The sequence below is a fragment of the Bradyrhizobium sp. USDA 4451 genome, from assembly GCF_054822585.1.
On sequence record NZ_JBTRCH010000001.1, the window covers coordinates 4,194,210 to 4,251,880 of the forward strand.

General features: G+C 65.1%; 46 protein-coding genes (1 of these 46 only partly in view). 30 read left to right on the top strand and 16 right to left on the bottom strand.

What is annotated here, in order from left to right; genetic code table 11:
• Together ACVMB0_RS19370 and ACVMB0_RS19375 are read left to right on the top strand one after the other, a co-directional pair.
• Positions 1-1,813 carry the 3' portion of an alkyl/aryl-sulfatase gene (locus tag ACVMB0_RS19370; RefSeq protein WP_456756079.1) on the top strand. Its footprint begins 131 nt before the window's first position, so only the last 1,813 of its 1,944 coding nucleotides appear in the window; the start codon falls outside the window, past its left edge; it ends in the stop codon at positions 1,811-1,813.
• A gap of 206 nt (positions 1,814-2,019) precedes the next feature.
• The gene (locus ACVMB0_RS19375; protein WP_456756313.1) at positions 2,020-3,351 is read left to right on the top strand and encodes an IS1182 family transposase; all 1,332 of its coding nucleotides are present in this window, start codon (positions 2,020-2,022) and stop codon (positions 3,349-3,351) included.
• 122 nt (positions 3,352-3,473) lie between these two features.
• Here the strand turns inward: ACVMB0_RS19375 and ACVMB0_RS19380 are convergent, their stop codons facing one another.
• From ACVMB0_RS19380 to ACVMB0_RS19405, 6 genes are all read right to left on the bottom strand, one after another.
• Positions 3,474-4,178 carry an ABC transporter ATP-binding protein gene (locus tag ACVMB0_RS19380; protein ID WP_456756078.1) on the bottom strand — a complete coding sequence of 235 codons (705 nt, stop codon included), beginning with the start codon at positions 4,176-4,178 and terminating at the stop codon, positions 3,474-3,476.
• Complete coding sequence (locus tag ACVMB0_RS19385; protein WP_461347315.1) at positions 4,171-4,920, bottom strand: ABC transporter ATP-binding protein; 750 nt, start codon at positions 4,918-4,920, stop codon at positions 4,171-4,173. Before ACVMB0_RS19385 ends, ACVMB0_RS19380 begins: the two co-directional genes overlap by 8 nt.
• A 10-nt stretch (positions 4,921-4,930) precedes the next feature.
• Positions 4,931-5,917 (bottom strand): branched-chain amino acid ABC transporter permease, encoded by a 987-nt coding sequence (locus tag ACVMB0_RS19390; protein ID WP_461347316.1) that lies wholly within the window; start codon positions 5,915-5,917, stop codon positions 4,931-4,933.
• Entirely contained in the window at positions 5,917-6,786 is an 870-nt protein-coding gene (locus tag ACVMB0_RS19395) for a branched-chain amino acid ABC transporter permease (RefSeq protein WP_461347317.1), read from the bottom strand. The genes ACVMB0_RS19390 and ACVMB0_RS19395 overlap by 1 nt, the downstream gene beginning before the upstream one ends.
• 15 nt (positions 6,787-6,801) lie before the next feature.
• Positions 6,802-8,055, bottom strand: a complete 1,254-nt coding sequence (locus ACVMB0_RS19400) for an ABC transporter substrate-binding protein (protein WP_461347318.1) — start codon at positions 8,053-8,055, stop codon at positions 6,802-6,804.
• Between the two features lie 302 nt (positions 8,056-8,357).
• Positions 8,358-9,425 carry a glycosyltransferase family 4 protein gene (locus ACVMB0_RS19405; RefSeq protein WP_456756073.1) on the bottom strand — a complete coding sequence of 356 codons (1,068 nt, stop codon included), beginning with the start codon at positions 9,423-9,425 and terminating at the stop codon, positions 8,358-8,360.
• A gap of 317 nt (positions 9,426-9,742) precedes the next feature.
• Here ACVMB0_RS19405 and ACVMB0_RS19410 point away from each other — a divergent pair, with 317 nt between their 5' ends.
• The 5 genes from ACVMB0_RS19410 to ACVMB0_RS19430 all read left to right on the top strand — a co-directional run bounded on the left by ACVMB0_RS19410 (position 9,743) and on the right by ACVMB0_RS19430 (position 17,542).
• Positions 9,743-11,506, top strand: a complete 1,764-nt coding sequence (locus tag ACVMB0_RS19410) for an ABC transporter ATP-binding protein (protein ID WP_456756072.1) — start codon at positions 9,743-9,745, stop codon at positions 11,504-11,506.
• Positions 11,507-11,597: 91 nt separating this feature from the next.
• On the top strand, positions 11,598-13,799 hold the full coding sequence (locus ACVMB0_RS19415) for an amylo-alpha-1,6-glucosidase (protein WP_461347319.1): 2,202 nt from the start codon (positions 11,598-11,600) through the stop codon (positions 13,797-13,799).
• A 41-nt stretch (positions 13,800-13,840) separates the two neighbouring features.
• Positions 13,841-14,359 carry a PRC-barrel domain-containing protein gene (locus ACVMB0_RS19420; RefSeq protein WP_461347320.1) on the top strand — a complete coding sequence of 173 codons (519 nt, stop codon included), beginning with the start codon at positions 13,841-13,843 and terminating at the stop codon, positions 14,357-14,359.
• Between the two features lie 88 nt (positions 14,360-14,447).
• Positions 14,448-15,686: an MFS transporter gene (locus ACVMB0_RS19425; protein WP_461347321.1), complete on the top strand. Its 1,239-nt coding sequence runs from the start codon at positions 14,448-14,450 to the stop codon at positions 15,684-15,686.
• Positions 15,687-15,997: 311 nt separating this feature from the next.
• Entirely contained in the window at positions 15,998-17,542 is a 1,545-nt protein-coding gene (locus ACVMB0_RS19430) for a L,D-transpeptidase family protein (protein ID WP_461349685.1), read from the top strand.
• Positions 17,543-17,623: 81 nt separating this feature from the next.
• Here ACVMB0_RS19430 and ACVMB0_RS19435 read toward each other — a convergent pair whose 3' ends face one another.
• Positions 17,624-18,682 (bottom strand): class I SAM-dependent methyltransferase, encoded by a 1,059-nt coding sequence (locus tag ACVMB0_RS19435; RefSeq protein ID WP_456756067.1) that lies wholly within the window; start codon positions 18,680-18,682, stop codon positions 17,624-17,626.
• A 191-nt stretch (positions 18,683-18,873) separates the two neighbouring features.
• Positions 18,874-20,301: a glycogen synthase GlgA gene (glgA, locus tag ACVMB0_RS19440; protein WP_461347322.1), complete on the bottom strand. Its 1,428-nt coding sequence runs from the start codon at positions 20,299-20,301 to the stop codon at positions 18,874-18,876.
• 153 nt (positions 20,302-20,454) lie between these two features.
• Here glgA and ACVMB0_RS19445 point away from each other — a divergent pair, with 153 nt between their 5' ends.
• The 8 genes from ACVMB0_RS19445 (at position 20,455) to ACVMB0_RS19480 (ending at position 29,523) form a co-directional block, all read left to right on the top strand.
• Positions 20,455-21,687 (top strand): CaiB/BaiF CoA transferase family protein, encoded by a 1,233-nt coding sequence (locus ACVMB0_RS19445; RefSeq protein ID WP_461347323.1) that lies wholly within the window; start codon positions 20,455-20,457, stop codon positions 21,685-21,687.
• 116 nt (positions 21,688-21,803) lie between these two features.
• Positions 21,804-23,345 carry an ABC transporter substrate-binding protein gene (locus ACVMB0_RS19450; protein ID WP_456756065.1) on the top strand — a complete coding sequence of 514 codons (1,542 nt, stop codon included), beginning with the start codon at positions 21,804-21,806 and terminating at the stop codon, positions 23,343-23,345.
• A 6-nt stretch (positions 23,346-23,351) separates the two neighbouring features.
• Positions 23,352-24,302, top strand: coding sequence for an ABC transporter permease (locus ACVMB0_RS19455; protein WP_461347324.1), 951 nt, complete (start codon positions 23,352-23,354; stop codon positions 24,300-24,302).
• Complete coding sequence (locus ACVMB0_RS19460; RefSeq protein WP_461347325.1) at positions 24,289-25,155, top strand: ABC transporter permease; 867 nt, start codon at positions 24,289-24,291, stop codon at positions 25,153-25,155. Before ACVMB0_RS19455 ends, ACVMB0_RS19460 begins: the two co-directional genes overlap by 14 nt.
• Positions 25,152-26,135: an ABC transporter ATP-binding protein gene (locus ACVMB0_RS19465; protein WP_461347326.1), complete on the top strand. Its 984-nt coding sequence runs from the start codon at positions 25,152-25,154 to the stop codon at positions 26,133-26,135. Before ACVMB0_RS19460 ends, ACVMB0_RS19465 begins: the two co-directional genes overlap by 4 nt.
• On the top strand, positions 26,132-27,100 hold the full coding sequence (locus ACVMB0_RS19470; protein ID WP_461347327.1) for an ABC transporter ATP-binding protein: 969 nt from the start codon (positions 26,132-26,134) through the stop codon (positions 27,098-27,100). Before ACVMB0_RS19465 ends, ACVMB0_RS19470 begins: the two co-directional genes overlap by 4 nt.
• A 141-nt stretch (positions 27,101-27,241) precedes the next feature.
• On the top strand, positions 27,242-28,312 hold the full coding sequence (locus ACVMB0_RS19475; protein WP_461347328.1) for an alcohol dehydrogenase: 1,071 nt from the start codon (positions 27,242-27,244) through the stop codon (positions 28,310-28,312).
• A gap of 128 nt (positions 28,313-28,440) precedes the next feature.
• On the top strand, positions 28,441-29,523 hold the full coding sequence (locus ACVMB0_RS19480) for an isocitrate/isopropylmalate dehydrogenase family protein (RefSeq protein WP_461347329.1): 1,083 nt from the start codon (positions 28,441-28,443) through the stop codon (positions 29,521-29,523).
• A 191-nt stretch (positions 29,524-29,714) separates the two neighbouring features.
• Here the strand turns inward: ACVMB0_RS19480 and ACVMB0_RS19485 are convergent, their stop codons facing one another.
• Together ACVMB0_RS19485 and ACVMB0_RS19490 are read right to left on the bottom strand one after the other, a co-directional pair.
• Positions 29,715-30,041, bottom strand: a complete 327-nt coding sequence (locus tag ACVMB0_RS19485; RefSeq protein WP_461347330.1) for a hypothetical protein — start codon at positions 30,039-30,041, stop codon at positions 29,715-29,717.
• A 432-nt stretch (positions 30,042-30,473) separates the two neighbouring features.
• Complete coding sequence (locus tag ACVMB0_RS19490) at positions 30,474-30,869, bottom strand: helix-turn-helix domain-containing protein (protein ID WP_016844123.1); 396 nt, start codon at positions 30,867-30,869, stop codon at positions 30,474-30,476.
• A 566-nt stretch (positions 30,870-31,435) separates the two neighbouring features.
• Here ACVMB0_RS19490 and ACVMB0_RS19495 point away from each other — a divergent pair.
• Positions 31,436-31,747, top strand: a complete 312-nt coding sequence (locus tag ACVMB0_RS19495) for a hypothetical protein (protein WP_456798489.1) — start codon at positions 31,436-31,438, stop codon at positions 31,745-31,747.
• Between the two features lie 51 nt (positions 31,748-31,798).
• Here ACVMB0_RS19495 and ACVMB0_RS19500 read toward each other — a convergent pair whose 3' ends face one another.
• From ACVMB0_RS19500 to ACVMB0_RS19510, 3 genes are all read right to left on the bottom strand, one after another.
• Positions 31,799-33,118, bottom strand: coding sequence for a dicarboxylate/amino acid:cation symporter (locus ACVMB0_RS19500; protein ID WP_456756056.1), 1,320 nt, complete (start codon positions 33,116-33,118; stop codon positions 31,799-31,801).
• A 102-nt stretch (positions 33,119-33,220) separates the two neighbouring features.
• The gene (locus ACVMB0_RS19505) at positions 33,221-34,729 is read right to left on the bottom strand and encodes a sensor histidine kinase (RefSeq protein ID WP_456756055.1); all 1,509 of its coding nucleotides are present in this window, start codon (positions 34,727-34,729) and stop codon (positions 33,221-33,223) included.
• Between the two features lie 159 nt (positions 34,730-34,888).
• Positions 34,889-36,163: a serine hydrolase domain-containing protein gene (locus ACVMB0_RS19510; protein WP_456756054.1), complete on the bottom strand. Its 1,275-nt coding sequence runs from the start codon at positions 36,161-36,163 to the stop codon at positions 34,889-34,891.
• 146 nt (positions 36,164-36,309) lie between these two features.
• On the opposite strand from ACVMB0_RS19510, the gene ACVMB0_RS19515 reads away from it, so the two are divergent.
• From ACVMB0_RS19515 to ACVMB0_RS19540, 6 genes are all read left to right on the top strand, one after another.
• Positions 36,310-37,224, top strand: a complete 915-nt coding sequence (locus ACVMB0_RS19515; RefSeq protein ID WP_461347331.1) for an intradiol ring-cleavage dioxygenase — start codon at positions 36,310-36,312, stop codon at positions 37,222-37,224.
• 346 nt (positions 37,225-37,570) lie between these two features.
• Positions 37,571-38,881 (top strand): CmpA/NrtA family ABC transporter substrate-binding protein, encoded by a 1,311-nt coding sequence (locus ACVMB0_RS19520; protein WP_461347332.1) that lies wholly within the window; start codon positions 37,571-37,573, stop codon positions 38,879-38,881.
• Positions 38,882-38,947: 66 nt separating this feature from the next.
• Positions 38,948-39,850 carry a nitrate ABC transporter permease gene (gene ntrB / locus ACVMB0_RS19525; RefSeq protein WP_461347333.1) on the top strand — a complete coding sequence of 301 codons (903 nt, stop codon included), beginning with the start codon at positions 38,948-38,950 and terminating at the stop codon, positions 39,848-39,850.
• A gap of 10 nt (positions 39,851-39,860) precedes the next feature.
• Positions 39,861-40,655, top strand: a complete 795-nt coding sequence (locus tag ACVMB0_RS19530) for an ABC transporter ATP-binding protein (RefSeq protein ID WP_456756050.1) — start codon at positions 39,861-39,863, stop codon at positions 40,653-40,655.
• Between the two features lie 77 nt (positions 40,656-40,732).
• Entirely contained in the window at positions 40,733-41,158 is a 426-nt protein-coding gene (locus ACVMB0_RS19535; protein WP_456756049.1) for a globin family protein, read from the top strand.
• 217 nt (positions 41,159-41,375) lie between these two features.
• On the top strand, positions 41,376-42,275 hold the full coding sequence (locus ACVMB0_RS19540; protein WP_456756048.1) for an SMP-30/gluconolactonase/LRE family protein: 900 nt from the start codon (positions 41,376-41,378) through the stop codon (positions 42,273-42,275).
• Between the two features lie 39 nt (positions 42,276-42,314).
• Here the strand turns inward: ACVMB0_RS19540 and ACVMB0_RS19545 are convergent, their stop codons facing one another.
• Positions 42,315-43,400, bottom strand: coding sequence for a substrate-binding domain-containing protein (locus ACVMB0_RS19545; RefSeq protein WP_461347334.1), 1,086 nt, complete (start codon positions 43,398-43,400; stop codon positions 42,315-42,317).
• Between the two features lie 117 nt (positions 43,401-43,517).
• Here ACVMB0_RS19545 and ACVMB0_RS19550 point away from each other — a divergent pair, with 117 nt between their 5' ends.
• The 8 genes from ACVMB0_RS19550 (at position 43,518) to ACVMB0_RS19585 (ending at position 55,352) form a co-directional block, all read left to right on the top strand.
• Positions 43,518-44,999: an aldehyde dehydrogenase family protein gene (locus ACVMB0_RS19550; protein WP_461347335.1), complete on the top strand. Its 1,482-nt coding sequence runs from the start codon at positions 43,518-43,520 to the stop codon at positions 44,997-44,999.
• Between the two features lie 127 nt (positions 45,000-45,126).
• Positions 45,127-45,966, top strand: a complete 840-nt coding sequence (locus ACVMB0_RS19555; protein WP_456798482.1) for an aldo/keto reductase — start codon at positions 45,127-45,129, stop codon at positions 45,964-45,966.
• 276 nt (positions 45,967-46,242) lie between these two features.
• Positions 46,243-47,199: a DMT family transporter gene (locus ACVMB0_RS19560; protein WP_461349686.1), complete on the top strand. Its 957-nt coding sequence runs from the start codon at positions 46,243-46,245 to the stop codon at positions 47,197-47,199.
• A 244-nt stretch (positions 47,200-47,443) separates the two neighbouring features.
• On the top strand, positions 47,444-51,226 hold the full coding sequence (locus tag ACVMB0_RS19565) for an autotransporter domain-containing protein (RefSeq protein WP_461347336.1): 3,783 nt from the start codon (positions 47,444-47,446) through the stop codon (positions 51,224-51,226).
• A gap of 116 nt (positions 51,227-51,342) precedes the next feature.
• Positions 51,343-52,425 (top strand): zinc-binding dehydrogenase, encoded by a 1,083-nt coding sequence (locus ACVMB0_RS19570; protein ID WP_461347337.1) that lies wholly within the window; start codon positions 51,343-51,345, stop codon positions 52,423-52,425.
• A 171-nt stretch (positions 52,426-52,596) separates the two neighbouring features.
• Complete coding sequence (locus ACVMB0_RS19575; RefSeq protein WP_461347338.1) at positions 52,597-53,355, top strand: SDR family NAD(P)-dependent oxidoreductase; 759 nt, start codon at positions 52,597-52,599, stop codon at positions 53,353-53,355.
• Positions 53,356-53,359: 4 nt separating this feature from the next.
• Positions 53,360-54,619, top strand: a complete 1,260-nt coding sequence (locus ACVMB0_RS19580) for an NAD(P)/FAD-dependent oxidoreductase (protein WP_461347339.1) — start codon at positions 53,360-53,362, stop codon at positions 54,617-54,619.
• A 64-nt stretch (positions 54,620-54,683) separates the two neighbouring features.
• Positions 54,684-55,352, top strand: coding sequence for an amino acid ABC transporter permease (locus ACVMB0_RS19585; RefSeq protein ID WP_456798478.1), 669 nt, complete (start codon positions 54,684-54,686; stop codon positions 55,350-55,352).
• Between the two features lie 205 nt (positions 55,353-55,557).
• Here the strand turns inward: ACVMB0_RS19585 and ACVMB0_RS19590 are convergent, their stop codons facing one another.
• Both ACVMB0_RS19590 and ppk2 read right to left on the bottom strand, forming a co-directional pair.
• Positions 55,558-56,436, bottom strand: coding sequence for a transporter substrate-binding domain-containing protein (locus tag ACVMB0_RS19590; RefSeq protein ID WP_456756040.1), 879 nt, complete (start codon positions 56,434-56,436; stop codon positions 55,558-55,560).
• Positions 56,437-56,672: 236 nt separating this feature from the next.
• A complete protein-coding gene (gene ppk2, locus ACVMB0_RS19595; protein ID WP_461349687.1) occupies positions 56,673-57,536 on the bottom strand; it encodes a polyphosphate kinase 2 in 864 nt (287 codons plus the stop codon).
• Positions 57,537-57,671: the final 135 nt, after the last annotated feature.

Below are 57,671 nucleotides of genomic sequence, written 5' to 3' on the forward strand. Positions count from 1 at the left end.
GCGCGGCTTCCTCGGCACCATCGAGAACGCACGCATCAGCTCGGCGCAGGGCAGGGTGGTCTGGAGCCTCGAGCCTTATGGCTTCCTGTCCGAGGAGAAGGCTCCTGCAACCGTCGATCCGAGCCTGTGGCGGCAGTCGCGGCTCAACATGCATCACGGCCTGTTCGATGTGGTGCCGGGCGTCTACCAGGTGCGCGGCCTCGACATCGCCAACATGACGCTGATCGAGGGCGACACCGGCGTCATCGTGGTCGACACGCTGACCTCGATCGAGGGCGCGCGCGCCGCGATGGAATTGTACTTCCAGCATCGCGGCAAGCGGCCGGTTGCCGCCGTCATCTTCACCCACACCCACACCGACCATTGGGGCGGCGCCCGCGGCGTGCTCGACGACGCCATGCTGGCGGCGGGCGTGCCGATCATCGCGCCGAACTTCTTCATGGAGCACGCGGTCTCCGAGAACATCATCGCGGGGCCGGCGATGCTGCGCCGCGCGCAATACCAGTTCGGACCGTTCCTCGCCAAGGGCGTGCACGGCCATGTCGATTGCGGCCTCGGCAAGACCATGGCGGCGGGCGGCGTGGCGCTGCTGCGACCGACCGATCTGATCATCGCGACCGGTGACACGCGCGTGATCGACGGCGTCGCGTTCGAATTCCAGATGGCGCCGAACAGCGAAGCGCCGGCGGAGATGCATTTCTACATCCCGCGCTACAGGCTTTTGAACCTCGCGGAGAACTGCACGCACAATTTCCACAATCTGCTGCCGTTCCGCGGCGCCGACGTGCGCGATGCGCTGGCGTGGTCGAAATATCTCGGCGAAGCCCTGCAGATGTGGGGCGGCAAGGCGGAGGCGATGTGCGGCCAGCACCATTGGCCGGTGTGGGGGCGCGAGCGGATCGACACCATGATCCGCGAGCAGCGCGATCTCTACAAATACGCGCATGACCAGACCATCCGGCTGATGAACCACGGCCTCAACGCGGCCGAGATCGCCGAGACGATCCGGCTACCCTCGAGCCTCGAAGGGGCCTGGCACGGCCGCGGCTATTACGGCCACATCAGGCACAATGTGAAGGCGATCTACCAGAAGTATCTCGGTTGGTACGACGCCAATCCGGTCAATCTCGATCCGCTGCCGCCGGTCGAGGCCGGCAAGAAATATGTCGAGTATATGGGTGGCGCCGATGCGATCCTGGAACGGGCCGCGGCGGACTTCGCCAGGGGCGAATTCCGCTTCGTCGCGCAGGCCGTCAGCCATCTCGTGTTCGCGGAGCCCGACAACCAGGCGGCACGCGCATTGCTCGCCGATACGTTCGAGCAACTCGGCTACGCCGCCGAGAGTTCGACCTGGCGCAACGCTTATCTGTTCGGTGCGCAAGAGCTGCGGCTGGGCATGCCGAAGACGCCGCCGCGCTCGTCGATGCCGCGCGAGACGCTGGCTGCGCTCCGCACCGAGCAGCTCTGGGACGTGCTCGGCGTCCGCCTCAACGGCCCCAAGGCCGAAGGCAAGCGCATCGTGCTGAACTGGCGTTTTACCGATACCGGCGAGAGCTTCGTGCTTAATCTCGAGAATTCGGCGCTGACTTACGTTGCGGGCGCGCAGGCCGCCGATGCGCATGCCGGCTTCACCTTGGCGCGCAGCGTGCTCGACGAGGTCATCGCCAAGCTGACCACGTTCCCGGACGCGGTTGGTGCCGGCAAGATCAAGGTGACGGGCGATCCGCTGCGACTAGCCGAACTGATGGCGCTGATGGACGAATTCCCGCGGATGTTCGAGATCGTCGAGCCGAAGCGGACGGTGGTGGTGTAGAGCAGCATACTCAAAGCAATGACCGTCACCCTGAGGAGCCGCGCAGCGGCGTCTCAAAGGGTCGACGGCCCGGCTGGTGGCCGCGCATCCTTCGAGACGCGCTACGCGCTCCTCAGAGGGTGTGATTTTTTTGGGGTTTCAGCGAGCATTATAGCCGAAAGCCGGCGCGGTGTGATTCTCTGGCGATGATGGATTCGCGGGAGGTGATGTTGGCTGCCGATGAGTTGTTTGGGGACCTGCCGGAGCAGGCGAAGCCATCAGTCGAAGCGGGCTTGCCCGGCGCTCCGCGGCTGCGTGAGCCCCAGCGCGACCAGATTGCGCTGCGAGCGGTTGATATTGAGAGCCTGATCGGGGAAGACCATCCGGTGCGGCTGATTTGGTCTTATGTCGAAGAGCTTGATCTGAGTGAGTTGGAGGACCGGATCAAGGCTCGCGGCGATCGTCCCGGTCACCCCGCGACCTCGCCCCGGCTTTTGCTGGCGCTGTGGCTCTATGCCGCCAGCGAAGGCGTTGGCAGCGCGCGGGCGTTGGAGCGGCTGTGCGAGAGCCACGATGCCTATCGCTGGCTGTGCGGCGGGGTGTCGGTGAACTATCACCTGCTGGCAGACTTCCGGGTCGGCAACGCCGATCTGCTTGACCGACTGCTCAGTGAGCATCTGGCAGCGTTGGCAAAGGCCGGTCTCGTCGATCTGGAGACCTTGGCGCAGGATGGCATGCGGGTCCGGGCCAGCGCCGGGGCCGCCTCGTTCCGGCGCGAGGCGACGTTGGATAAGCATTTGGCGCAGGCTGAGGCCGTGGTGGAAGACCTCAAGCGCGAGGTCGACACACGCTCGGACGCCAGCAATAAGCGTGCCCGGGCAGCCAAGGAGCGGGCCGCGCGGGAACGCAGCGCGCGGGTGAAGGCGGCGCAGACGGCGCTCGCCGAGATCAAGCAGCAGCGCAAGGAGCGCGAAGAAAGTCGCGGCAACGGCAAGACGCCGAAGGAGCCGCGGGCCTCCACGACGGACGCCTATGCACGGGTCATGAAGATGGCGAACGGCGGCTTCCGCCCCGCCTACAACGTGCAGGTGACGAGCGTGGCCGGGGAGCAGATCGTCGTCGACACCAGAATTTGCAACATCGGATCCGATCGCGGCCTGATGCGCCCCATGCTGGAGCGGCAGCGTGCGCGGCCCGGAGGGTTGCCCAAGGACCATCTCGTCGATGGCGGCTTTGGCAGTGCCGAGGACATCGAATGGGCCTATGCCGAGGGCATCGATATCTTTTGTCCGCCCACTCAATCCAAGCACGGTACCGATCCCTATCTACCGCGGCGCGGCGACGGTCCGGGGGTGTTGGCCTGGCGTGCGCGAATGGCGAGCGAAGAGGGCAAGGCCCGATACAGGTCCCGGTCGATCTGCGAGTGCATCCATGCCCGCTGGCGCAATTGGGACCTGCGGCAATTGACCGTGCGCGGCATCGAAAAGGTCCGTGCCGTCGTGCTCTGGTACGCCCTCGTCAACAACATCCTGCAAGGCAACCGCCTCTCCAGAGCCTAAACAACGGGTCATCGCCGAACTCGAACTCAAACCTGCCAATTGCTGCGACGAACAGCCGCCAAAAACTCCGCAGGAGCCGAATCCGTCACAAGCTCTCAGGATGACGGGTCGATCGGGCGCCCTCAAATCCCGAGATACGCCGCCTGCACCTGCCTGTTGTTGGCGAGCTCGGCGCTGGTGCCCCGCATGATCACGTTGCCGCTCTCCAGCACGTAGGCGCGCTGCACCAGCGACAACGCGCGGCTGACGTTCTGCTCGACCAGCAGGATCGCGGTGCCCATCTTGTGGATTTCGCCGATCTTCTCGAAGGTCACGTCGGTCATGACAGGGGCGAGGCCGAGCGAGGGCTCGTCCAGCATCAACAGGCGCGGCTTCAGCATCAGGCCGCGGCCGACCGCGACCATCTGCTGCTCGCCGCCGCTCATGGTGCCGGCGAGCTGCTTCCTGCGGTCGGCGAGCCTCGGGAAGATGCCGTAGACCAGCTCCATGGTGCGCGCGCGATCCGCCTTGGCCTTGGGCGTGTAGGCGCCGATCTCGAGATTTTCCTGCACCGTCATGTCCGGGAACACCTGGCGGCCTTCCGGGACATGCGCGATGCCGAACTCGGGGATCCGGTACGGCGGCAGCGTGGCGAGGTCGACACCGTCGAAGGTGACCTTGCCTGCGAACAGTTTGACGAGGCCGGAGACGGCGCGCAGCGTCGTGCTCTTGCCGGCGCCGTTGGCGCCCAGCAGGCCGACGGCCTCGCCTTCGCCGATGGAGATGCTGACATCGGTGATCGCGGGCACCGAGCCGTAGCTGGCGCTGACGCCGGAGAGCTCAAGCATGGGCGTCTCCTGGCGCAGTCGGATGCGCGTAGGAGCCGAGATAGGCGCGGATCACGTCCGGGTTCTCCACGATCTCCTTCGGTGCGCCCTCGGCGATCTTCTGGCCGTGGTCGAGCACCACGATATGTCGCGCCACCGCCATGATCGCGCGCATCACATGCTCGACGATGACGATGGTCAGCCCGCTGGCGGACAGCTTCTTCACCAGCGCCACGGCCTGGTCGATCTCGGCCGGGTTGAGCCCGGCCATCACCTCGTCGAGCAGCAGGATTCTCGGCTGCGTCGCCAGCGCGCGGGCCATCTCGAGGCGGCGCTGGTCGATCGTGGTGAGATCCTTGGCGGGGGTCTGCTCCTTGGCGCCGAGCCCGACGAATTCGATCGCCTCGCGTGCCTTCCTTTGCGCGGCGACGACGTGCCGGTCGCGCAGGAAGGCGCCGGTCATCACATTGGCAAGCACCGTCATGGCGCCGAACGGTTTTGCAACCTGGAAGGTGCGGGCCATGCCGAGCGCGCAGACGTCGTGCGGCTTCAGCCCGACGACCTCGTGACCGAAGGCGAGCACCGAACCGGAGTCCGGGCGATGGAACCCCGTGATCAAATGAAAGCTCGTGGTCTTGCCGGCGCCGTTCGGACCGATCAACGCGACCGTCTCGTTCTCCTGCACGGAGAAGCTGACGTCCTGCACGGCGCGCAGGCCGCCGAAGCGCTTGCTGAGACCCTTGATGACCAGTGCTTCCGCCATCGCAAAGACCTCAGGCGCGCGCCGGCTTGCGCCGGAGGGTGCGGTGATAGAAATCGGTCGCAAACCCGATCAGCCCGGTCGGCCGCCACAGGATCACCGCCATCAGGATCAGGCTATAGACCGTGAGCTGGATGCCGCCGACCGAGCTGCCGAGCCAGCTTTGCAGCAGCGCCGAAGTGGTCTCCAGCAGCACGGTGCCGATCACGGGTCCCCACAGCGTGCCGATGCCGCCAACGATCGACACCAGCGCCGCCTCGATCGAGACGTTGAAGCTGAACGCGGTCGCGGGATCGATGAAGTAGATGTACTGGGTATAGAAGGTGCCGGCGAGTGCGGTCAGGAACGCGCTGATCATGTAGATGTCGCGCTTGACCTTCGGCGCGTTGACGCCGATCGCCTCGGCTGCGTCCTCATCCTCGCCGATCGCGACGAGATAGTAGCCGATCCAGGATTTCTCGATTCGGTGGGTGATCCACAGCCCGACCACGAGCAGGCCGAGCACGACGTAGTAGTAGGACGATTTCTCCTCGAACTGCATCATGAGCGGCGCGCTGCCGAGGTTCGGGATCGTGGTACCCTCGGCGCCCCAGGCGAAGTCGCGAAATTTGAGGAAGATCAGCATCAGCACCTGGGCTGTCGCAATGGTGGCGATGGTGAAATAGGGCCCACGCAGGCGGAAGCAGAGCCAGCCGATCGGCAGGCTCGCGAGCATCGCGACCACGCCGCCCGCGATCATCCCGATCCAGGGCGAGATGCCGTAGTTCACCTGCATGATGGTCGAGGTGTAGGCGCCGAGGCCGAAATAGGCGGCGTGGCCCAGCGAGAGCTGCTTGGCATAGCCGCCCATCAGGTTCCAGGCGACGCCGATGAAGGAGAACAGCAAGATGCGGATGAAGATGTCGATCGCAAACGACGAGGTGACGAGCTGGGGCAAAGCCATCATGACGACCGCTCCGATCGCCAGCCACAGCCATTTCATGTTGCCGGATGCTTGCATCAGCGCCCCCTCCTGGCGCCGAGGCCGCTCGGCCTGAAGGCGAGCGTCAGCAGCAGCAGCGCAAACACCACGATCAGGCCTGAATCGGCGCCGACGAATTGGATGCCGAGCGATTCCGCCACGCCCATCATCAGGCTCGCGATCAGCGCGCCCATCACATTGCCGAGCGTGCCCATCACGACCGCGACGAACGCCATCAGCACGAACACCTGGCCGACGAACGGATAGGCCGAATAGAACGGCATCAAGAGCGAGCCGGCGGCGCCCGCCAGCGCCAGCGCGGTGCCGAACGCCACCGCGAACACCCGATTTGGATTGATCCCCATCAGCATCGCGACGTCGCGGTTCTGCGACGCCGCGCGCATGGCGCGGCCGAGATCGGTGGTGTGCAGGAACACCCAGAGCAGCCCGCTCAGCGCCATCGCGACGGCAAAGGCGATCAGCTTTGCCACCGGAATGTAGAGCCCGCCGATGTGCCACGCTTCATCCGAGTAAGAGGTGTGGACGGTGCGATAATTGGCGCTGAACAGCATCAGCGAGAGATTGAGCAGCAGCAGCGACAGCGCAAAGGTCAGAAAGATCTGCGGCATGTCGTTCGGCCCGAGCACCCTGCGGATCAGGAAGTGCTGGATCAGGACGCCGGCTGTGAACAGCACCGGCATGGAGACAACCAGCGAGACCAGCGGATCGATGCCGAACTGGGTGGCGAGGAAGAACGAGATATACATCCCGAGCATCACGAACTCGCCCTGGGCGAAATTCACGATCTTGACCACGCCGAAGATCAGCGTGACGCCGATGCTGACAAGCGCGTAGATGCCGCCGATAAGCAGGCCGTTGATCACGGCCTGGGCCAGTGTCTCCCACATCTGATCCGACCGCGCTCAGGTCTTCATCAGAGGGGCGCGGGCGTCTTCCTTGGGGAAGACGCTGACGAGATCGGCGTTCTGCCACTGCACGCCGACCGGACGGCCATAGACGTTCTTGCCGTCGGGGCCGAACTTCACCTTGCCGCCCGGTGCCATCGCAGCAAAGCCCGAGGAGACGTCGAGCGTCGACAACGCCTCGCGCACCTTCTTCGGATCGGCCGAGGCAGCGCGCTCCAGGGCATCGGCCAGCATGAAGGTCTGCGCCACCAGGCCGCCGGCATATTCGAAGGCGAACTCGCCGGTGCGCTTCTTGAATTCGACGTTGACCTTCTGCGCATCCTCGTTGACGTCGTGGTTCCAGTGCGCCACGCCTTGCAGTCCTTCGGCCGCGTTGCCGACATTCTTGTAGAAGTCCGGCATCACGAAGCCGCCCGAGCCGCCGTTGATCGCGATGTTGAGCCCGATCTGCTTCACGGTGCGCACGATCAGGATCAGGTCGTTGAGGTAGGACAGCGAGAACAGGGTGTTGGCGCCGGAGGCCTTGACCTTGTTGATCAGCGGGCTGGCATCGGTGAAGCCGGCCGAGTAGGGCTCGAACATCACGATCTCGACGCCTTCGCCCGGCGCCAGCTCCTTCAGCCCGTTCGAGGTCGAGGTGCCGAATGCGGTGTTCTCGAAGATCACCGCGACCTTGGCCTGCTCGCTGACCAGCTTCGCCATCTGCAACTGTGCCTTGGCGAATTGCGAGGCGCGGGCGAACGGCGTGAAGGTGTAGCTGCGTCCCTTGTTGAGCTGATCGGAGCTCGATCCGGTGATGATCGGAACGCGGGCGCGCTCGCAGACCTCGCTTGCGATCAAGGTCAGCGCGCTTGCGTAGCAGCCGTGGATCGCCGACAGCTTGTTGCCGGTGATGAGGCGATCGGTCTCGGTGCGCGTCACCGTGGTGTCGCTCTGCACGTCGGAGACGATCAGATTGAGCTTGGCGCCGCCGAGCGATTTGATGCCGCCGGCCTCGTTGACCATGTCGACTGCGAGCTTTGCCGCGGCAACGCAGCCGATGCCGATCTGCGCCATGCTGCCGGTGCTCGGATAGAGCGCGCCGATGTTGATCGGGTCCGCGGCCCAGCCGCGCAGCGGGACGGCGCCGAAAGCGCCGGCCGCGAGCACGCCTCCGGTTCTGACCAGGAATTTGCGGCGGTTCAGTTTCTTCGGTGAGGTGGTAGTCGGTACGGCATTATTAATGGCCGACGGCTTGCGGTCCCCTGGCATGGCGTTCCCCCTGTGCGACCGCGGCACGGTTGCTCCGTCCGCTCGCTTATTATTTTTCGTTCAAGCGGGGCGCATAAGAGCACGTAATCCGCCAATCGCAAAGGCGATATCAGCCGGGTTGATGGGGATGCGTGTCACCAGGGGTGCGTCGCAGCAATCGCGCGGCGCGGCGCATGCGGATCGCTTCGCCCCACGGGAGTTGCCGTCGGGGTGACGGCATTATTGACAATCGAATGACCCGACGGATCGGCACGGACGGTGCCGGCCGGCCCGCCGGATCATTCGATCGGCCGCTGCAACTTCTATTCGGCGCTCGCCACGAGCTTGAAGCGCGGTTTGTCCTCCATGAGGCTGCGATAGGCGGCGAGATAGTCGAGCGCCATCCGGCGCGCGGTGAAGCGGGTCTCGAACTGCTTGCGGATCGCGTCGCGGTTGAGCGTCGACAGCCGACCGACCGAGGAGATCGCGCTGATCTCGTCCTCGACGATGAAGCCGGTCAAACCATCCTCGATGATCTCCGGCACCGAGCCGCGGTTATAGGCGATCACGGGCGTGCCGCAAGCCATCGCCTCGATCATCACGAGGCCGAACGGCTCCGGCCAGTCGATCGGAACCAGGAGTCCGATCGCGCCGCTGAGAAAATCCGGCTTCTCGCGGTCGCTGATCTCGCCGATGAACTCGACCAGCGGATTGTCGGTGATCTGAGGCTTGATCAACTCATCGTAATATTCCTGGTCGGCGCGATCGACCTTGGCCGCGATCTTCAGCGGAATGCCGCAGCGGGTCGCGATCTTGATCGCACGATCGACGCCCTTCTCCGGCGCGATGCGCCCGAGCACGGCGAGATAGGATGGCTTGGCCGGTTGCGGCGTCAGCAGGTTCTCCGGCAGGCCATGATGAATGGTGCGCACCCAATTCGCCTGCGGCACCGGCCGCCGCTGCGCATTGGAGATCGAGATCACGGGGATCTTGGAGAAGATGTTGAAGACCGGCTGATGCTCCGGCAGGTCGAGCCGGCCGTGGAGCGTGGTCACGAACGGCGTCGGCTGGCGCGTGAACAGCGACCACGGATAATAGTCGAGATGGCAGTGCAGGAAATCGAACTCGTCATCGTCGGCTTTCTGCCGGACGCGCTCCAGCATCACCATGTGCAGCGCATTGGGGTCGCGGACGGAGCCGTCGAGGCGCAGCGCCTTCGGCCAGGTCGCATCGAGCTTCGCGGAGGTCTGTGAATCGCCACTGGCGAACAACGTCACGTCATGTCCAAGTGTTACAAGTTCTTCGGTCAGCCAGTGCACGACCCGTTCGGTGCCGCCGTAGAGCTTGGGGGGAACAGCCTCCGTCAGCGGGGCAACCTGCGCGATGCGCATTTCTCCGTCTCCTGTTTGTAATGTGGAATGAACCAGACCCCTCTGCCCTGTGATGGCACTGACGTGCCGAAGACGGGAACGTTCTCGCACGTGCGAGGTTCCTTATGGGTATGTGGATTCCCGCTTCTTTCTTCCATCACACTGTGGTCTTGCTGATGCCATCTCGCTCCAACACGTTTTTGCCGACGCCAGCGTTGCAAAATTGTTGCGCAGTGATGGCTGCATCAAGGAATCCAACCGCCGCCCTTCACGTCATCGTGCACGAGAGCTTCGACTAAAATTTTCTCGTTCACCTTCAACAGCTTTTGCAGGACGTCATGGACCATCTGTCAGGATATGCGCATCGCCCATTCCCCTTTGTGCTGCGCTATCTGCGCCGGCGGCTGCCGTCGCATGTGGTGATCTTGTCGGCCGTGGTCGCGGCGGTTGCCTGTTCGGTGGGCACGCAATACGGCGTCAAGAATCTGGTCGACGCGTTGTCGGCCGGGCCGTCGGCCGCGAACGGCGTATGGCTGGCATTCGCTTTGCTCATGTCGCTGATCGCAGCCGACAACTTCATGTGGCGGATCGCGAGCTGGACGGCGAGCTACACCTTCGTCAGCGTCACCGGCGACCTGCGCCGCGACATGTTCCGTCATCTCACCGGCCACGCGCCGAGCTATTTCACCGACCGGCTGCCAGGCATGCTGACCAGCCGGATCACGGCGACATCGAACGCGGTGTTCACTGTCGAGAACATGTTCGTATGGAACGTGTTGCCGCCGTGCATCGCGACCTTCGCCGCGATCACCCTGGTTGGAACCGTAAGTCTGACAATGTCAGCCGTGCTGATCCTGATTGCAGGAACCATGGTGGTGGCGATGTTCCGCATGGCCGCCGCCGGCCGGCCGCTGCATGACGATTTCGCCAACCGGGCGGCCGCCGTCGATGGCGAGATGGTCGACGTCATCAACAATTTGCCGCTGGTGCGGGCATTCTGCGGCCTCGGCTATGAGCACGACCGCTTCGACGCCACCGTGAATCGGGAACTGGTCGCGCGCGGCCGTTCGCTGCGCTATCTCGAAAAGCTTCGCCTGGTTCACGCCGCCGTGACTGTGATCCTGACGATCGCGATGCTGGCCTGGGCCCTCTCGCTCTGGCAGCAGGGTCAGGCCACCACCGGCGATGTCGTGCTGGTCTGCACGCTCGGCATCTCGATCCTCAGCGCCACCCGCGATCTTGCGGTTGCGCTGGTCGACGTCACCCAGCATGTCGCGCGTCTCACCGAGGCGCTGGCGACGCTGTTGCAGCCGCACGAGCTGAAGGACCACCCGGAGGCCGAAGCACTGGTGAAGAGCGGCGCGGCGATCGCCTTCAACAACGTCTCGTTCCGCTATCCCGGCGGCTTGCAGGTCTTCGAGCGCTTCAGTCTGCGCATCCAACCCGGCCAGCGGGTCGGCCTGGTCGGCCAGTCCGGTGGCGGCAAGTCAACACTGTTTACCCTTCTGCAGCGCTTCTACGACGTCGAGCAGGGCAACATCACGGTCGACGGCCAGGACATCTCGCGCGTCACCCAGCAGAGCCTGCGCGCGGCGATCTCGGTGGTGCCGCAGGATATCTCGCTGTTCCATCGTTCGATCCTGGAGAACATCCGCTACGGCAGGCCGGACGCCACCGACGACGAGGTGCTGCGCGCGGCGATCGCCGCACGCTGCGATTTCATCGAAACCTTGCCGGAGGGCATGAACACCATCGTCGGCGACCGCGGCGTCAAGGTATCCGGGGGCCAGCGCCAGCGCATCGCGATCGCACGCGCGTTCCTGAAGGATGCGCCGATCCTGCTGCTCGACGAGGCCACCGCGGCGCTCGATGCCGAATCCGAGGAAGCGATCCGCGAGGCGTTGTCCCGGCTGATGCGCGGGCGTACGGTGGTCGCGATCGCGCACCGCCTCGCGACCCTGCGCAGCTTCGACCGCGTGGTCGTGCTGCAAGGCGGCCGGATCGTCGAGGACGGTCCGCCCGACATCCTCGTGAAGGGCAGAGGCCCCTACCGCGACCTGGTCGCGCGCGAGATGGGCCGCCTCTCCACCAGCGCGGCCTGACCCCGCGCCATCAAGCGTGTACTTGCGTTCCGGTGCGTTCGTTCGAACCGAGAGTCGAGACTCGAGCCAAGCAAGGTCGCCAGAGGTTCAGATGGCAGCTGACGTCGTTACGCAGATCATCACCGGTCGCATCACCGAGCACGTCGCCGAATCGCCGTTCTACATTCCGATGACCGGGCCCGCGGCACGGCCGCGGCGCTCGCTCAAGCACGACGACACCTTCATCGTGCTCGACAGCCATGGCGACATCGGCGCCTCCGCCGGCGGTCCCGACGGCCTGTTCAACGCCGACACGCGCTACCTCGCGCGGCTCGAAATGGTGCTGGAGGACGTGCAGCCGCTGCTGCTCGGCTCCAACATGCGCGACGACAATTCGGCGCTGACGGTCGATCTGACCAATTCCGACGTCTATCGCGACGACCGCCTGACCTTGCCGAAGGATACGCTGCACATCGTGCGCTCGATCTTCCTGTGGCGCGGCACCTTCTATCAGCGCATCGGCCTGCAGAACCACGGCGATCATGCCGCGAGCTTCGATCTCGCGCTCTTGTTCGACAATGATTTCGCCGACCTGTTCGAGGTGCGCGGCGAGCGGCGGCCGCGGCGCGGCATCGGCTCGAGCAAGCTGCTCGGTCCGACCGATGTCGTGCTGGAATATTGCGGCCTCGACGAGCAGACCCGGATCACCGCGCTGCACTTCGACCCGCGACCGACACGGTTATCGGTCAACGCTGCCACCTACCATTTCGACCTCGAGCCTGCGCAGGTCACCTCGCTGTTCGTCGCGGTGTCCTGCAACAAGCCGATCATGCAGAAGCCGGTGCCGTTCTTCCGCGGGCTGTTGGCACATCGCCGCGAGATGCGCAATTCGTCGGCCGGCGCGGCCTCGATCGAGACCTCGAACAACATCTTCAACGAGGTGCTGTGCCAGGCGATGGCCGACCTCAACATGCTGATGACGGAAACGCCGCAGGGCCGTTATCCCTATGCCGGCATTCCCTGGTATTCGACGACATTCGGCCGCGACGGGCTGATCACCGCGCTGCAGATGCTGTGGGTCGACCCGCGCATCGCCAGGGGCGTGCTGAAGCGGCTGGCGCTGTTCCAGGCCAAGGCGGTCGATCCGCTGGCCGATGCTGCGCCGGGCAAGATCCTGCACGAGATGCGCGGCGGCGAGATGGCCGCGCTTCGCGAGGTGCCGTTCGCGCATTATTACGGCAGCGTCGATTCGACCCCGCTGTTCGTGTTGCTGGCCGGGCTCTATCTGGAGCGCACCGGCGACGTCGAGACGCTGCGCGAGCTGTGGCCTGCGGTCGAGGCCGGACTGCAATGGATCGATGGCCCCGGCGATCCCGATCGCGACGGCTTCGTGGAATATCAGCGCGCGACCGATGAAGGGCTGCGCAATCAAGGCTGGAAGGATTCCTTCGACGCCATCTTCCACGCCGACGGCACGCTGGCCGAGGGCAATATCGCGCTGGCGGAAGTGCAGGGCTATGTGTTCGCCGGCAAGCAGCTTGCCGCGCGTGCGGCGCGGACCCTTGGCTTCGCCGACAAAGCAGCGAGGCTGGATGCCGAGGCCGAGCGGCTGCGCGAGCGGTTCGAGGCGGCATTCTGGTGCGAGGAGCTCGGCACCTATGCGCTGGCGCTCGACGGCGCCAAACAGCCGTGCAGGGTGCGCACCTCGAATGCCGGACAGACATTGTTTTCCGGCATGGTGCGCGAGGACCGCGCGCGACGGGTCGCCGCCGATCTGATGAGCCAGAAATTCTTCTCGGGCTGGGGCATTCGCACCGTCGCGGCGGGCGAGGCGCGCTACAACCCGATGTCCTATCACGACGGGTCGATCTGGCCGCATGACAATGCGCTGATCGCACTCGGACTGGCCCGCTACGGCCTCAAGCATTCGGTCGCGCATCTGTTCAAGGGGCTGTTCGATGCTGCGAGCTACATGGAGTTGCGGCGGCTGCCGGAGCTGTTCTGCGGCTTCCGCCGCGAACGAAGGCGCGGCCCCGTGCTCTATCCAGTCGCCTGCGCACCGCAGGCCTGGGCGAGCGCGACGCCGTTCACGCTCTTAGAGGCGGCGCTCGGACTCGAATTCGACACCGTGCGCGGCGAGATCCGCCTGCGCGATCCGCGGCTGCCGGAATTCCTCAACGACGTGGTGCTGCGCGACCTTCGGCTCGGCGCGTCCAGTGTCGATCTGCGGCTGCGTCGCCACGGCGACGAGGTGTCGCTCGAAGTGCTGCGCACGCGCGGACAGATCCAGGTGTCGATCGTGCTGACGCATTGAGCGTTGTCGCGCGGCGGACCGGGCAATCGTGGGAGAGGTAAATGCGTCCAGGGATCATGACTATGCTGGTCGCAGCGATGCTGCTGACATGCGCAGATGTCCGTGCCGCGGACGATGCGTCGCCGGCGCCGCCTCCACCCTCGCCGCCGGCAGCGCAAGCGCCGCCAGCAGCTCCTGCGGCACCGAAGGAGCAGGCCAAGGAGTCACCGCCGCCGTCGGTGACCGTGATCGGCGCACGCGATGCGCACGGCATTCTGGGTCGCGACGTGCGCAGCTCCGCCAATGAGGACATGGGCCGCATCGTCGACGTGATCGTCGACCGCGACGGCAAGGTCCGCGCCGCAGTGATCGATTTCGGCGGCTTCCTCGGTGTCGGCAGCCGCAAGATCGTGGTCGATTGGAACGCGCTGCGCTTCGCCGGCGTTTCCAGCAAGAGCGACAGCATCACGCTGGATCTCAACAAGCAGCAGGTGAGCGCTGCGCCGGAATACAAGGAAGATACGCCGCTGATCGTGCTGGGCGCGGCTGGCAGTCTCCATCCATGGGACTACGAACATTAGGGGGCTCAAACTGGTCGCGCGTCCGAACTCTTCATTCGGGACGGTTGGCGACGATCGTGACGAGCGATCAGCCGGCAGCGCCAATATTGTGTCGATTGTCCCCGATCAGCCCAATGCGGAGCCGCCGCGCGGGCCGTCGCGCGAGAGCCAGCGCGGGCTCGACTGGTTCATCTTCTTCCTGGCCGATGTGCAGACCGGATTCGGTCCGTTCATCGCTGTCTATCTGACGACGCAGAAATGGACCCAGGTCGAGATCGGCTTCGTGCTCTCGATCGGCGGCATCATCGGCCTGCTCGGTCAGATGCCCGGCGGGGCGATCGTCGACGCGGCGCGCTCGGAACGGGTGGTCGCAGGCTGCGCGGTCGCCGCGATCGGATCGGCCGCGCTGGCCTACGCGCTGTGGCCGATCTTCCCCGTGGTGACGCTTGCCGCGACACTGCACGCGCTTGCCAGCTGCGTGCTGGGACCTGCGATCGCGGCGATCAGCCTCGGCCTGGTCGGGCCGCGTGCGATCGGCGAGCGGCTTGGCCGCAACGCACGCTTCGCCTCGCTCGGCAATGGCTCGGCTGCGGCGTTGATGGGCGCTTGCGGCTATTTCTTGTCGAGCCGTTCCGTGTTCCTCGTCACCTTCATCCTCGCGATCCCGACGCTGTTGTCGCTGGCACGGATCCGCGAGCGCGAGATCGACATCGCGCAGGCGCATGGCGAGGTGAAGCGTGAAGTTCCCGACAAGCGCGCCACCAGCGTCTTCACGCTGGTGCGGCACCGGACGCTCCTGATCTTCGCCGGCGCGATGATGCTGTTCCAGCTGGCCAACGCCGCGATGCTGCCGCTGATGGCGGGCGTGGTCACCACGCGCTCGAGCCAATGGGCGCCGGTCCTGATCGCCGCCTGCATCATTGTGCCGCAGGCGATTGTCGCGTTGTGCTCGCCGTCGGTCGGCCGCAAGGCCCAGGCTTTGGGCCGGAGGCCATTGCTCCTGCTGGCCTTCGTTTCGCTGGCGATCCGCGGCCTGTTGTTCGCGACGGTGCGCGATCCCTATCTGCTGGTCATGGTGCAGATCTTCGACGGCATCACCGCGGCGATCTTCAGCGTGCTGGTGCCGCTGATCGTGGCCGACGTTGCGTTCGGCAGCGGCCATTTCAACCTGGCGCAGGGTATTGTCGGTACCGCGGTCGGCATCGGCGCTTCGCTCAGCACGGTGCTGGCCGGTTATGTCAGCGACAAGCTCGGCAGCAGCACCGCCTTCATGGGTCTCGCCGGCATCGCAGCGCTGGGACTACTCATGATCTGGCTGGTGATGCCGGAGACGCGGCGGGCGACATGACGGCCAGGTGCCGCTCCATTGGCGGGGCGGCTCCAGGCAGTGGATTTCGGCGGCTACGAGGTGGTTTTGGCGGCGCGGCGCCCTTCCTCCTGCATCCGCCGTCATATATGAATGGATAGCTCCCCAGGATCGAATTCGCGGCACCGCATGGAGCCGCGATTAATCAATCCAAAATCGTGATCTGGTACGGATCGGCGCAGCGCGGGCAGGCATTTCGACCGAGGAATCGCATGGTAAATCGAACGACGACGGCGCAGACCACCGGAGCGATGCGGCGTTGGGGACACCCCGCCTTTGTGACATTCGCGGCGATGGTCACATTTGCGTCACTGAGCGGCGGCGCCGCGGCAAAGCAGCAGCGTCCGGCGGCAACCGTCGAGGCGACGGCGCCGCGGACCGCGGGCGAGCCGATCATGGCGATCGTGTCGATCAAGGCCCAAAAGGTCACCTTCTACGACGCCGACGGCTGGATCTACCGCGCGCCGGTCTCGAGCGGCGTCAAGGGACGCGAGACGCCGGCGGGCGTGTTTGCGCTGGTCGAGAAGGACAAGGACCATCACTCGACCATGTACGACGATGCCTGGATGCCGAACATGCAACGCATCACCTGGAACGGCATCGCGCTGCATGGCGGGCCGCTGCCGGGCTATGCGGCCTCGCATGGCTGCGTCCGGATGCCCTATGACTTTGCCGAGAAGCTGTTCGACAAGACCCGGATCGGGATGCGGGTGATCATCGCACCGAACGACCCGGAGCCGGTCGATTTCACCCACCCGGCGCTGTTCGTGCCCAACGCGGAGGCGATCGCGGCAGCTCCGGCACGTGCCGAGAAGCTGGCCCGCGAGGCCGCGGATGCCGCCAAGGCGGCCGACGAGGCGAAGAAGGCCTCCGCAGCCGCGGCCAAGGAAGCGGCACTGTCCACGCCGGCGGCACTGCGCAAGCTGGAGCAGATCAAGACCCGTGCCGACGCCGCGGTTGCCTTGGCTGACAAGACGCTGGCCAAGGCCAACACCGACCAGGCCAAGGCGCGCGCCGAGGATCTGAAGCAGAAGGCAGTCGCCAAGGCCGCGGAAGCGACCACGCAGTTCGAGGCGGCGCAGGGTGACGCGAAGCCGAAGCTCGATGCCGCCGCCGCCGCGAAGGAGGCCGCCAAGGCGGCCGAGACCAAGAAGGCCGACACCCAGAAGGCGGCGACCGAGGCCAAGCTCGCACTGGAGCCGGTCTCGGTCTACATCAGCCGCGCGACGCAGAAGCTTTACGTCCGGCGCAACACCCATAAGCCATGGGCCGACGGCGGCGAGGTGTTCGACTCGAGCATCGAGGTTCCGGTCACGATCCGCGATCCGGACAAGCCGATCGGCACGCACATCTATACGGCGATGGCGCGCAACGGCTCCGGCCTGCGCTGGACCCAGGTGACGATCGACGACGGAGACAACGCCAAGGACGCGCTCGACCGTATCACCATCCCGCAGGATGTGCTGGATCGCATTGCGCCGACCGCGGTGCCGCGGTCTTCGATCATCATCTCGGACGAGCCGCTGAGCGCCGAAACCAACTATCGCACCGAGTTCGTTGCCGTGCTGAGCAACCAGCCACAGGGCGGCTTCATCACGCGCAAGCCGACACCGCGGCCGGTGGATGAGGATTACCCGGTTGCCAGCAGGGACGACGACGGTTTCGGCTTCTTCTCCCAGCGCAGCTGGAATCCGCAGTCCGGCACTCAATACGGTTATCCCCAGTACGGCAATCCTCAAGCGCCGACCCAGTACGGCAACCCGTATTATGGCAACCCGCAAGCCGCCAATCCGCGCCGGCGCGGCGGCCAGCAATACTGGCAATCGCAGGACTGGTAAGCAGGGCGCTGACGACCAAGCTGCCGCGAACTTTGAGTATTGGACGGCGGTGTGATGCCGCCGTCCGATTGCGTTGTGCAGTTACGGTCGAGCTTCCAGGATCAGATTGAATGGTGTCTCCGCCGCGCGGCGGAAGCGCGAGAAACCGCCCTGTCGTGCGACCTCGCGCAGCCTGGTCTCTCCGGCCTGCGCGCCGAGCGCGAGCCCGACCTCCTGATCCAGCGAGGCCGGCGTGCAGATCATCGTCGAGGCCGCATAGTAGACCCGCCCGATCGGATTGAGGTTGTCCTCCAGCCGGTCGTTGGCGAATGGCTCGATCAGCAGGCAGGTGCCGTCATCGGCGAGGGTGGAGCGGGTGTGCTTGAGGGCGCCGACCGGGTCGCCCATGTCGTGCAGGCAATCGAAGAAGCACACCAGGTCATAGGCGTTCGCGGGGAATGTCTTGGCGGAATGCGTCTGGAAATGGACGCGGTCCGACAATCCGGCCTCCTTGGCAGCGATCCGCGCCGCCTGAATCGAGCCGTCGTGATAGTCGAAGCCGTAGAAGGTCGATTTCGGAAACGCCTCCGCCATCAGCCGCGTCGAGACGCCGTGGCCGCAGCCGACGTCGGCGACAACGGCGCCTTGCTTCAGCTTGTCGACCACGCCCTCGAGCGCCGGCAGCCATTCCTGCACCAGATAGTGCTTGTAGCTGGTGCGGAAGAAGCGGGCGGTGCCGCAGAACAGGCACTCGTTGCGCTTGTTCCAGCCGACGCCCTTGCCGGTCTTGAACGCGTCGGTGATTTTCGGCTCGTCGAGGAAGGTCGCGCCGACAAGGCTTCCCACCGCGCCGAGGAAGACCGGGCTGTCCTCATCGGCCAGCGCGAGCGCTTGCTCAGGCAGCATCGAGAATTTTCCGGTCGCGCTATCGTATTCGATGTAGCCGGAGGCCGCCTGTGCCGAGAGCCATTCCTGAACGTAACGCCCGGCCGTTCCCGTTGCCTTGGCCAGCGCCGCAGCGTTCATCGGTCCTTGCTGGGCGAGGGCCCTGTAGAGGCCGAGCTTGTCTCCCAGCAGCATCAGCGAGGCGTTCATCGCCGCGCCGACATCGCCGATCATCTTACCCATGAATGAATTGAGACGCTCCTCGTTGACGTCCATGATGTTCCTCCATCGCAATCGGGTTTTGTGAAAAGTTCATCATTCGCAATTTCATGCATGCGTCGTCGTCCGGGTGGGCACCCGGGAGGAGCAGCATGATCGCACAAATAGGTTCGGCGGCGGAGGCTGATTGTTACGCGGCGGCTGGGATCCCAGCGTGGCCGACTTCACAACCCTGCGAGGCGTTGCGCCTAGGCCGCTGCTCGCGGCATGATGAGCTTTTTATACAGCGCGCTGTAGCAGGCGGCCGACAGGTCCCAGCTGTAGGATTTGGCCATCGCGCTGGCGCGCATGGCGTTGAGGCGATCCTTGGCGCGGTAGGCGTCGAAGGCACGCCTGACACCGCCGAGGAAGGATTCCGGCGATGGTTGGGAGAACAGGAAGCCTGTCTCGCCGTCGGCGATGGTTTCCGCGAGCCCGCCGGTCTGGTGGCCGATCGGCAGCGAGCCGAAGCGCTGCGCGTACATCTGGCTGAGGCCGCAGGGCTCGAAGCGCGACGGCATCAAGGTGAAATCGCTGCCGGCGAAGATCCGGCGCGCCTGCGCATCGTTGAAGCCGATGATGACGCCGATCGCGTCCGGCCGGCGCCGGTGCGCGGCGACCAGCGCGTCCTCGATCGCGGGCTCGCCGCTGCCGGTGACGACGATCTGCCCGCCGGCCTCGAGGATCTCGTCCGCAGCCGACAGCACGAGGTCGACGCCCTTCTGATGCACGAGCCGCGCGACCAGGCCGAAAATCGGCCCGCGCGAGACCGCCAGCCCGAATTGCCGTCGGACATAATCGGCGTTGGCCTGCTTGCCCTTCCAGTCGCCGGCGCCGAACGGCTGCGCGAGCTGGGCGCAATGGCGCGGATCCCAGCTCTCGTCGATGCCGTTCAGGATGCCGGTCAGCTGGTCGGCGGCGGAGCGCACGCGCAGCAAGCCCTCCAGCCCGCAGCCGAGCTCCGCCGTGGTGATCTCCTTCGCATAGGTCGCGCTGACCGTGGTCAGGTGCGAGGCGTAGACGAGGCCGCCCTTGAGAAAGGACAGCTTGTCGTAGAACTCCAGCCCGTCGATGTGGAACGAGCTTTCCGGTGCGCCGATCCGCCGCAGCGAGTCCTTCGGAAACAGGCCCTGATAGGCGAGGTTGTGGATGGTCAGGATCGATGGAATCCGCGAGTCGCGCCACGCGAGGTAGGCGGGTGTGAGTGCGGCCTGCCAATCGTTGGCGTGAACGAGGTCGGCTGCCCAATTCTTGTCCAGCGCTCCGGCTGCAAGTTCGGCAGCAGCCGAAGCAAAGCGCCCGAAGCGGATGTCGTTGTCCGGCCAGTCGCGGCCGGATTCGTCGCCATAGGGATTGCCCGGCCGGTCGTAGAGCTCCGGACACAGCAGCACGTAGACCGGCAGCCCGTCCTTGGTCGATGCGCGGCCGAGCGTGCAGGCCGGCATCTCGGCAAGCGCTGCGCATTGCCCGACGATCTCAATATGCGTGAATTGCTCGACCACATCCCGGTAACCGGGAAGCATGATCCTGACGTCGCTCCATGGTCGGAGCGCCCGAGGCAGTGCGGCGGAAACGGCGCCGAGCCCGCCCACGCGGACGAAATCGTCCATCTCGGTCGTGACGAATAAGACCTTCAACAAGCGCCCTCGTTCCAGCCCGTGACAGGGCTATGCAAGATCGGGTCCAATCTGCCTTTGAGTCAAATGCAAGACCGCCCGCGGTCCCGGTCTGGACGAGACGCTTTCCTGTCAGGACGGCTCACTTTAGGGTCGCGCGATGCCGAACAACCAATGACGAACGTGGAGGAAGCCTTGCCAACGACAATAGCTGCCGACGATGAGGGGAATTTGACACGAAGTTTCGACGGCCTTCGCGTGCTCGATTTTTCGACCACGATCGCCGGACCTCATTGCACGCGGATGCTCGCCGACATGGGCGCGGAGGTGATCAAGATCGAGCCCGCCGAGGGCGAGACGATGCGGACGCGGCCGCCGCTGCGCAACCATTGCTCGACGGCGTTCGGCCAGCTCAATATCGGCAAGAACAGCCTGGTGCTCGACCTGAAGTCGCCCGCGGGCGTCGAGGCCGTGCGCCGGCTGATCGCGACCGCCGACGTGCTGGTGGAGAATTTCCGCCCCGGCGTGATGCGGCGGCTCAAGCTCGACTATGCCTCGGTGCGCGACATCAATCCGAAGCTGATCTTCTGCTCGATCTCCGGCTACGGCCAGACCGGCCCGTCGGCGGAATTGCCGGCCTATGCGCCGGTGATCCATGCCGCCTCGGGCTACGAGATGGCGCATCTCGCCTACCAGCCGGGCCGCTCGCGTCCGGACTATTGCGGCATTTATCACGCCGACGTGCTGACCGGCGTCTACGCCTTCGGCGCGATCTCGGCGGCGCTTTATCAGCGCAGCTTAAGCGGCAAGGGCCAGCACATCGACGTCTCGATGCTGGAATCGATGCTGAGCCTGACCCTGAACGAGTTGCAGTGGTCGCAATTCGAGGTCAAGCAGAGCCAGCGGCCGATGTTCGGCCCGATCGAAACCACCGACGGCTATGTGATGGTGGCGATCGCGAGCGAGAAGACGTTCCAGAATCTGATGCAGGTGATCGGCCGGCCCGAATGGGTGTCCGATCCGCGCTTCGCCAAATATTCCGATCGGCGGGACAACTGGGCCGGCCTGATGGAGGGCGTCGAGGCATGGTCGCGCGCGATCAGCACGCAGGCCTGCCTTGCTGCGCTCAATGAATATGGCGTGCCGTCGTCGGCCTATCGCACCGTGCGCGAGGCACTCGCCGATCCGCAAATCGCCCATCGCGGCGCGCTGGCCGAGGTCGAGGACGGCGGCGGCAGCTTCAAGGTGCTCAACCTGCCGTTCCGCATGTCCGGCGCTGCGGTCGGCGCGCGCAAGCGAATGGCGACGCTCGGCGAGCACACGCTGACCTATCTGAAGGAGATCGGCCTTTCCGACGACCAGATCGCAGGGTTCGCAGCGCAACCGGCGAAGACGGCGAGCGATTAAGCCTGCGCCTTTTCATCCGTTTTACGGTCTTGTCGCGCGCGGCGATTCCGGACAAGCTGCCGCCAACACACGACGATCCGGAACACCGGACGTCGCCCACCTGGGAGGGAGCATCGATGAAGCTGGTCGGGCGCGCGCACGCGGTGGCGCGCATATTTCTTGTGGCGGGAATAGGTGCGGCCGCATTCGCTGTGCCTGCCCATGCGCAAAAGCAGGGCGGCACGCTCACCGTCGGCCAGGAGCTCGACATTCCGGGCTTCGACCCGCTCAAGGTCGGCGTCTACGACACCTCGGCCAACACCGCGGCGGCCGCGATCTTCGACACGCTGATGACGCTCGACGAGAAGGGCGAGCCGAAGCCGAAGCTCGCGCTGTCCTGGGAGCATTCCGACGATTTCAAGACCTGGACCATCAAGCTGCGGCCCGGCGTCAAATTTCACGACGGCACGCCGTTCAATGCGCAGGCGGTGAAGGAGAACTTCGATCGCCAGAAGGATCCGGCCAACAAGTGCCGCTGCGCCTTCTACATTACGAGCATCAAGAGCGTGGACGTCATTGACGACCTCACCGTGCGCTACAATTTCAGCGATCCGGCGGTGAATTTCCCGGCGACGCAGTCGATCCAGAGTTCCAACAATGTGATGCAGTCGCCGACCGCCTGGAAGACCAAGGGCGACGACTACAATCGCAACCCGGTCGGCACCGGCCCTTACATCCTGAAATCCTGGACCGCCGGCGACCGCATGGTGCTGGAGAAGAACCCGGACTATTGGGACAAGGGCAAGCCCTATCTCGATCGCGTCGTCCTGAAGCCGTTGCCGGATGCGCAGTCGCGCTTTGCCTCGCTGCAATCGGGTGAGGCCGACGTCATCTGGGACGATGAGTACGACGCCGACAATATCGTCAAGGCGCAAAAGGATTCCGGCCTGACCGTGCATTCCTATGCCGGCTCCGGCGCGCAGGTCTACGCGTTCAATACCAAGGCGGCGCCGTTCGACGACGTCCGCGTGCGCCAGGCGCTGGTGATGGCGCTCGACCGCAAGAAGATCTCGCAGGCCATCACCAACGGCCTGGCGCGGCCGGCCAGCAATCCCTATGGCGACGGCTCCTGGGTCAAGTGCAAGGACGACGGCGCGCTGCCGGAAGACGTCAACAAGGCCAAGGCGCTGCTCAAGGATTACGGCAAGCCGGTCGATTTCAAGATGATCGTCTCGGCGACGCCGCGCGGCCGCACTGTCGGCCAGGTTTTGCAGCAGATCTGGAAGCGGGTCGGCGCCAATATGGAGATCGAGCAGGTCGATCAGGCCACGATCGTACCGCGCGCCTTCATGCGCCAATTCCAACTGACGCCGTGGCGCATCGTCGATCTCGCCGATCCCGATCCGCAGATGTACGCCAACTTCCACACCGGCAGCCCGGTGGCACTGGCGAATTTCTCCGATCCGGAGCTCGACCGCCTGCTGGAGCATGCCCGAACCACCGCCGATGTCGCCAAGCGGACCGAGGACTATTGTGCGGTCAGCCGCCTGATCAACAAGGAGGCGATCTGGTTCTGGACTTTCCAGAACACCTATTACGCGATCTCGAGCGCGAAGGTGAAAGGCATGCCGAAGATGTTCAACGGGGTGCTCGACGTCTCCACCGCCTGGAAGGAATAGCCTTTCATGCTGTTCTTCGTCGCGCGCCGGCTCCTCTATCTGGTGCCGGTGCTGATCGCGGTTTCGGTTCTCACCTTCGTGATCGCCTCGCTGCTGCCAGGCGATCTGGCGTACGTGATCCTCGGCGACCAGGCGACGCCGGAGAACGTCGCGGCGCTGCGTCACGACATGGGGCTCGATCAGCCGATCTGGCTACGCTATCTCGGCTGGCTCTGGCACATCCTGCAAGGTGACTTCGGACGATCGTTCCGCACTGGGCAGACCGTGTTGCAGGCGGTCAGCGAGCGCATCCCGGTCTCCTTCGAGCTGATGATCCTGGCCGAGCTGATCGGGCTTGCGATCGGCGTGCCGCTTGCGATCGCCTGCGCGGCCAAGGCAGGCTCCGCGTTCGACCGCTTCATGACCGGCTCGGCGTTCGGCATGCTGTCGGTGCCGACCTTCCTGTCGGCGATCCTCTTGATCTATCTGTTCGCGGTCGAGCTGCGGCTATTGCCGGCGACCGGCTATGTGCCATTCAGCGAGGATCCCGTCGCCAACCTGCGCTTCATGGTGCTGCCGGCGCTGACGCTCGGACTTGCGGAATGGCCGGGCATCATGCGCGTGCTGCGCTCCGACATGATCGCGGCGCTGCAGGAGGACTATATCGCGCTTGCCAAGGCCAAGGGTCTGAAGCCGTCGCGCATCCTGTTCGTGCACGCGCTGAAGCCGTCGTCGCTGACGCTCGTCACCATCACCGGCATCAATGTCGGCCGCCTGATCGGCGGCGCTGTGATCGTCGAATCGATCTTCGCGTTGCCGGGGATCGGCCGTCTGCTGGTCGGCGCGATCTATACCCGCGACCTCATCATCCTGCAGGGCGTGGTGCTGCTGGTCGCCGCCGGCTTCGTGATCATGAATTTCATCGTCGACATGCTCTACGCGCTGCTTGATCCGAGGATCCGTCATGGCCACGCTTGAGCTGAGCCTCGAGGAGGAGGGGACGACCCCGGTTCGTCGCCGTCAGCTCGGCACGCTGTTCTGGATCGCGGCCGGCTGGATGGTGCTGGTGTTCGCGGTCGCGATCTTCGCCGATTTGCTGCCGCTGCCGAGTCCGACCGACATGGACATGCTGGAACGGCGCGCGTCGATCTCGGCCGAGCACTGGCTCGGCACCGACGGCCTCGGCCGCGACGAGCTGTCGCGACTGATCTACGGCGCGCGGATCTCGCTGATCGTCGGGCTCTGCGCGCCGATGATCGGCGTCACCATCGGCGGTGCGCTCGGCATGCTCGCCGGTTATTTCCGCGGCCGTTTCGAATCCTTCGTGGTCGGCAGCATGGATGTGTTGCTGGCATTTCCGCCGCTGATCCTGGCGCTTGCGGTCACCGCCTATCTCGGCCAGTCGATCTTCAACCTGACCTGCATCCTCGGCGTGCTCGGCATTCCCGCCTTCATGCGGGTGTCGCGGGCCGCGACCCTGTCGCTGGCGCGGCGCGAATTCGTCATCGCGGCGCAGGCACTCGGCGCCACCCATGCGCGCATCCTGCTGCGCGAGCTGCTGCCCAACGTGATGCTGCCGCTGCTCGCCTTCTTCCTGCTCGGCGTTGCCGTCACCATCGTGGTCGAGGGCTCGCTGTCGTTCCTCGGCCTCGGCGTGCCGCCGCCGATCTCAAGCTGGGGCAGCATGATCGGGGAGGGGCGTGAAAGCCTCGATGTCGCGCCAATGCTCGCTTTCATTCCGGCGATCGCGATGTTCCTGACCGTGCTTGCGTTCAATCTGATCGGCGACACGATGCGGGCGCTGACCGATCCCAGGCAGGGTGCGCTATGAGCGGCGTGCTGCTGTCGGTCGAGAACGCGGTGGTCGATCTGCCGACGCCGCGCGGCAATCTGCGGGCGGTGGATCATGTCGATCTCGCCGTCGGTGCCGGCAGGACGCTCGGCATCGTCGGCGAATCCGGTTGCGGCAAGACCATGCTGTCGCGCGCGATCCTGCAACTCTTGCCCAAGAAGGCGAAACTGTCGGGCAAGGTGATGTTCGACGGGCAGGATCTGACGGGGTTGTCGGCCGAGAAGTTGCGCAAGCTGCGCGGCCGCTCGCTCGCGGTCGTGTTCCAGGACCCGATGACCTCGCTCAATCCGGTGCTGACCATCGGCACCCAGCTGATCGAGACCATCCAGGAACATCTCGCGCTCGATCTGGCCCAGGCCAGGCAGCGCAGCATCGAACTTTTGGCGGCGGTCGGTATTCCCGCGCCCGAGCAGCGGCTGGCGCAGTATCCGCACCAGCTCTCCGGCGGCATGCGCCAGCGCGTCGCGATCGCGGTGGCGCTGTCCTGCGAGCCGAAGCTTTTGATCGCCGACGAGCCGACCACCGCGCTCGATGTCACGATCCAGGCCCAGATCCTCGATCTCCTGGCGCGCGAGCAGCAGCGCCGCCACATGGCGATGATCATCATCACGCATGACCTCGGCGTGGTCGCCGGCCGCACCGACGAGGTCGCGGTGATGTATGCCGGGCGCGTCGTCGAGCGTGCGCCGACGCCGGCCTTGTTCAAGCGGATGCGGATGCCCTACACCGAGGCGCTGCTGGCCGCGCTGCCGAAGCTCGACGTCGCGCCGCACACGCCGCTGTCGGCGATATCGGGGCGGCCACCGGATCCGACCCGGCCGCTCAAGGGCTGCTCGTTCTCGCCGCGCTGCCGTTATTCGGCCGGGCGTTGCGGCACGGAGAAGCCGCGGCTCAGTCCGGCGGAGACACCGGAGCATCTCTATGCCTGCTTCCATCCGATCGCGGGGGCCGGCGCATGATGTTGCAGGCCGCATCCGATCCGCTAATGAAGGTGGAGAACCTCGTCGTCGAATATTCGGTCGGCGGCAAGACCATCCATGCCGTCTCCGATGTCAGCCTCGAGATCGCGCGCGGCGAGACGCTGGGGCTGGTCGGCGAATCCGGCTGCGGCAAGTCGACGCTCGGCCGCGCCGTGCTGCAATTGCGCCAGGCGGTCTCCGGCAAGGTGCTGTTCGATGGTCACGATCTCACCAGCTTGAAGGGCGAAGCGCTGCGCCGGATGCGGCGGCGCGTGCAGTTGATCTTCCAGGACCCGATCGCCTCGCTCAATCCGCGGCGGCGGATCGGCGATATCGTCGCCGAGCCGCTGGTGATTGCCGGCATCAAGGATCCGGAGGAACGCAAGCGGCGCGTCAGTGAAGTGCTGTCGGCCGTCGGCCTCGATCCCGTGCTGGTAAGCGGGCGGCTGCCGCATGAATTCTCCGGCGGCCAGTGTCAGCGCATCTGCATCGCGCGCTCGCTGGTGCTCAATCCGGAATTCGTGATCTGCGACGAGCCGGTGTCGGCGCTCGACGTTTCGATCCGCGCCCAGATCCTCAACCTGCTGGAAGAGATGAAGGCGCGCTACGGCCTGACCCTGCTGTTCATCGCCCACGACCTCGCCGTGGTCAAGGCGGTCTCGGATCGTGTCGCGGTGATGTATCTCGGCCGGCTCTGTGAGGTCGCTCCGTCGGAGCAGCTGTTCGCGCGGCCGGCGCATCCCTATACCGCGCTGCTCATCGAAGCGATTCCGGTGCCCGATCCGGATGTGCGCCCAACCCAGAGCGTGCCGGTCGGCGAGCCGCCATCGCCGATCGCGCCACCGTCCGGTTGCCGCTTCCGCACCCGCTGTCCGCGGGCCGATGCGCGCTGTGCCAGCGAGGTGCCGGAACTGCGTGTGGTTGCGCCCGGCCAATACGTGGCTTGCCATCATCCGCTGGTCTGAATAGGGCTTGCGCTCTGAATGGATCTTGGCCTTCGAGCGGGGCCGCATGGCGGCTTGCTCGAAAATGAGGTCATGAACGTTTGTCCCGCGCGGGCAGCCGTGGCAAGGTTCGCCGCAAGAACAAAGCTCGGGAGAACAGCGATGAAGAGTTTCCAGGTCGTCGATTTCAACGCCCCCTTGAAGGAGGTCGATCAGCCGACGCCGCAACCGTCCGGCACGCAGGTCCTGATCAAGGTCAAGGCTGCCGGCGTCTGCCACAGCGACCTGCACATCTGGGAGGGCGGCTATGATCTCGGCCACGGCCGCAAGCCACTATCGCTGAAGGACCGCGGCGTCTCGCTGCCGCGCACGATGGGCCATGAGACGGTCGGCGAGATCGTCGCGTTCGGGCCCGACGTCAAGGACGCCGATAAGGGCGGCCTCACGGTCGGCGACGTCGCGCTGGCCTATCCCTGGCTCGGCTGCGGCAAATGCCCGACCTGTCTCGGCGGCGACGAGAACATGTGCGCGATCAAGCCGAATGCGCTCGGCGTCTATTGCGACGGCGGCTACGCCGATCACATGACGGTGCCGCATCCGAAATATCTGCTCAACCTCAGGGGGCTCGATCCGGTCACCGCCGCGCCTTACGCCTGCTCGGGAGTCACGACCTACAGCGCGCTGAAGAAGGTCGAGAAGGATTTCGACACGCCGATCGTGATCTTCGGCGCCGGTGGGCTCGGACTGATGGCGCTCTCGCTGTTGAAGGCGATGGGCGGCAAGGGTGCGATCGTGGTCGATATCGACGCCAGGAAGCGCGAGGCGGCCGAGGCCGCCGGGGCGCTCGCGACCGTCGACGGCAAGGCGCCCGATGCGCTGGAGCAGCTCGTCAAGAAAGCCGGCCAGCCGATCCGCGCCGCGATCGACCTGGTCGGCAATGCCCAGACCTCGCAGCTCGGCTTCGATTGCCTGACCAAGGGCGGCAAGCTCGTGATCGTCGGCCTGTTCGGCGGTGGCGCGCCGTGGGCGTTGCCGCTGATCCCGATCAAGGCGGTCACCATCCAGGGCAGCTATGTCGGCAATCTGCGCGAGACCCAGGAGCTGCTCGACCTGGTGCGGACCAAGAAGATTCCGGCGATCCCGGTGACACCGATGCCGCTCGCCAAGGCGAACGAGGCGCTGACCAATCTGCAGAAGGGCCAGCTCGTCGGCCGCGCCGTGCTGACGCCGTAATTTCTCTACCGTCATTGCGAGGAGCGAAGCGACGGCAATCCATATCTCCACACGTGGCGGGATGGATTGCTTCGCTTCGCTCGCAATGACGACTGACTGCCACGTCGCTTCGAGCCAGAGGAATCCCCATGTCCGCCAACGACGCACTTCACATCGCAGTTCTCGGCGGCGACGGCATCGGCCCCGAGGTGATGGCGCCGGCGCTCGAAGTGCTGCGCAAGATCGAGGGATCGGCCGGCCTCAAATTCCGCTTCACCGAGGCACCGGCCGGCGCCGGCCATTACAAGGAGACCGGCAAGTCGATGCCGGACAGCACGATCAAGCTGTGCGAGGAGGCCGATGCGATCCTGCTCGGCGCCTGCGGCCTGCCGTCGGTGCGCTATCCCGACAACACCGAGATCGCACCGCAGATCGAACTGCGCATGATCTTCGATCTCTATGCCGGCGTGCGGCCGGCGCGATTGATCCCGGGCGTAAAGAGCACGATCGTCGGCGCCGATCAGAAGGGCATCGATCTCGTCGTGATCCGGGAATCGACCGAGGGCCTGTTCGCCTCGATGGGCAAGGGTGTCGTCACCGACAGTGAGGCGCGCGAGACCATGGTGATCACGCGCCACACCTCCGAGCGGCTGTTCGAGTTCTCGTTCCGGCTCGCCGAACGCCGCAAGGCGCGCGGCAAGGTTGGCGGCGGGCTGACCTGCGTCGACAAGGCGAACGTGTTCAAGGCGTTCGCATTCTTCCGCAGCATCTTCGAGGAGACCGCGAAGCGTCATCCCGACGTCAGGGCCGATCACCTCTACATCGACGCGACCGCGGCGGCGCTGGTGAAGCGTCCATGGGATTTCGACGTCATGGTGACCGAGAACATGTTCGGCGACATCCTGTCGGATCTCACCGCCGGCCTGATCGGCGGCATGGGCATGGCACCGTCGGCCGACATCGGCGACCGCTACGCGGTGTTTCAGCCCTGCCATGGCACGGCGCCCGACATCATGGGGCAGGGCAAGGCCAACCCGACCGCGATGATCCTGTCGGCCGCGATGATGCTGGACTGGCTCGCCGACAAGCACGGCCTCGAAGGCGCAGCCGAAGCCGGTGAGCGGATCGAGCGTGCGGTCGACAAGGTCTATGCCGGCGGCATCAAGCCGTTCGAGTTCGGCGGCAGCAACGGCACCGCGGATGTCGCGAAGGCCGTGCTGGTGGCGCTTTAGAGCATGATCCGGAAAAGTGCGAAGCGGTTTTCTCTCGCGACCAACGCGAATGCGTTGGTGCGGAGATCATGCTCAAACAAAGACCTAACGTGCGATGACGATTCGACTCAATCTCATCGCGCTTTGGTGCGCCGGCGCATTTGCGCGGGGTGACGGGAAAGAGGAGGGGGCCGAAGCCCCCTCGAGGGTGATCAGCGCCGGTGTCCGCCGTGGTGGCCGCCGCCATGATGGCCGCCACCGCGATGACCGCCGTGATGCCGGTGCCCGTGATGATGGTGGCGCGGGTAGAAGTGCGGACGATGATGCCAGCCGTGATGACGCGGTCCGTAGCCATAGCCCGGTTGCCAGTAGCAGCGGCCCCAGCGGTCGCAGACCTGACGTACCTTGTCGACATTGGACGTTTCGCCTGCGATGCGGCCGGCCTGCGGCAGCCCGTTCGGCATCGCCGATGCCGCGCCGGACAGCAACGCTGCGCTTCCGAGCGCGGCGAGTCCAATAACGGCAAGCTTGATATTCATTGAGATCTCCTTGGTTGAAGCCTGAAAACGTCCATGCGGCCACTTCGTTGCTGCGACAAAAAAGACGAGCCGTGCACTTGGTTCTGGCGACGTTGGTTCAACGCAGGAAATGCGGGAGTTGTGAGATGGTCGCGTGCGCGGGCGACAATTGGCCGCGCGACAGAATGGCGACGAAGGGCGCGCGTGCAGTGCATGCGATACGCAGTCAGCGCGCGCGAACTGGATCATCTGCGTTCGGAAGCCGAACTGGCGAAGCCCGGATCACAAGTTCTTGAGAGCCCTCGCCGAAGAAAAAAGCGCTGCCATCCGCCGATGGCAGCGCTTTGACAACTTCCCGGCTCCACCGGCGTGTTGCGGTCGCGGCGACCGGCCAGCGGCCGATCGCTGCGGCGTGGTGGATCGCGTTCGCGGCCTCGCGACCCGATCCGCGGCTCAGTCTTCGTTGGCGGCGATCGATTCCATCAGCGACACCAGCTGGCGCTGCACGGTCTGATCCTTGATCTTGCTGTAGGCGCGCAGCAACCGGAGGCTGAACGCGCTGTCGAGGAACAGCAGGCTCTCGACTTCGCGGGCCTTGTTGTCGCCGTCATAGAAGAAGGTGACCGGCACATCGAGCGCGGTCGCGATCTGCTGCAGGCGGGCGGCGCCGACACGGTTGACGCCCTTCTCGTACTTCTGGACCTGCTGGAAGCTGACGCCGAGCTTGTCGCCGAGTTCGGCCTGCGAGATCTTCTGCTCGACACGGCGCAGGCGAATCCGTTTGCCCAACTCAATGTCCGGCTTGCCGGCGCTGCGCTGCTTCATCTTCTTTGCTGCTGATCTGTTCATTCTTGTGACCCGTCCTTCAAATCGAGAATCCCTGGCCCGGTCGGGTCAGAGACACGTTGATGATGTACCGCGTTAAGCTCGAGTGGATCGTCAGTTCGTCCGAACGACGAATTCCAAGAAGATCGCGGGATGGTATCCAAACGCATTGGCGCGTTGGAAGCACCCTTTACCGATACGGCCGACTACCTGAAGTCGATCGCACCAAGGTGTCTCTCGACACCCCGCCCTCAACATTTGGCAAAATATTGACCAAATCACAACTAGCGCGAGTTTGATCGTCACAGATTTTGCGCGCATGCTTACTGGGCGGCACTGCACTGCGCCCGTAGTTCTACGGGCAGCAATATTGTACGGGCGTCTTTGCAAGGATGCAACCCCAGCTAGTGCACCCTGAGGTCGCGGCGATGGTCCAGGGTTGCTTGACTGAATCGCCGTCAATGCGAAAAGTTTGACCTAAGTCCAAGTCGGGCTTTCGGAATGTTGCTGGACAATTGCCCAAAAGTTCTGAATCATCCGGAACAAATCTGTGCCTACGAGAAGTCGGCGAACTCTGGCGGGAGAGGCCAATGAAGCGAAAGAGGGGTACTCCCCGACTCTACCTCGCGGCTTCGGGAGTGGAAGATATGCCGGTGGCAAATACGGAAGAACGGTTGCTGGCACTGCTTGCAACTCTGGAAGAATGTCAGGCGTTTCTGACCGACCGGGCGAATACGGAGACAGCGCGGCTGCTGTCCCTTGCCATCCTCGAACTCCGGATGGAACTCCACAAGGTGACGGATTCCGAACTGAAGGCGCTGTGTGACATGATCGCGTCGGACGAGCCGGTGCAAGAACCGGCGACCAGGCCGTTGCCGCCCTATCTGAGGCTGATCAAGTAAGCGAGCGCCCCGCGCCAGGCGCGGGACGCTGCCGATTTTGAGCCGCGCCGCTCAACCTGCGGTCACGTCGACCGCCTCGGCGCCCTCGAGCACGCGACGGGCCTTGTCACGGTCCAGGTCACCTTCCCATGCCGCGACCACGACGGTGGCGACGCAATTGCCGATCAGATTGCCGACGGCGCGCGCCATGCCGATGAACCAGTCGACCGAGAGCACCAGCACGAGGCCGATCGCCGGGATGCTCGGCACCGCATTGAGCGTCGCCGCCAGGATCACGATCGCCGAGCCCGGCACGCCATGCGCGCCTTTCGAGGTGATCAGCGACACGCCGAGCACCAGCAGCAGGTCGCCGAACGACAGCGGCGTGTTGGTCGCCTGGGCGATGAACACGACGGCGAGCGTCAGATAGATCGAGAACGCATCGAGGTTGAAGGAGTAGCCGGTCGGGATCACGAGGCCGACCACCGAGTCCTTGACGCCGAGCCGTTCGAGCTTGCGCATGATCTGCGGCAGCACCGCGTCGGAGGATGCGGTGGCGAGCACGATCATCAGCTCCTCACGCAGGTAGCCGAGGAATTTGAGGATGTTGATGCCGGCAAGCGCCATCACCCCGCCAAGCACGCCGAGCACGAAGATCGCGACCGAGATGTAGAACAGCGCGACCAGCGACAGCAGCTGCTTCAGCGAGCCGACGCCGTATTTGCCGACCGTGTAGGCGACCGCGCCGAGCACGCCGATCGGCGCGAAGCGCACGATCAGGCCCATCGCGCGGAACAGCACGGTCGAGACCGCGTCGATGAAGGAGGTGATCTTCTCGCCCTTTTCGCCGCCGACCAGCGCCAGGCTGACGCCGAAGATGATGGCGAAGAACAGCACTTGCAGCACGTCGTTGCGCGACAGCGCGTCGAACGAGGTGGTCGGGATGATGTTGAGCAGGAAGCTGCCGACGCCTTCGCCCTTCAGCTTCTGCGCATTGCTGGCGTAGTTGCCGAGCGCCTTGGGGTCCAGCGTCGAGGTGTCGATGTTCATGCCGTGGCCGGGCCCGAACAGATAGGCGAGCAGCAGGCCGACGACGAGCGCGACCGTGGTCATGGTCTCGAAATAGACCAGCGCCTTGACGCCGACCCGTCCGACCTTCTTGAGGTCGCCGGCGCCGGCGATGCCGTGCACCACGACGCAGAACACGATCGGCGCCACGATCATCGAGATCAGCTTCAGGAAGGCATCGCTGAAGATCTTCAGCCCGATCGCGAAATCGGGCGCGGCCATGCCGATGATGATGCCGAGCAGCAGCGCGACGAGCACCTGCACGAACAGCGATGTGTAGAGCGGCTTTCGTGCCACGGTGGCTTCGGCTGCAATGGTCGACATGAACTCCCCCTGTTTCTGGCCGGTGCTTCTTGCCGGCCGAACCCGTCCCATCTTAGCAACTTGCGTGCCAAGATGTCGCAGGATTGGGGGCGATTTGCGCGGTCATTCGCCGATTTCGAGGGTGCTGGTCACGGTGTAGACGACGCCATCGGGCCGGAAATCGACCGTGGCCTCGCCGCCGAGCTGGTCGCGGGCGCTGCGCTCGATCAGCCGGGAGCCGAAGCCGCGCTGCACCGGCGCCGCCACGGGCGGGCCGCCGGCCTCGGTCCAGATCATCCGGAGCTTCGGCCCGGGGCCTTCTTGCAGGATCTCCCAGTCCAGCGTCACCGTGCCGGTGTCGTTGGACAATGCGCCATATTTGGCGGCGTTGGTTGCCATCTCGTGCAGGATCATCGACAGCACCAAAGCGAGCCGCGGCGACAGCGGCACGCGCGGTCCGAACATCCTGACCCGCTCGGAGGTGTTCAGGAGATAGGGCCGCAGCACGCGGCTGACCACGTCCTGCAAGTCGGAGCCCTGCCATTTGTCGGTCGAGAGCAGATTGTGCGCCTCGGCCAGCGCGCCGAGACGTCCCTCGAATTTCTCGCGCTCGGCGCGGCTCGCGCTGCGGAAGGTCTGGGTGGCGATCGATTGCAGGATCGCCAGCGTGTTCTTGACGCGGTGGTTGAGTTCCTCGATCAGCAGGTCGTGCAGCATCTCGCCGCGCGCGATCGTGGTCGCCATCCGCAGGGCAAAGCCGAGGCCGACCATGAGCAGGACGCCGCCGATCACGCTGGTGATCGAAAGGGTGCGCCACAGCGGCGCCACCAGCGAGTTCTCGGCGATCCCGGCTGCGACGGTCCAGTCGGTGACGCGCGAACGGGTGAAGCCGGTGATCAGCGCCACGCCTTCGAGCGAGACCGTCGGCAGCGTTGCCTCGCTGCGGCGGAACATCTCGGCAAACAGCGATGGCGATGCGTGCTGACCGATGGTCGCCTGCGGATTCGGCACCCGCGCCAGGTTGACGCCGTCGCTGTCGAAGATCGAGATGGTCCAGTCCTGGTTGAGGCGCTGCTTCTCGATGATGGCCTGGAAGACATCGATCGGCGGGCTGAAGGAGATGTCATAGAGCACCTCGCCGTCGCGGATCACCGGCACTTCGACGGTGATGATCAGCCGCTGCTTCACCGCGCCGAAGAACAGGTTGGAGTATTGCGGCTGCCGGGTCGCGAACACCTTCTCGACGATTGCGAGATTGTTGCGCGGCGGCAGGCTCGCGGTATCCGTCGTCAGCGAGGAAAACGCCTGGCGACCGCTGCGGTCGGCCACCAGGATCACGCCGTCCTTGCCGTACTGATCGAGGAAGCCGGCCGCGACGCGGCGGAAATTGCCGAAGTCGCTGTTGCGCAGCGAATTGGTCAGCGCGAGCACCTCGAGCCCGCCGGTCATGCGCTGCATCTCCGCATCGAGCAGCAGGCGCACATTGCGCGCGGTCTCCAGCACGCGCTGCGTGGCGGCCTGGCGCTCCTGTCGGTAGTTATGAAAGACGATGCCGACCGCGAAAATGATCAGCGGCAACATCGTTCCCGCGACCAGAAGCGCGAGACGCACTGGCAATGTCAGTTTCGGCACATAGTCCCCGGGTCGGTGCCCATTTGCTGTGAGCTTAGGGGAGGCGGGAAAAATCCGCCAAAGGAAACAGCTTGATATCAGAAAGCTTCCGCGGCGCCATGATGCTCAAGCGAGGTGTGCGCCGCGGAATAGCTTTTGCAATTGCTGGGAGCCCCGGCGTCAGAGGTTGCTCTCGGTGATCGCGGCGTAGACCATGGTGCGCAGCTCGCGCCGCAGCGGATAGGCGCTCGACGGCAGCACCTGGGTCATGAAGATGGTGATCAGCTCTTCGGCCGGGTCGATGAAGAACGACGTCGTCGCGGCGCCGCCCCAGTTGAATTCGCCCGGGCTGCCCGCGATCAGCGTCTGCGACGGATGCATGGTGACCGCGAAGCCGAGGCCGAAGCCGATGCCGTTATAGGCGGCTTCGGCGAACATCGAGCGCGACATCGCCGGCAGGTCGACGCCGCCGGGCAGGTGGTTCGAGGTCATCAGCTTCAGCGTCTTCGGGCCGAGCAGCCGGACGCCGCCGAGCTCGCCGCCATTGAGCAGCGCCCGGCAGAAGGTCAGATAGTCGGCTGCGGTCGAGCACAGTCCGCCACCGCCCGAGATCAGCGAGGGTGGCGACAGGAATGAACTCGTCGTCGGATCGTCCTGCAAGGTCAGCGTGCCCTTGCGCTCGGCGGCGAGCGGATTGAAGCCGCCCTGCGGGTCGGCCGAGTAGCAGGCGGCAAAGCGGTGCGCCTTGTCTGAAGGCACGAAGAAATCGGTGTCGTTCATGCCGAGCGGCTTGAAGATGCGCTCCTTCAGAAATTGCTCGAACGGCTGGCCGGAGATCTTGCCGACGAGATAGCCGAGCACGTCGGTCGAGACCGAGTAGTTCCACGCCTCGCCCGGCGAGAACTCCAGCGGGATCTTGGCCAGGTCCTCGATCATGCTGTCGAGCGTGCCGGCCTTGATGACCTCGCCGATCTTCTTCTCGCGATAGGCGGCGTCGACATTGGAGCGCTGCTGGAAGCCGTAGGTGAGGCCCGAGGTGTGCCGCAACAGGTCGACGATCTGCATCGGCCGCGTCGGCGGACGGGTCAGGAATGCGGGCGCAGTGCCGGCGACGAACACGCCGAGATTCTTCCATTCCGGAATGTACTTTGCGACCGGCTCGTCGAGCGCGACCTTGCCTTCCTCGACCAGCATCATGAAGGCGACCGAGGTGATCGGCTTGGTCATCGAATAGATGCGGAAGATGGTGTCATCCTTGACCGGCACCTTGCGCTCGAGATCGGCAAACCCCTGGACGGTGGAATGCACGATCTTGCCGCGGCGGTAGATCAGGACCTGGGTGCCGGGAAAGCGGCCGGCATCAATGTAGCGGCTCTTCAGATGCGCTTCGAGACGGTTCAGCGCGGCGGTCGACATTCCCGCGGATTCGGGCGAGGCAGGCGTGGGGGCTAACATCGGGCGTTTCTCCGGCTGGCAAGGCAGCCTTGATAGCCGAAAAGTGTCTGTTTCACCAACCGGCCGCTGCTTACCGGCGCAGGGCCGGTGGTGTAGGCTCGCCGGCGCAATCGTGCTCCAAAAAGGGGTTCAAGGGAAACGCCGAGATGACCCAGTTCAACGAAACCGAGCTCACCGCCGCCGTCATCCGCAGCTTCGACCAGACGCCCGATCCCAGGGTCAAGTTCCTGCTCCAGGAACTGGTGAAATCGCTGCACGATTATGTGCGCAGGACCGATCTCACCTTCGAGGAGTGGGACCACGCGATCGGTTTCCTGACCCGCACCGGGCAGAAATGCACCGACATCCGCCAGGAATTCATCCTGCTGTCCGACGTGCTCGGCGTGTCGATGCTGGTCGATGCGGTCAACCACCGGGATCGCGACGGCGCCACCGAGACCACCGTGCTCGGCCCGTTCTATGTCGGCGAGCACAAGGTGACGCCGCACGGCACCGATGTCTCGGCGAGCCTGCCCGGCGAGCGCATGTTCGTGCAAAGCCGCGTCACCGACCTCGACGGCAAGCCGCTGGCCAACGTGCCGGTCGACATCTGGCACGCCGACGACGACGGATTCTACGACTCGCAGAAGCCGAGCTATGCCACCGAAGGTCCGTCGTCACGGGCGCGCTTCATCACCGATGCCGACGGCCGCTTCTACTTCCGCACCATCGTGCCGTGCAGCTACCCGATCCCGACCGACGGCCCGGTCGGGCAGATGATCACGCAGACCAACCGTCACCCGATGCGGCCGGCGCATGTGCACTTCCTGGTCAACGCCAAGGGCTACGAGCCGCTGATCACGCATGTGTTCGTCGAAGGCGACAAGTACATCGACTCCGATGTCGTGTTCGGCGTGAAGGACGAACTGATCGCCAAGGTCGAGCGGCGCACCGATCCCGTGATGCCCGACGGCCAGCGATCGGATGAGCCGTGGAGCCTGATGACCTACGAATTCCGCGTGAAGCCCGGTGGCGGAATGGCGCCCGCGCCGCTCGGCACCAAGGTCACCGAAGACGCCTGATCGTCATCCTCCAAGCCGTCTGCCCAGTTTTTGTGCGTCGCACAACAATTGGGCGAATCGCAATTTTTGGCAGCGTGCGGGAAGCTCGCGCGTGCTGCGACATGTTGCGCAAGACTTTGCAATAAAATCAATTTTTGCAATGCGGTAGCTTGGCACAAGGCTTGAATAGTCAAGTGCCGACGCCATTGAAGCCGTCCCTCGAGGCCACCCCATCGGATTTCTGACGCCGCCAGTCCCGGGGCCTCCCCGGTGCATGCCCTTTTGCGCCCTGCGCGCGTCGCCACCCGACGGGGGGTGCCCGACGCACAGCCGCAACACCGCAACGCAACGACGCAAAGGACGACCGATGACCAAGCCCAGCAACACGCCCCCGAGCCGTGCGATCAGCCGTCGCCGGCTGCTGAAGGCGACCGGTGGCGCCGCCGCGCTGCTCGCCGCAGCCAAGCTCAATTTTCCCGCTGGTGCATTCGCGCAAGGTGCGGGCCCCGAGGTGAAGGGCGCCAAGCTCGGCTTCATCGCGCTGACCGATGCCTCGCCGCTGTTCGTCGCCAAGGAGAAGGGCATCTTCGCCAAATACGGCATGCCCGACGTCGAGGTGCAGAAGCAGGCCTCGTGGGGCACCACGCGCGACAATCTGGTGCTCGGCTCCGAGGGCAACGGCATCGACGGCGCGCATATCCTGACCCCGATGCCGTATCTGATCTCGGCCGGCAAGGTGACGCAGAACAATCAGCCGACGCCGATGTACATCATGGCGCGGCTCAATCTGAACGGTCAGTGCATCTCGGTCGCCAAGGAATATGCCGATCTCAAGGTCGGCCTCGACACCGCGCCGTTCAAGGCGGCGCTGGAGAAGAAGAAGGCGTCCGGGAAGGCCGTGAAGGCCGCGATGACCTTCCCTGGCGGCACGCATGATCTCTGGATCCGCTACTGGCTCGCAGCCGGCGGCATCGACCCCGACAAGGACATCGAGACCATTGTGGTGCCGCCGCCGCAGATGGTGGCCAACATGAAGGTCGGCACGATGGACTGCTTCTGCGTCTGCGAGCCGTGGAATCTGCAGCTGATCCACCAGGACATCGGCTACACCGCGATCACGACCGGCGAGCTCTGGGACAAGCATCCGGAGAAATCGTTCGGCCTGCGCGCGGCGTGGGTCGACAAGAACCCGAAGGCCGCGAAGGCGCTGCTGATGGCTGTCATGGAAGCCCAGCAATGGTGCGAGAAGATGGAGAACCGCGAGGAGACCGCGGCGATCTGCGCCAAGCGGCAGTGGATCAACTGCCCGGTCGAGGACATCACCGACCGCATGAAGGGCAAGTTCGACTACGGCACCGGCCGCGTGGTCGAGAACTCGCCGCAGCAGATGCGGTTCTGGAAGGACAATGCGTCCTATCCCTATCAGAGCCACGACCTCTGGTTCCTCACCGAGGATATCCGTTGGGGCAAGTATGAGGCGGGCTTCGACACCAAGGCGCTGATTGCCAAGGTGAACCGCGAGGATCTCTGGAAGGAGGCGGCCAGGGAGCTCGGCGTGTCCGACATTCCGGCGTCCACCTCGCGCGGCAAGGAGACCTTCTTCGACGGCAAGGTGTTCGATCCGGAGAATCCCGCCGCCTATCTGAAGTCGCTGTCGATCAAGCGCGTCGACGTCTGAGCCGACGACCAGAGGGCCGCGCTCTTCCTGCGCGGCCCGTCGCCCGACCACGGAGATGCTTTTTCAATGTCGATGCCTGCCATGAAGACCGAAATGTTGGAAGTCGCGACCCCGCCGGCCGCTGTCGCGGCGCCGGTCGTGACCATGACGCCGAAGCGCGCACCGCGCGCCGAGGCCTACGCCAGGATGGCGAAGGAGATCGCGGCACGCGTGGTGCCGCCGCTGATCGTGGTCGCGCTGCTGCTCGTGGTGTGGGAGCTGATCTGCCGGCGCGCCGGCTCCAGCCTGCCGCCGCCGTCAAAGGTGTTCAAGGACACCAAGGAGCTGATCCTTGATCCGTTCTTCGACAATGGCGGCATCGACAAGGGCCTGTTCTGGCATCTCTCCGCCAGCCTGCAGCGCGTCGCCTATGGCTATTCGCTGGCGGCGATCGCGGGCATTGCGCTCGGCACGCTGGTCGGGCAATCGGTGTGGGCGATGCGCGGGCTCGATCCGCTGTTCCAGGTGCTGCGCACGATCCCGCCGCTGGCCTGGCTGCCGTTGTCGCTTGCCGCGTTCCGCGACGGCCAGCCCTCGGCGATCTTCGTCATCTTCATCACCTCGGTGTGGCCGATCATCATCAACACCGCGGTCGGCATCCGCAACATTCCGCAGGACTACCGCAACGTCGCCGCGGTGGTGCAGCTCAATCCGCTGGAGTTCTTCACCAAGATCATGATCCCGGCGGCCGCGCCCTACATGTTCACCGGCCTGCGTATCGGTATCGGCCTGTCCTGGCTCGCGATCGTCGCCGCCGAGATGCTGATCGGCGGCGTCGGCATCGGCTTCTTCATCTGGGATGCCTGGAATTCCTCGCACATCAGCGAAATCATCCTGGCGCTGTTCTATGTCGGCATCATCGGCTTCGTGCTCGACCGCCTCATTGCGGGTCTCGGCAAAGTCGTGACCCGCGGCACCGCCGCCAATTGAGGGACAAGTCATGCAGGCCTATCTGAAGCTCGATCACATCGACAAGACGTTCACCCGCGGCAGCGCCACCACGGAGGTGTTGAAGGACATCAACCTGACGATCGAGAAGGGCGAATATGTCTCGATCATCGGCCATTCCGGCTGCGGCAAGTCGACCCTGCTCAACATCGTCGCCGGCCTCACCGGCGCAACCAATGGCGGCGTGCTGCTGGAGAACCGCGAGGTCAATTCGCCCGGGCCCGATCGCGCCGTCGTGTTCCAGAACCACAGCCTGCTGCCGTGGCTCACGGTGTACGAGAACGTCAAGCTCGGCGTCGACAAGGTGTTTGCCAGGACCAAGAGCAAGGCCGAGCGCGACGCCTGGGTGATGCACAATCTCAGCCTGGTGCAGATGGCGCACGCCAAGGACAAGCGGCCGAGCGAGATCTCCGGCGGCATGAAGCAGCGCGTCGGCATCGCGCGTGCACTTGCGATGGAGCCGAAGGTGCTGCTGCTCGACGAGCCGTTCGGTGCGCTCGATGCACTGACCCGGGCGCATCTGCAGGACTCGGTGATGGCGCTGCACCAGAAGCTCGGCAACACCATCCTGATGATCACCCACGACGTCGACGAGGCCGTGCTGCTGTCGGACCGCATCGTCATGATGACCAACGGACCGAGCGCGCGGATCGGCGAGGTGCTCGAGGTGCCGCTGGCGCGGCCGCGCAAGCGGTTGGAGCTCGCGACCAACCCCGGCTACCTGAAGTGCCGGCAGCGCGTGCTCGAATTCCTCTACGAGCGCCACAGCTTCGTCGAGGCGGCATGAGCGGACGCTTGCTCGTGTGAAGTGCTTTTTCTGTCTCGCCGCAATGGCGCGGCGAGGAAGCGTGCACGGAGGCACACATGACGGAAGACCAGGTCAAGCTCGTCCAGGAGACCTTCGCCAAGGTGGCGCCGATCTCGGAGCAGGCGGCGGTCATCTTCTATGACCGCCTGTTCGAGGTCGCACCGGCGGTGAAAGCGATGTTTCCCTCGGACATGACCGAGCAGCGCAAGAAGCTGATGGGAACGCTCGCTGTCGTTGTCAATGGATTGAGCAATTTGCCGTCGGTGCTGCCCGCCGCGAGCGCGCTGGCCAAACGTCATGTCGGCTATGGTGCCAAGCCCGAGCATTATCCGGTGGTCGGTGGCGCGCTGTTGTGGACGCTGGAGAAGGGCCTTGGCGAAGCCTGGACGCCTGACGTCGCCGCTGCATGGACCGCCGCCTACGGCACGCTGTCCGGCTACATGATCTCGGAAGCCTACGGCAGCGCGCAGGCGGCCGAATAAGGTCGGCTGTCGTCGGCGTTCGCCGCACGACATGCGTGCGTAGCGCGCTGGGCGCCATCCCGCGTCGTTGCGAGCGCAGCGAAGCAATCCATGCCTCGGCGTGCGGGGACGTGGATTGCTTCGCTGCGCTCGCAATGACGCAATGTCCCCAGCGCATTCGACGCCGCGAGCCTTCTCCACTATGGTCCAGCCCGTTCCGCCAAGGGGTGAACCAACAATGATGTTCCTGGAAACGCCGCCAAAACTGATCCCGACCGAGATCTTCTCCACCGTGCCCGCCGAATTCCGCCGCAAGGTGGCGAGCGAATGGGCCGACGCCAACCGACCGGGCGCGGTGACCGACTGCTTCATCGAAGGGCCGTCGTTCGATGCCGATGGCAATCTCTACATCGTCGACATTCCGTTCGGCCGCATCTTCAGGATTGCGCCGGACAAATCATGGTCGCAGGTCGCCGAATATGACGGCTGGCCGAACGGGCTGAAGATCGACCCGATGGGCCGCATCCTGATCGCCGACTACCGGCACGGGCTGATGGAGCTCGACCCCAGATCGGGCGCGGTCACGCCGCTGCTGCGCTCGCGCAATTCGGAATCGTTCCGCGGCTGCAACGATCTGCACATCGCCTCCAATGGCGACATCTATTTCACCGATCAGGGCCAGACCGGGCTGCACGATCCGACCGGCCGCGTCTATCGGCTGCGGGTGAACAGCGCGCTCGACTGCCTGATCGACACCGGCATCAGTCCGAACGGTCTGGTGCTCGATCCGCGTGAGGCCGTCTTGTTCGTTGCGATGACGCGCGACAATGCGGTCTGGCGCGCGCCGTTGATGAAGGACGGCAGCGTTTCCAAGGTCGGACGCTTCTGCTCGCTGTTCGGCCCGAGCGGACCCGACGGCATGACGATGGACAAAGCCGGGCGGCTGTTCGTCGCGCACGCCTCGCTCGGCCATGTCTTCGTGTTCGCGCCGAACGGCGAGTGCATCGCGCGGATCAAGTCCTGCGCCGGACAGAGCTGCACCAACGTCGCGATCGGCGGCGCCAACCGCGATCGCCTCTACATCACCGAATCCGTGACTGGATCGGTATTGGTCGCCGATATCGGCGGATTGGCCTGATCGTTACACACCAGTCCAGCCGCCGCCCCACGTGGCTGGTCAGCGGTCGGAATGCATCTTCTCGAGAAATTCCTTCACGCCGCTGACGGCGCCGGTCTGCGAGGCGACATAGCCGGGAAGGGCGCCCACGGCCTTGTGAAACTCGCTGCTCTTCATGATCGCGAGCACGCGCTGCATCGGCTCGGTGTCGAGGAACGCACGCTTGCAGACGAAGAAGTAATCTTCCGTCAGCAGGCGGATGAAATCGAGCCCGAATTGCCGCGCGGCGGCCTCGACACCAAAACTCGCATCCGCCATGCCGCTCCCGACATAGGCGGCGACCGCGGCGTGGGTGAACTCCATGTGCTGGGCGCCGTTGATCCGGCCTTCGGGGATCTTGTGCAGCGCCAGCAATTGATCGAACAGCAGCCGGGTGCCGGAATCGTGGTCGCGGTTGACGAAACGGGCCTTGCGCTCGACCAGGTCCTTCAGCGTGGTGATCTTCAGCGGGTTGCCGCGCTTGACCATCAGGCCCATCTCGCGGGTCACGAAATTGATCACGCGGTCCTCGCGCGGATCGAGCCATTCGCGGCAGGCCTTGATGCCCTGCGCCCGCAACTCGCCGTGCGGCAGGTGCACGCCGGAGAGATCGCAGGCGCCCTGCGCCAGCGAGACCAGCGAGTTCTGATTGCTGACGTAGCGCAGGTCGATGCCGACGCCGCTTGCGCGGTCGAGGAACTCGCGCAGCTTGGACACCGCAAAGCCGTGGCTGGCGTGGACGCGGATCACCTGCGGCCGCTGCTCGAGGAACGGCTTGATCTCGGTGACCAGTTCCTGCGCGAGGTTCTGCAATTGCAGGCTGAGCCGCGCCTGCATGCGCTCGCCGGCCCACACCAGCTTCTCGCCGAATGGCGTCAGCTTCGAGCCCTTGCCGCGCTGGGTCTCCACCAGCGGCACGCCGAAGAATTCAGACCATTGCTCGATCAGGTTCCAGACATGGCGATAGGACAAATGCGCGTCGTTGGCGGCGCTGGTGATCTTCCCGGTCTTGCGGATCTCGTTGAGGATGCCGAGCATCACCACCGCGGTCTGCGGCGAGTTCTCCTTGCGAAAGCGCCAGACGGTCTCGATTTCGATTTGCAGCATCGCGGTCACCGCTTATGAAGCTGACTTCATATCCTGGCATGCCAATAGGCACAAGATATCATATTTACTGCTGATCAGAGCCTCCTAGGTTGAGGGACAAGACCAGGAGGAAATATGATGTCGATTGCATATGACTATGAACGCGATCGCCGCGCCCCGACCGTCAGGGACGAATTGCTGCTGATCGACGGCGCCCGTGTCCGCTCGCTGTCCGGAAACAGCTTCAAGTCGCTCAATCCCGCCACCGGGCAGGTGATCGCCACGATTGCCGAGGGCAACGAGGCGGATGTCGACCGCGCGGTCGCGGCCGCGCGTCGCGCCTTCGATGGTCCTTGGCGCACCATGCGCGCCGCCGAGCGCGGCCACCTCCTCTTGAGGTGGGCCGAGTTGCTGAAGCAGCACGCGGATGAAATCACAGAACTGGAGAGCCTCGATGCCGGCAAGCCGATCTCGGCCGTGCTGCGCCAGGACTTTCCTGCCGCCATCGACACGCTGACCTATTACGCCGGATGGGCTGACAAGATCAGCGGCGACGTGGTCTCGGCGCGCGACGATGCGCTGACCTACACGGTGCGCGAGCCGGTCGGCGTGGTCGCCGCGATCGTGCCGTGGAATTTCCCGCTGATGATCGGGATGTGGAAGTTGGCACCCGCGCTGGCCTGCGGCTGCACTGTCGTGATGAAGCCGGCCGAGCTGACCTCGCTGTCGGCGCTGCGGATCGGCGAGCTCGCGCTGCAGGCGGGGCTGCCGAACGGCGTGCTCAACATCGTGACCGGTCCCGGCCGTTCCGTCGGCGAGGCGCTGGTCAATCACCCCGATGTCGACAAGGTGACGTTCACCGGCTCGCCCGGCGTCGGCCGCGGCATCATGAAGGGCGCCGCCGGCAACTTCAAACGGGTCTCGCTCGAGCTCGGCGGCAAGTCCGCCAATGTGATCTTCGACGATGCCAATCTCGAAGCCGCCGCCAAGGCTGCCGCGGCCGGTATCTTCTTCAATGCCGGGCAGGTCTGCTCGGCGGGCTCGCGCGTGCTGGTGCAGGAGAACGCCTATGACGAGGTGGTGGAGCGCCTGGTCGCCCGCGCAGAAGCCTTGCGGATCGGCGATCCCGCGGAGCGCACCACCGTGCTCGGGCCCGTGATCTCCGAGAAGCAGATGCGCTCGATCCTCGACTATGTCGAGATCGGCAAAAACGAAGGGGCACTGCTCGCCACCGGCGGTGAACCTGTCGGCGACCGCGGCTATTTCATCAGCCCCGCGGTGTTCGCCAATGTCGCGCATGAAATGCGGATCTCGCAGGAAGAGATATTCGGTCCCGTCGTCAGCGTGATCAAGTTCAAGGACGAGGCGGATGCGCTGCGCATCGCCAACGGCACGGCGTATAGCCTCGCCGCCGGCGTCTGGAGCGCCGACATGGGCCGCGTGCAGCGCTTCGCCAAAAAGGCCCGCGCCGGCACGGTGTGGATCAACACCTATGGCTACACTGACGTGCGGTTGCCGTGGGGCGGCGAGCGCGACTCCGGCCTCGGCCGCGAGCACGGCACCGCCGCGCTCGACAATTTCACCGAGCCGAAGGCGGTGTGGATGAATCTCAACGCGTGAGGATCGTCGAGAGGCGCGGGATCACGCCCGCCAACAGGTGTCGTCCCGGCTTCCGGGACGACGCGTGAGGGGACATCGCCTCACACTTCGTCTATGGTGCACGCGGACGGCAAGGAACGAGGCGACCGTGCAGACAAAAAAATTCGGCAACAGCGGCCCGCAGGTCTCGGTGATCGGGCAGGGCACCTGGTACCTCGATCGCGGTGACCGCAAAGCGGCCGTTGCGGCGCTGAAGCGCGGCATCGATGCCGGCATGACGCATATCGATACGGCGGAGATGTATGGCGACGCCGAGCTGGTGATCGCCGATGCCATCGCCGGCCGCCGCGACGAGCTGTTCCTGGTCTCGAAAGTGCTGCCGAGCAACGCCTCGCGCCGCGGCACCGTCACCGCCTGCGAGCGCTCGCTGAAGCGGCTGAAGACCGATCGCCTCGATTGCTATCTGCTGCACTGGCGTGGAACCTATCCGCTCGCCGAGACGGTTGCGGCGTTCGACGAGTTGGTCGCATCCGGCAAGATCCGCTCCTGGGGCGTCAGCAATTTTGACACGGATGATCTCGACGAGCTGCGCGATGTCGCCGGCGATGGCAAGATCGCCTGCAACCAGGTGCTCTATCATCTGCAGGAGCGTGCCATCGAGCACGCCGTCATTCCGTGGTGCGAGCAGCACGGCGTCGCCGTCGTCGCCTACTCGCCGTTCGGGCACAATGATTTTCCGTTGCCGTCGACCAAGGCCGGCACGGTGCTGCAGCAGGTCGCGCAGGCGCATAAGGCGACGCCGCGCCAGGTCGCGCTGAGCTTCCTGACGCGGCTGCCGTCGGTGCTTGCGATCCCGAAGGCATCGAACGCGGAACACGCGGCGGCGAATGCGGCCGCAGGCACGCTCACGCTCAGCGGCGACGAAATCGCCGCGCTCGACAGGGCCTTCCCGCGCGGGCCGAAGCCGCGCTCGCTGCCGATGCTCTGACACGTCACACGACGATCCACAGTCCCGCAAATTCGCGGGATTCACGCGTCCGCTCCACACAGGTGTTAACAAACTGTTGCAGGTGCGGCCGCATTGCGGCTGCGGCGGGCGGTCGCGCGCGCTGGTGCATATCGGAGTCCCGTTTTCGGGCATTGTTCTCGCGGTGGAATTGGCGTTCTGTACGAACAGCAGATTCCCCTTATTTTGCTCATCGAGATTGCCGTGACACCGCCCCCCGCCGCCGTAGCCGCCAGGCTGGACAGCGTTCCCCTTTCATTGCCCGCCAAGACCGCGCCCTCAACGACAAGCGTCGCACGAAACAAGGCGCCTGCGCGCACCGACCGGCCCTTCAAGGGCATCGCGCTGATCCTGCTCTCGACGGTGTTCCTGGGAACGTCGGACGTCACCGCGAAATATCTTTCGTCCACGCTGCCGTCGATCGAGATCGCCTGGATCCGCTTCCTGGTGTTTGCGCTGATCATGACGCCGGCGATGCTGCCGGGCTCACCGCTGTTTGCGCTGCGCAGCAGCCGGCCCGGCCTGCACGTGCTGCGCGGCGCAGCGCTGCTCGGCTCGTCGCTGATCTTCATCACGGGACTGGGCTTCCTGCCGATCGCCGAAGCCTCGGCCACCAGCTTCGTCTCGCCGCTGTTCGTTACCGCGCTGTCGATCGCTTTCCTCGGCGAGCGGGTCGGCATGCGGCGCTGGATCGCGACCGCGGTCGGTCTCGCCGGCGTGTTCATCATCCTGCGGCCGGGCACCAGTGCCTTCCATCCCGCCGCGATCTTTCCGCTCGTCTCGGCGCTGGCCTGGGCCGGCACGCTGATCCTGACGCGCATGATGAGCGGCAGCGAGCGCCCGGTCACCGTCATGACCTATTCGTCGATTGTCGGCGTCGCCATCGTCAGCGCACTGGTGCCATTGGTCTGGGTCACGCCGACCTGGCACGACATCATGTTCGGCATCCTGATCGGCGTTGCCTCCACCGTCGGACAGTGGATCGTGGTGCTGGCGTTCCGTTACGGCGATGCCTCGGTGCTGGCACCGTTCTCCTACACGCAACTGCTGTGGGTCAGCGTCCTCGGCTTCCTGATCTTTGGCGAGGTGCCCGACCGCTGGACCATCCTCGGCGCCGGCTTCATCGTCGCCTCGGGCCTCTACACCGCGCATCGCGAGCGCGTCAGGCGGTCGCAGTTGCTGACCACGGCCAGCGAGCCGTCGCCGAACGCCTGACCGGGGCTGCCGGAAATCGTGCGCTGGTTGCAAATGTGCACGCGCTAATCGTTGCACGGGTGCAACAGGGCGGCTGAAAACTTCGATTTCGTGACGCTGAATCAAGGGATTTCGGAAACAATCAGCAATCTCGCGTTCGCCGCGTGCTAGCCTGACCCCAAGAACGCCGCAGAGCGTTTCGGGGGCGGTGCAAGTGCATTTTGGTTTGTCGTCTTTATCATCGGGATGTTGGCCGCGGAGAGACGTGATCGCGCTCTCGCTCTGCGCCCTGGGCGTTGCGGTCGCGTTGCCGGTCAGCTCGGCACAGGCGCAAAATTTCACCTGGGGCGGCTCGACCAGCACCGCCGACTACCAACTGTCGACCAACTGGACGACGTCGGCCGGCGCGCCGCCGATCTTTCCGGCGCAGTCGGCGATTTTCGATATAGCGGGATCGGCGACGGTCACCGTCGGTGCCGGGCCGATGTTTCCGGACTCCTGGACATTCACGGCCAATTCGCAGTCCTACACCATCGGCGGCCAACCGGTTAACTTCGCTTTGACGGGGCCGAGCGGCGGCCTGATCAACCTGGCCAACAGCGGCCAGACCGTCACCATCAACGCCAATATCAACGACGCCTTCACGCCTGGCGTGATGGTGCAGCAGCTCGGCAACAGCACGCTGGTGCTTGCAGGCACCAATGGCTACACCGGCGGCACCTTGATCTCGGCCGGCACCGTGCAGGTGACGAACGCGGATTCGGTCGGCACGGGTACCATCACGCTCAACGGCGGCACCTTCCAGATGCAGTCGCCGACGGTCGTGAGCGTCGCCTTCGCCAACAACATTGCGGTCAACGCCGCCGGCGGCACGGTCGATGCGAACGGCGCCCAGGTCAACCTGCAGGGCGTGATTGCCGACGGCGCCGGCGCCGGGCTCCTTCGCCTGATCGATTCGTCCGCATCGTTCAGCTCGAACGTTCAGCTCTCTGGCGCCAACACCTATACCGGCGGCACGCTGGTGGTCGATACGACCGTCGTCGTCAGCAACAACAAGTCGGTTGGGTCAGGCACGGTCACGCTCGACAATGCGTCGTTCCAGGCCGATGGCCTCAGCAACCTCGCCTTCGGCAACAATTTCAAGATCAACGCGTCGGCGATCGGCAGTGCGATCGACGCCAATGGCGTGACGCTGACGATCGCCGGCAACATCGCCGACGGCAACGGCCCGGGCAAGCTGACGGTACTGGACAATTCGGGCGGTCTCGGCCGCGTGGTGCTCACAGGCACCAACACCTATACCGGTGGCACCACGATCTGCGATTGCGCGACGTTGCAGCTCGGCGATGCCACCCACACGGCCTCGATCGTCGGCGAGGTCACCGTCGACGGCAAATTCGACATCGTCAACGCGAACACGTCAGGCATCACCAAGATCGTCAACGACGGCCTCAACGGGATTGCCACCACGACGTTCTACAATGCCACGTCGGCGTCGACGGCTGTGATCGTCAACCAGAATTTCGGCATCACCGAGTTTCGCGACTTTAGCACCGCGGGCAATGCCACCGTGAGCAACACCAACGGTGCGCTCACGATCTTCCGCGACGCGAGCTCCGCCGGCAGTGCGTCGTTCAACAACGGTACCGGTAGCGCTCTGGTGTTCGGCGACGCGCTTGGTCCTCCCGGCGGCGCCGACACCAGCACGGCCGCCAAGGCCACGATCGTCAACCATGATGGCGGTAACACGGTGTTCCTGGGCCATACCAACGCGGGCCAGGCGAACATCACCAATCACGATAGCGGTTTGACGCAGTTCTTTGAATTCTCGTCGGCCGGGTCGGCAACGCTTGTGACGAGCGCGACCGGCTATCTCGGCTTTGTCCAGCACAGCACGGCGGCGAACGCGACGATCGATAACAGCGGCAATACTATTTTCGGCGGGTTCAGCGTCGGCGTCGATGCGCCGACCGCCGGCAACGCGAATATCACCAACCGTTCCGGCGCCGAATTGACCTTTGAGGCCTACTCGACGGCCGGCAGCGCCACCATTACTACCGAGAGCGGCGCCCGCGTCATCTTCTTCGGCAATTCGACCGGTGGTACCGCGCAGTTCATCACCCAGGGCACCGGCTTTGTGGACTTCGGCCGCAGCTTTGGGCCGAACGGCGACGGGCGCATCACGGCAGGTTCGATCGCAGGGTCAGGCACCTACTACATTGGTGGCAGCAACACACTCACCGTCGGCAGCAACAACCTCTCGACCACCGTCAGCGGCGTGATCGCCGATCTCAATCCGTGTTGCGTCCCGCTTAACGGTGCGAACGGCAATCTGGAGAAGACCGGTAGCGGCACGCTGACCCTGTCGGGCTTCAACACCTATTCGGGCACGACCACGGTCAATGGCGGCGTTCTGCAGGTCGATGGCGGGATCGCTTCGTCGTACCTCACCACGGTGAATTCCGGCGGCACGCTTTCGGGCATCGGCACCGTCAATAACACGACGATTGCAAGCGGCGGCATCCTGATGCCCGGCAACGCGACGCCAGGCACCTACCTGACCGTGGGCGGCAATCTCGCGTTTCAGTCCGGCGCGCTGTATCTGGTGAGTGTCGGCTCGACCGCATCCACCTTCGCCAGGGTGACGGGCACCGCGACGCTCGCCGGTTCGGTCGGCGTCAGCGCCGTCGCCGGCAGCACGATTGCCAAGCAATATACCATCCTTTCGGCCGTCGGCGGCCGCAGCGGAACGTTTGCCGGCGTCGATTCAACCGGGCTGCCGTCCAATCTCGTGGCGACGCTCGGCTACGACACGAACAACGTCTATCTCAATTTCACGCTCGACTATGGCACTGCTTCGAAGCTCAACATCAATCAGGGCAACGTCGCCACCACGCTGCAAAATTTCTTCAACGCCAATGGCGGCATCAAGGCGGTGTTTGCCGGCCTCTCGCCGAATGGCCTGACGCAGGCCTCGGGCGAGGGCGCGACCGGATCGCAGCAGGCGACGTTCAACGCGATGAGCCAGTTCCTCGGTTTGTTGACCGATCCGTTCGCCGCCGGGCGTGACGATGGCTTTGGTGGCAGCGCAGGCGCGACGCCATTCGCCGAGCAGAGCACGCCGCTCGCCTATGCCGCGCGCAAGACCGATCCGCGCGACGCGCTGGCCGCGATCTACAACAAGGCTCCGCCGCAGCCGAACTTTGAGCAACGCTGGAGCGTCTGGGCGGCAGGCTATGGCGGCTCGCAGACCACCAGCGGCAACGCGGTGCTCGGCTCGAACAACACCAGCAGCAGCATCTATGGCACGGCGGTCGGTGCCGACTACCGTCTCTCGCCGAACACCATCGCAGGCTTTGCGCTGGCCGGCGGCGGCACCAGCTTCAGCGTCAACGGCCTCGGCTGGGGCCGCTCGGACCTGTTCCAGGCCGGCGCGTTCGTCCGCCACACCGTCGGCGCGGCCTATCTGAGCGCGGCGCTCGCCTATGGCTGGCAGGACATCACCACCGACCGCATCGTCACCGCCGCAGGCGCCGATCATCTGCGTGCCAGCTTCAATGCCAATGCGTGGTCGGGCCGGCTCGAGGGCGGCTATCGCACTGCGACGCCGTGGATCGGGCTGACACCTTATACGGCAGCCCAGTTCACCAGCTTCGAGCTGCCGGCTTATGCCGAGAGCGTGGTTGCCGGTGGCGGCGCCTTCGCGCTGAATTATGCCGCGAAGAGCGTCACCGATGCCAGGAGCGAGCTCGGCCTGCGCAGCGACAAGTCGTTCGCCGTCGAGAACGGCATCGTGACACTGCGCGGCCGCGTCGCCTGGGCGCATGATTTCAACCCGAACCGCAATGTTGGTGCGATATTCCAGACGCTGCCGGGCGCGGCGTTCGTGGTCAATGGCGCGGCACAGGCCAGCGACTCCGCGCTCACCACGGCCTCGCTCGAGATGAAGTGGCGGAGCGGCTGGTCGGCGGCTGCGACCTTCGAGGGCGAATTCTCCGACGTCACCCGGTCCTACGCCGGCAAGGGCGTTCTGCGCTATACGTGGTGACCCTCCGTGCTATAGCGTCTTGAAGCGAAAACCGACGCGGACTTGATCCGCGGCGGTGTATTTCGCGAGACGAAATACGCATCAAAATGAGTGGGACAAACCCACGTGGAGGGAACATGCGCGCAGCGATCTTCAGGAATGGCGAGATTGTCGTCGACCAGATGCCGGAGCCGAAGCCCGGCGCCGGCCAGGTGCTGGTCAAATCGCTGGCCTGCGGCATCTGCGGCTCCGACCTGCACGCGCGCAAGCACGCCCACCGCATGGTCGAGCTGAGCAGGTTCCTGCCCGGCCGCACGCCGATGGATCTGTCGCGCGACGTCGTGTTCGGCCACGAGTTCTGCTGCGAGATCCTGGATTACGGCCCGGACACCACGCGCAAGCTGAAGCCCGGCACGCGCGTCTGCTCGCTGCCGGCGCTGCTGACGCCGGAGGGGCCGAAGGGCATCGGCTATTCCAACGATTACGCCGGCGCCTATGCCGAGCAGATGCTGCTCAGCGAGCCGCTGCTGCTCGAAGTGCCGAATGGGCTTGCCGCCGAGCACGCCGCGCTCACCGAGCCGCTTGCGGTCGGCGTGCATGCGGTGGCGATGGCCAACATCAGGGGCGGTGAAGTGCCGCTGGTGATCGGCTGCGGGCCGGTTGGGCTCGCGGTGATCGCGGCGCTCAAGATCAGGGGGCTCGGCCCGATCGTTGCCGCGGATTATTCGCCGGCGCGGCGCGCTCTCGCCGAGAAGATGGGCGCCGACGTCGTGGTCGATCCCGCGAAGACGCAGCCCTATGCGAGCTGGGCCGAACACGCCCAGATGACCGAGGCCGAGAAGGCGGCGCGGCCGCCGCTGCAGGCGCTGCTGCCGCCGCTGAAGCCCGCGCTGATCTTCGAATGCGTCGGCGTGCCCGGCGTGTTGCAGCAGGTGTTTGAGGGCGCGCCGCGCAGCGCCCGTGTCGTCGTGGTCGGGGTCTGCATGGAGACCGACAAGTCGGAGCCGATGCTCGGCATCATCAAGGAGCTCAACGTCCAGTACGTGCTCGGCTACACCCCGGAGGAGTTCGCCTATTCGCTACGCCTGATCGCGGAAGGCCAGGTCGACGCGGCGTCGCTGGTCACCGGCCGCGTCGGCATCGACGGCGTCGCGCAGGCGTTTGCCGATCTCGCCAATCCCGAGGCGCACACCAAGATCCTGGTCGAGCCGTGGCGGTGAGTTTTTGTAGGGTGGGTTGGGCGAAGCGTAATCCACCGTTCCCACACGCGGAGCGATGGTGGGTTACGCTGCGCTAACCCACCCTACGGACCGCCGTTCGGCCGCGGTTTGCATTTCGCGGCACCGAACCTATAGTTCGCTGTCCCTTATCGCACCGACAGCACCCACCTCATGCGCGTTACAATCATCACGGGAGGCGGCTCCGGCATCGGCGCGGCGGTTGCACGCCGGCTCGCCGGCCCCGATCAATCCCTGATGCTGCACGGGCAGGGCGCCGAGGCCACTGGCCTCGCGCGGCTGAATGCGGTTGCGGAGGAATGCCGGAGCAAAGGCGCGAAGGTCGCGGTCGCGACCGGCGATCTCGCCGCAGCCGGCGCCGGCACCGCGCTGGTCGAGGCCGCGCGCGGTACGTTCGGGCCGATCGATGCGATCGTGCACTCCGCGGGCTTTGCCGACCGGCGCGACTTCGCCAGCCTGCCGCGCGCGGCGCTGGAGCGCGCCTTCGCCGTGATGGCGGCGGCATTCCATGAAATCGCAGCGGCCGCGCTGCCTGACCTCGCGCGCAGTGCACAAGGCCGCGTCGTCGCAATCTCCAGCTTCGGGCCGCATCGCTTTCTGCCGGGCGCGACCTATCCGGGATCGGCCGCTGCGAAGGCCGCGCTTGAAGTGCTGGTGAAGTCGCTCGCGATCGAGCTCGCAGCATCGGGCGCCACCGCCAATGCCGTGATGCCCGGCTACACCCGTAAGGATCCCGGCCTGTTCGGCGCGCTGGATACCGCGACCTGGGATCGCGTCGCAAAGGCCAATCCGATGCAGCGGCTGGCCGAGTCCGACGAGGTCGCCGCGGTCGTCGCCTTCCTGCTGTCACCGGAAGCGGGCCACGTCACCGGCGCCACGCTGCCGGTCGACGGCGGCCTGACCTTGATGTGACGGCGTGGGCGAGGGCGCGCCAGCACAACGGGTCGATGTCGCGGTGCTCGGCGCCGGCATGGTCGGCGTCTCGACGGGTCTCGCCGCGCGGCAGCGTGGGCTCTCCGTCGTCATCGTCGACCGCCGCGAGCCGGGCAGCGAGACCTCCTACGGCAATGCCGGCATCATCTCGTCAGGCTCGATCCTGCCGCTCAACACGCCATCGCTCCTCAAGAACCTGCCGAAATATCTCACCAACACGCATCCGGCGCTGCGCTGGAACCTGCCATGGGCCATCGCCAACGCGACCTGGGTGATCCGCTTTCTCGCGACGGCAATGCCGGCGCAGACCAAACCGCGCGCCGCAGCTTTGCACGGCTTGATCGGAACGTCGCTGGCCCTGCATCGCGACTGGATCGTGCAGGCCGGCGTCGGCCATCGCATCCGCGAGACCGGCTGGCTGAAGGCCTGGCGCGGCGATGGGCTCGCCGCCGCGAAGGCCGAGCAGGCGGCGCTTGCCGAATTCGGCATCAAAAGCGAGGTGCTCGATCGTCAGGCGATCTCCGCGCTCGAGCCTGGTATCATTCCTGCCTATCGCGTCGGCCTGCTGCACAGCCAGACGGCATCGGTCGATTCACCCGGTGCGGTGGTCAGGGCCTATGCGCAAATGCTCGCGGTCAGTGGCGGCACGGTGCGGCAATCCGAGATCCGGCGGATCGAACCGCAAGGCGACGGCTGGCGCGTGCAGCTTGCCGACGGCGAGATCGCCGCGCGCCATATCGTGGTCGCGCTCGGGCCGTGGTCGGCCGAACTGCTGCGGCCGCTCGGCTATCGCGTGCCGCTGGCGTTCGAGCGCGGCTATCACCAGCATTTCGTGCCGAACCCGGCACGCAAATTGCTGCGCCCGATCCATGACGCGGAGGGCGGTTTTCTGATGACGCCGATGGAGCAGGGCATTCGCATCACCAGCGGCGTCGAGCTCACCGCGCGCGACGCGCCGTCGAATTTTGCGCAGCTCGAGGCGGTGGTGCCGATGGCGCGCAGCGTGGCCGAGTTCGGCGAAGCGGTTGGCGAGCGCTGGCGCGGCGCACGGCCGACGCTGCCCGACAGCCTGCCGATGATCGGGCAGGCGCCGCGGCATCGCGGGCTCTGGCTCGCCTTCGGCAACCAGCATATCGGCTTCACCACCGGTCCGGGAACGGGTGCCGCGGTCGCCGCGATGATTGCGGGAGACACACCGCCATTCGAGGTCAAGGCGTTTTCGCCCGACCGGTATATCGCGTGACACGCGCAAGGCCGCCTGCGATGCTGGGACGTCAAGAGAACGGGCGCGGCAACCGAGGGGCAGGATGAACTACGTCTGGGATTTCGGGATCCTCGCCAAGTACAGCCATCTGTTCTGGCTCGGGCTCGGCTGGACCATGGCCTACACGATCGGCACCATCATTCTGGGCACGCTGATCGGCCTGATCGTCGGCATGCTGCGGCTCAAGCGCATTCCGGTGATCGACTGGCTCCTGATCGCCTATATCGAAACCTTCCGCTGCACGCCGCTCCTGGTGCAGATCATCTGGTTCTACTACGCCTTTCCGGTCGTGATCGGCGTCAACATCCCGGCGCATGTCGCGGCCGTCAGCGTGCTCTCGCTCTATGGCGGCGCGTTCTATGCCGAGATCGTGCGCGGCTCGATCGAGAGCGTGCCGATCGGGCAGTGGGACGCAGCCAAGGCGCTCGGCTTCCGCGGCTGGCGCCTGATGCGGCTCGTGATCCTGCCGCAGGCGCTGAAGCCGATGATGGCGCCCTATGTCAACCAGTCGGTGACGCAGCTCAAGAACACCTCGCTGGTCTCGATCATCGCGGTGCCCGACCTCGTCTACAACGCAACCCTGATCAATGCCGACACCTATCGGCCGCTCGAGGTCTACACCATCGTGGCGCTGATCTATTTTGCGATCCTGTTCCCGTCGACGCTGGCGGCGCGGCGGCTGGAGCGCGGGCTGACCTACGACAAGGTGTGAGGCTTCTTCTCCCTCGCCCCGCTCCTGCGGGGTCGAGACAAGCGAAGCTTGCTCTTAGAGGGTCGGGGTGAGGGGCTTCTATCCGGCAAGCAGTTCGTGGCTTGTTGAGCAATGTGCCTCGCCTCTCACCCGGATCGCATCTGCGATGCGGTCCGACCTCTCCCCGCAAAGCGCGGGGAGAGGTGAAGAGGAGACATCCTCGACCTCAGATATTCAACTCCACCGGCACATCCTCGGCCTTGACGCCGGCAAGCCCGAGGCCCTTGACGAACCATTCGCGCATCTGGCCGATGCCGCGGTTATAGTCGATCCAGACCGATAGGAAATCGCGCCAGCGCTTGTCCTGTTCGCGCCGCACCGCGGTGCCGCTCGCGATCGTCACCGAGGGCGAGGTCAGGATCTTGTAGGTGCCGAGATTCGGGTTCTTGGCGATCGCGGTCAGCCCGAGCACCAGCGCGTTGACCACGCAATCGACGCGGCCCGACGACATTTCCAGCATCACCTCGTCGCGCGACTTCAGCGACTTGATGGTGGCGTTCGGCGCGAAGCGCCGCGCCACTGCCTCGTTGGCGGAGCCGACGTCGACCGCGATCTTGACCTCGGGCTTGTTGATGTCGGCCCAGGTTTTTGCCTCCAGTCCCTTCTTCAGCATCGCGCCGAACGGATGCGGGAACACCAGATTGGTGAAATCGACCACCAGCGCACGCTGCGGCGTCGGGTTGAGCGCGAAGCCGAGATCGATCTTGTTGGCCTGCAGATCGAGGATCGAATTGCCGTAGGTCGACTCGACATATTCCAGCTTGACGTCGAGCAGTTTTGCCAGATCGTTGGCCATCTCGATTGAGAAGCCGGACCAGGTGCCGGTGGCGAGGTCCTTGTTGAAATAGGGCAGCTCGCCGGGCAGCACGGCGATCCGCAGCACCTTGTTGGCGCGGATGCGATCCAGCGTGTTGTCGGCCGGGGTCTGCGCCGAGGCCGGCGCCGCCATCGCGGCCGCGAGCGCCGCGCCGCTGCCGATCCCGAGCGCATAGCGCAGCGCGTCGCGGCGATCTTCGGAAATTTTGATGTCGTCGGATTGAGTCAAGCGGGCCTCCCTGCACCAGATCGCCGAAGCCTAGCGTCGGGTTCCGGCGCCAGCAAGGGCGCGCGCCTGCACCATTGGTAGGCTTGTCGACGAGGAGATGCCTATCCCTTCGCCTCATCTCGCGTGTGGCAGGGCGATCGCATATGCCGCTTCCGCAGGAGGCGACCCTCACCCTGACCCTCTCCCCGTAAGAACGACGTAAGAACGGGGAGATGAGAGCGTGCCTGCGGCTCGCCTCAATACCGTCCCGGCACGTACATCTCCTGCGGGATCGGGCCGCGGTGATAGTCGGGGTTGCGCACCCGCGGCGGCAGCACCACCGGTTGGTGGGTGACCGACTGGTAGGGGATCTGGCTCAGCAGATGCGAGATGCAGTTGAGCCGGGCGCGCTTCTTGTCGACGGCATCGACGATCCACCATGGCGTATCAGGCAGATGGGTGCGCTCCAGCATGGTCTCCTTGGCCTTGGTGTAGAGCTCCCAGCGGGTCCGCGCCTCGACGTCCATTGGGCTCAGCTTCCACTGCTTCAGCGGATCCTGGATCCGCATCGAGAAGCGGAACGCCTGTTCCTCATCGGTGATCGAGAACCAGTATTTCAGCAGGATGGTGCCGGAGCGGATCAGCATGCGTTCAAATTCCGGCACCGAAACGAAGAACTCCTCATACTGCTCGTCGGTGCAGAACCCCATCACCTTCTCGACGCCGGCGCGGTTGTACCAGCTGCGGTCGAACAGCACGATCTCGCCGCTGGCCGGAAGATGCGAGACGTAGCGCTGGAAGTACCATTGCGTGCGCTCGCGCTCGTTCGGCGCCGGCAGCGCCGCGATCCGGCAGACCCGCGGGTTGAGCCGCTGGGTGATGCGCTTGATAACGCCGCCCTTGCCGGCGGAATCGCGCCCCTCGAACAGCACCACGACCTTCTTCTTCTCATGCTGCACCCAGTCCTGCAGCTTCACCAGCTCGCCCTGCAACCGCAGCAATTCGCGGAAGTAGAACTTGCGGTCGATCGACGGCTTGCCGGCGGCGCCGTCGTGATCGAGCTCGTCGAGCCTCATGTCGTCGAGCTCGAGCTCGAGTTCCTCGTCGAGGCTGTCGGCCATCTCCTGATGAATGCGGGCGCGCAAGGCTTCGTCACGCAAGGCTTCGTCACGCAAGGCTTCGTTCCGCAAAGCTTCGTCTCGAGAGGCTTCGTCGGTGAGGTGAGGGGCGGTCATGAAGGTCCGTCTTTCAGTGTG

Bases quoted from the DNA above. Each gene is read 5' to 3' on its own strand.
- ACVMB0_RS19410 (WP_456756072.1), top strand. From the start codon at position 9,743: ATGGACCATCTGTCAGGATATGCGCATCGCCCATTCCCCTTTGTGCTG.
- ACVMB0_RS19495 (WP_456798489.1), top strand. From the start codon at position 31,436: ATGAAGCGAAAGAGGGGTACTCCCCGACTCTACCTCGCGGCTTCGGGA.
- ACVMB0_RS19550 (WP_461347335.1), top strand. From the start codon at position 43,518: ATGTCGATTGCATATGACTATGAACGCGATCGCCGCGCCCCGACCGTC.
- ACVMB0_RS19510 (WP_456756054.1), bottom strand. From the start codon at position 36,163: ATGTTAGCCCCCACGCCTGCCTCGCCCGAATCCGCGGGAATGTCGACC.
- ACVMB0_RS19575 (WP_461347338.1), top strand. From the start codon at position 52,597: ATGCGCGTTACAATCATCACGGGAGGCGGCTCCGGCATCGGCGCGGCG.
- ACVMB0_RS19385 (WP_461347315.1), bottom strand. From the start codon at position 4,920: ATGGCGGAAGCACTGGTCATCAAGGGTCTCAGCAAGCGCTTCGGCGGC.
- ACVMB0_RS19490 (WP_016844123.1), bottom strand. From the start codon at position 30,869: ATGAACAGATCAGCAGCAAAGAAGATGAAGCAGCGCAGCGCCGGCAAG.
- ACVMB0_RS19415 (WP_461347319.1), top strand. From the start codon at position 11,598: ATGGCAGCTGACGTCGTTACGCAGATCATCACCGGTCGCATCACCGAG.
- ACVMB0_RS19540 (WP_456756048.1), top strand. From the start codon at position 41,376: ATGATGTTCCTGGAAACGCCGCCAAAACTGATCCCGACCGAGATCTTC.
- ACVMB0_RS19530 (WP_456756050.1), top strand. From the start codon at position 39,861: ATGCAGGCCTATCTGAAGCTCGATCACATCGACAAGACGTTCACCCGC.
- ACVMB0_RS19395 (WP_461347317.1), bottom strand. From the start codon at position 6,786: ATGTGGGAGACACTGGCCCAGGCCGTGATCAACGGCCTGCTTATCGGC.
- ACVMB0_RS19430 (WP_461349685.1), top strand. From the start codon at position 15,998: ATGGTCACATTTGCGTCACTGAGCGGCGGCGCCGCGGCAAAGCAGCAG.
- ACVMB0_RS19380 (WP_456756078.1), bottom strand. From the start codon at position 4,178: ATGCTTGAGCTCTCCGGCGTCAGCGCCAGCTACGGCTCGGTGCCCGCG.
- ACVMB0_RS19480 (WP_461347329.1), top strand. From the start codon at position 28,441: ATGTCCGCCAACGACGCACTTCACATCGCAGTTCTCGGCGGCGACGGC.
- ACVMB0_RS19485 (WP_461347330.1), bottom strand. From the start codon at position 30,041: ATGAATATCAAGCTTGCCGTTATTGGACTCGCCGCGCTCGGAAGCGCA.
- ACVMB0_RS19470 (WP_461347327.1), top strand. From the start codon at position 26,132: ATGATGTTGCAGGCCGCATCCGATCCGCTAATGAAGGTGGAGAACCTC.
- ACVMB0_RS19500 (WP_456756056.1), bottom strand. From the start codon at position 33,118: ATGTCGACCATTGCAGCCGAAGCCACCGTGGCACGAAAGCCGCTCTAC.
- ACVMB0_RS19535 (WP_456756049.1), top strand. From the start codon at position 40,733: ATGACGGAAGACCAGGTCAAGCTCGTCCAGGAGACCTTCGCCAAGGTG.
- ACVMB0_RS19375 (WP_456756313.1), top strand. From the start codon at position 2,020: ATGTTGGCTGCCGATGAGTTGTTTGGGGACCTGCCGGAGCAGGCGAAG.
- ACVMB0_RS19445 (WP_461347323.1), top strand. From the start codon at position 20,455: ATGACGAACGTGGAGGAAGCCTTGCCAACGACAATAGCTGCCGACGAT.
- ppk2 (WP_461349687.1), bottom strand. From the start codon at position 57,536: ATGGCCGACAGCCTCGACGAGGAACTCGAGCTCGAGCTCGACGACATG.
- ACVMB0_RS19460 (WP_461347325.1), top strand. From the start codon at position 24,289: ATGGCCACGCTTGAGCTGAGCCTCGAGGAGGAGGGGACGACCCCGGTT.
- ACVMB0_RS19400 (WP_461347318.1), bottom strand. From the start codon at position 8,055: ATGCCAGGGGACCGCAAGCCGTCGGCCATTAATAATGCCGTACCGACT.
- ACVMB0_RS19435 (WP_456756067.1), bottom strand. From the start codon at position 18,682: ATGGACGTCAACGAGGAGCGTCTCAATTCATTCATGGGTAAGATGATC.
- ntrB (WP_461347333.1), top strand. From the start codon at position 38,948: ATGTCGATGCCTGCCATGAAGACCGAAATGTTGGAAGTCGCGACCCCG.
- ACVMB0_RS19420 (WP_461347320.1), top strand. From the start codon at position 13,841: ATGCGTCCAGGGATCATGACTATGCTGGTCGCAGCGATGCTGCTGACA.
- ACVMB0_RS19455 (WP_461347324.1), top strand. From the start codon at position 23,352: ATGCTGTTCTTCGTCGCGCGCCGGCTCCTCTATCTGGTGCCGGTGCTG.
- ACVMB0_RS19465 (WP_461347326.1), top strand. From the start codon at position 25,152: ATGAGCGGCGTGCTGCTGTCGGTCGAGAACGCGGTGGTCGATCTGCCG.
- ACVMB0_RS19570 (WP_461347337.1), top strand. From the start codon at position 51,343: ATGCGCGCAGCGATCTTCAGGAATGGCGAGATTGTCGTCGACCAGATG.
- ACVMB0_RS19545 (WP_461347334.1), bottom strand. From the start codon at position 43,400: ATGCTGCAAATCGAAATCGAGACCGTCTGGCGCTTTCGCAAGGAGAAC.
- ACVMB0_RS19520 (WP_461347332.1), top strand. From the start codon at position 37,571: ATGACCAAGCCCAGCAACACGCCCCCGAGCCGTGCGATCAGCCGTCGC.
- ACVMB0_RS19475 (WP_461347328.1), top strand. From the start codon at position 27,242: ATGAAGAGTTTCCAGGTCGTCGATTTCAACGCCCCCTTGAAGGAGGTC.
- ACVMB0_RS19405 (WP_456756073.1), bottom strand. From the start codon at position 9,425: ATGCGCATCGCGCAGGTTGCCCCGCTGACGGAGGCTGTTCCCCCCAAG.
- ACVMB0_RS19390 (WP_461347316.1), bottom strand. From the start codon at position 5,917: ATGCAAGCATCCGGCAACATGAAATGGCTGTGGCTGGCGATCGGAGCG.
- ACVMB0_RS19585 (WP_456798478.1), top strand. From the start codon at position 54,684: ATGAACTACGTCTGGGATTTCGGGATCCTCGCCAAGTACAGCCATCTG.
- ACVMB0_RS19515 (WP_461347331.1), top strand. From the start codon at position 36,310: ATGACCCAGTTCAACGAAACCGAGCTCACCGCCGCCGTCATCCGCAGC.
- ACVMB0_RS19450 (WP_456756065.1), top strand. From the start codon at position 21,804: ATGAAGCTGGTCGGGCGCGCGCACGCGGTGGCGCGCATATTTCTTGTG.